The following is a 57,076-nucleotide window of genomic DNA, read 5'->3' as shown; positions in this document are numbered from 1 at the left end:
TATGGCTCAACAGCCTGCAAGTTTACAGGCGCGGTTTCAGTTACCACCGGTGCCGGTGCTGCCTCCTTTTTTACCTTTTTGCTTTTTACAGGCTCAACAATAGCCTCTGTAGCTACAGGCGCCTTTTTAGCTTTGGATGCCTTTGCAGGTTTAACTGCCTCAACAGCAGTTTCGGCAACGGCTTTTTTGCTTTTAGCGGCTTTGGCGGGCTTAGCTACCTCGGCCTTGGTTTCGGCTACTTTTTTGCTTTTGGCGGCTTTTGCCGGGGGGGCTTCAGTAGTTTCCGTTACCGGGACTTCGGGTTTTGGTTTGGCTTTTGATTTTGTTGCCTTTTTAACTTTTTCAGGTTGAATTTCGGTTACTTCGGGTGCGGTTTTTTTGGTTTGCTTTGCCATAGTGGATAGCCCTTTAAGGCGATATAGCTCATGACATCATGAGGTTGTGATTATGCTCAAATATATCATAATTGAACATATACAATCACTTTTTTGTTTGAGGTGAATAAGGTAAACTTAATTAAAAAAGAAAGGCAGCTTTTAAAAAGCTGCCTCCCATATAATTACTTGTGTATCTGTATGGTTTTGAATGTTTTGCTGAATTTAAACTCGAGCACTTTTTCATCACTCACACTAAAATCGGTTACTTCTTTGCTGTCAACCGTAATTTTTGATGGGGTGAACGGCAGGCCGATCACGTTGAAATGATAGTTATCATAACGCGGAGTATATAAACCCTCCATACTTTGCTGTATGTGCAGGCTGCGTTCGTCGCCATTTACCACAAATTTCTTTTCAGAGTAAATGTCCTGCTCATAAGCGAACGATTCGCCGTGGTCTTCAAAGAAGAATGAGTTGGCTTCGTAATCGCTGTAGTAAACATTCAGCTTTACCTCTTCAATGGCAAATTCGCCGGTGTATTGCATTACAGGGTATTCGGGTATTACCGAACCTGCCTTAATAAATACCGGGATGGTTTCCAGCGGTGTAGGTACGTTTACTTCTTCGCCCCCTGTTACAACTTCCTGTGTCCAGAAGTTGTACCAGTTGCCATGCGGCAGGTACACCATGCGGCTTTTTTGTCCCGGCTCCAGCACAGGGCAAATCAATATTTTATCGCCGTAGGTAAATTCATCCTGGCGGAAATGGTTCTTCAATACATGCTGCTCCTGCATTACTACCGGCCTCAAAATAGGGAAACCGTAACGGTGATGCTCCCAAAAAGTTGAGTACAGGTAAGGTAACAGGCGGTAACGCAGTTCAATAAACTTTCGGTTGATGGTAGTATACGGCTCGCCAAAGCTCCATGGTTCGCGCTCTTTGGTATCACCCGCCGAGTGGGCACGCATAAACGGAGAGAAAGCACCGGCCTGGATCCAGCGGGTAAACAGTTCGCCATCGGGCTCGCCGCTAAAGCCGCCAATATCAGTACCGCAGAAAGGGATGCCCGACATTGACAAACGCTGGCATTGGATATTGCCTAATTTCAGGTGTTCCCACGAAGCTACATTATCACCCGTCCATACCGAAGCATAGCGTTGCAAGCCAGAATAGCCTGCCCTGGTGATAGTGAACGGGCGTTTATTTTTACGAATGTTGCGCAGGCCCTCATAAGTTGCCCTTACCATTTGCATACCGTAAACGTTATGCGCTTTACGGTGCGAGCCGCGATAGCCATCGTACTGGTGACGTACATCATCGGGGAAAGTGCCCGAACCAAATACGGCAGGTTCGTTCATATCGTTCCAAACACCGGCAACGCCCATTTCTACCAATTCGTCAAACAAACCGCCCCACCATTCGCGAACTTCGGGGTTGGTAAAATCCGGGAACTGGCAACGGCCCGGCCATACGTGGCCCTCCATAAAGTAGTCATCGCTACGACGGCAGAAATAGTTATTTTGCTTACCTTCCTTAAATACAGGGTAATTATCATCCACACGAATCCCCGGATCAATGATCACCACGGTTTTAAAACCATCGGCCGCCAGCTCCTGTATCATCTTTTTAGGCTCAGGGAAGTACTTGCGGTTCCAGGTGAAACAGCGGTACCCATCCATATAATCAATATCGAGGTACAGCGCGTCGCAAGGGATCTTATTAGCCCTGAAACCTTTGGCCACTGCCCTTAGTTTAGCTTCGGGGTAATAGCTCCAGCGGCATTGGTGGTAACCCAGCGCCCATATTGGCGGCATAGGGTGCGTACCGGTAAGTATGTGGTAGCTTTTTACCACATCCATCATGTGCGGCCCGTGTATGTAGTAATATTGCAGTTCGCCGCCATCAGCCCAAAAACTGGTTTTAGTTTTATCTTCCGATCCGAAATCGAAATAGGCCTTGAATGTATTATCAAAGAAAATACCGTGTGCTATACCCTCGTTTACGCTGATATAGAACGGAATACTGCGGTAAAGCGGATCCTGGTTCCAGCCGAAAGAATACGCGTCGGTGTTCCAGTTGGTGAGGCGTTTGCCGCGCAGGTTAAGTTCGGTAGGTTTATCGCCCAGGCCAAAAAAGTTCTCATCGGCATGGCACTCCTTGGTGCTGAAAACGTAGTAACCGCCAAATTTGGTATTCTCTTCCCAGTGCATAGCCTTGGCATCGCTGCTGGTAACTACGTTATTGCTATCTGAAAAAGAAATAAAGAAATCAGCCTTGCGGATATGGCAGTTTACTTTGCCTGTAGAAACAATAAACTCGGTATCATTTTCAATCAGTTCAACCGGGACATGCTTATGTTTTAATTCGGGAACGGCATACGAAAAATCGGGTAAAAATACACCATGTGGGGCAAGCCTTACACGAATTATCTCGATGTTTACCACCACAATTTCCACTTTGGCATCGCCATCGGTAAAGTAAAACTTGTTGCCTATCTTATCAACATGGGTTGGTACACCCAAATATTTTTTGGTAATGGGCTTAATTCCGTCGGCAGGGTTATTTAAATGCCTGAAATCTTCTTCTTCCTTTACAATTTCGTTAGCTACTATCTTAGGGTTAAGTATGTTATCTTCCATTTAACTTAATTAGCGGTAATTAAAATGCGTTTAATTAGAATAACTATGATGCAATATAATGTTTTAGCACGTACAATAGTCCATAATCTGTGCCATTTTGCGTTTTTTGGAGGACTTATTAAAAAATGATTAAATGAAGGTTAAGCTGCAATTTACGCTTGTTACCCCAACACAATAGTCCATGCCGCAGGTACGATCAACCCACGGCAATGGCTTCTACGTTGGTAAGCTTTCGGGTGTTTCAAAACTCCAGCAAATAACCACCTGTGGCGGTTAGTTTTATCCAAACGCCGTCGGCAAGGTTATCCGTAGCGAATTTGGCATCGGTAAGCAGGTCGTTAAACGCATACGCGCCCGATAATTTCAGTCTGTTCAATAGCTCTTCGGGCAGTTTAACGGTAATATCCCGCTCGTGCCTGCTGAAGTTAACTATCACCAGTACCCGTGCATTTTCGGTATATCTTAAATAGATGTACAAGCGCTGATCGAAACCATGCTGGCGTTCGTTATCTATCATCAGTTCATAAAATTCGCCATCGCGCAGGGCCTCGTTATCGCGCACGGCGTTAAGTAACCGTACATAAAAATTGCGCAATTGCTGCTGACTGTCCGATAGCTGGCCCCCATCGTAAGCGTGATTGTTCACCCACTTTTGATGATCGGGCACACCCCAGTAATCAAATATAGTGGTGCGGCCATCGTTACAGCTAAAGCCTTCGGAGCCATTGGCGGGCTCACCTACTTCCTGCCCGAAATAGATCATTACCGGCCCGGTTGAAAGCGTAGCCGTGATGATCATCCCCGGGATGCCGTACCAGGCATTGCCCGCGAAACCCGGCGAAGCGATACGCTGCTCATCGTGATTTTCCATAAAGCGGAGCATCCGCTCGTGAAAACCTTTGGTTTGGTGGTTCCATACGCCGTTGATGTTCCAGGTAGAGGCATGGTGCTCGTTGCGTACTAATTGCTTTATAGCATCGTACAAGCCTACCTTATCATACAAATAATCGAACTTACCGTTAAACAGGTAGTTATAGTATTCGTTCGGGTTATAGGCTTCGCCGATGAAGATGAGGTGCGGATATTTCTCTTTCAGCTTTGGTATCAGCCAGCCCCAAAATTCAAAGGGCACGTATTCCACCATATCGCAGCGGAAACCGTCGATACCTTTCTCCGTCCAGTAGGATAATATATCCACCATCTTATTCCATAGCGGTGGCACGGGATTAAAGTGGGTAATGTAGCCGCCCTGGTAGTCAACCCCGTAATTCAGCTTAATGGTTTCGAACCAGTTATTGATAGATGGGTAAGCGTTAAACACATTATCACCCGTGGCCTTGGCCGGGCTTTCGTCGAACTTGCCATCCTTTAGCGGATGCACAAAACCATCGCCGCCGGGGTTGTATCCACCCGGAATAGTTAATAGCTGACCGGGGATATAATAGAAATCGTTTTGCGGAGCAAATGCTTTGGTATGATCATCGTCCTCGCCAAAATCGCGAACTCCGGCCGGTTTTACATCCGAATTGTAGGTGCGGGCCACATGGTTAGGCACAAAATCGATAATTACCTTTAATCCTTCGGCATGGGTACGCTGCACCAGAGCTTCAAATTCGGCCATACGGTTAGGCACATCTACCGCCAAATCGGGGTCTACATCGTAATAATCTTTTATAGCATAAGGCGAACCCGCGCGCCCTTTCACCACATCCGGATCATCGGGCGTAATGCCCTGGGATGAATAGTCCGTCATGGTGGCGTGTTCAATGATGCCTGTGTACCAAACATGCGTAAAACCGGTGGCTTTTATGGCTTGTAAGGCCTGCGTATTAATATCGTTAAACTTGCCCGAGCCATTCTCTTCTATAGAGCCGTAATATTTATTGGTGGTGTTTACATTGCCGAATAAACGCGGGAGTAACTGGTATATGGTGAGTTTGTGGTCTGCTTTGTTGCTCATATTTGCCTTTGCTGCTGCTGTTGCTAATATAGTTTTAAGTTGTTGATAAAGCATAAGGCAGTATGCAATACTTTGTTTTTGCAGATGCTTACCTTAGCCGCAAATTTTATATCGCCATGAATAAGCTGAGGCTGCTACTGATCTTCTTTTTAATTGCCGTTGCCGGGTGTAACCAAATGCCCGAAGACGTTTATAAGGTGGTAAAGATAAAAGACGGCGATACCATTGAACTGCTCAGCAGCGATTTTAAGAACATTACCATTCGCCTGGCCGAAATTGACTGCCCCGAAAAAGCCCAGGCTTACGGACAAGCCGCCCGCCAGTTTACCGCTCAACTATGCTTTGGCAAAGAGGTGCGCATACAAGGCGGCACGCAAGACCGCTATGGCCGTACCGTGGCTACAGTGCTTTTAACCGATGGTACCAACATCAACAACGAACTGGTAAAGAACGGCTACGCCTGGCAGTACAAAGCCTACTCCAAAAACAACCCCGAATTGGCGGCTTTAGAGCAACAGGCGCGCGAAGCACACCTCGGCCTTTGGCAAGATGCCAATCCCACCGAACCATGGAACTTCCGCAGGCATAAAACCGCAGGCAGCACCACCCAAAAAGCCGAAAAGAAACCCACCAAAAAGCCACGCAAAAAACGCCGCAAAAAGAAAGAGGTTGAAGAAGAACTGGAAACTACCATGATATTCCCTTGGGAAGGGTTTTGGTTAAGGGCGTGTTAAATGTCAGCAGATTTGTAAACACTCGTTGTCATTTCGAAACGCAGTGAGAAACTACTCTCTTGAGCGATAGCGAAAAATCTTCTTCATTATATAAGTAGCAGACTTGCAAGGCGAAGAATATCTCTCCCTACGGTCGAGATGACAAGAAAATCACACCCGCGGCTGTCATCCTGAGCCTGTCGAAGGATAGTGCGCAGAGGCCATTACCCACGTACCCTTCGACAGGCTCAGGGTGACAGGCCATTGCCTACCATGACAGTAGAAAATCCCACAAAAAAGCCCCGTTGATTGCTCAACGGGGCTTGATATATAAAATTCTTTTTTCTCTTATAATTGGCTTGGCGCAAGGTCAAGGTGGAATTTCACCAGGTCATCTATAGGTGAGCGGATGATCTTACCAACGGTCATGCCGTTTTCAGTAACCACTTCTTCTAACACGTTACGGAAGTTATAACCTACCGAACCGATACAGTTGAAAGTATATTTCTGATAATCAGGGTAACGTACTACCACATTGCGGAAGAAATCTTCGAACGAGGTACGAACCAGGTTACGTGAGTACTCCAAATGCACGTTGTTATCATAAACAAACTTGCTGAAGCTCGCGCAAAAACGGTTAGCTAAAGGTTTAGTGTAAACCTGCTCGTTAACGTCATCAGGCGTAAGCTTAAAGGTTTCCCAAAAGTTGTTACGCACAGCCTCGGGCATGTAACCGCGCAGATAATCAATCAGTAATTTTTTACCGATATGGCAACCGCTGCCTTCGTCGCCCAGGATGTAAGCGCCCGAATCAATATTTTGCAGAATGTTTTTACCATCATAAGTACAGGTATTCATACCCGTGCCCAAAATAGCGGCAAAGCCTTCAGTGTGGCCAAGCAACGCGCGTGCAGCAGCCAGCAAATCATGCCCGATATTCACTTTTGATGATGTAAACACAGCTTCCATTGCAACCCTGATCTGCGTACGCTTCTCATCTGTAGAACAGCCTGCACCATAATAATTAACCTCGGTGATCTTGTCTAACTGAAGGTCAGTAGGCAGGTTATCACGTAAAGATTGTATGATGTATTCTTTACTTACAAAGTAGGGGTTGTAACCCTCTGTATTAAAATATACTTTTTTGCCCTCTTCATTAACCAGGCACCAGTTTGTTTTAGTTGAGCCACCGTCGGCAATAATGATCATAGTGTTATTCTAATTATAATAATTCGGATAAAAGTATGATTTACTTATTGTAATAAGAACACTTTAGTTGCTAAAAATCGATTTTTTTTCAAAAAAGTGGCGATTTTTAAACATAGCCCCTATACTTTGTGCCATAATTGTATCGGCCGACCGCTTAAAACCAATACGAATATGGCATAAATGATGATATTTCGTCGTTAAGGTTATAAATCAGGCGGTTAACTGTTAATTGAACAATTCTTTTCAACAATTGATAGCACGGCATCGTACCGTTTACAACCTGTGCATTTGCCCTGTTTGCTAACAGGCAAAATAACGCTTACCCGTTTTAGCACTTTTGCTGTTTTCGGGCATAAAACGGAGTATAAAACCGGACCAAAAAGCGGGTGTAAAATTTAGGCAAAATCGGTATTGTCATTCCCATTCAATTTTCGCATATTTGCACCGCGAAAAATATTCGCAATGGTTCCATAGCTCAGCTGGATAGAGCAACTGCCTTCTAAGCAGTAGGTCTCAGGTTCGAATCCTGATGGAATCACTTAAAATTAAAAAATCGCTTTTTCAAATTTGAGAAAGCGATTTTTTTGTTTTGGTCACTTTGATTGATCAATTCAGTTAACTTACTCAATGTAAGCAACGAAACTCTCCAATAAAAATCTCAATCCGTTTGCAACCATTCTCACCCATGCATCGTCTTCATATAAATCGCCCCATTCCATAATTTATAGAAGAACCGTCATGAAGAAACCCATACTGCTTATTGCCCTCCTGTTGATTACCAGCACCCTGTTTAGTTTTACTTTTAAGGATGAGATAAAAAGCTGCTATCTGTCGTTCAAAAACGCGAACCACTTAAAAGCAACGGAAGCGGTACACTTGCCCGATCCTAACGCTAAAACCCGCACCATAATTACTGAAACCGGCGAAGTGCCTTTTGTTATTACCGATGCTTACCGCATACAATACAACAACAAGTACAAGGTTGAATTCGCCAATATAAAGATTGAGCAATCATCGCCCGAAAGTTATGCCGCCAACAAAAACAACCTGCTTAATAGCCTGAAATTCATCAACAAAAATTCCACAGGCATGGAAACTACCGACCTGATAGAATTGAGCTACAACGGTTACAAAATATATGGCATCAACCGCGAAAGCATTGATGATGGCAGTAACCTGGGTACTTTCGTTCTCTTTCCCGGAGATAATACCATCGTATACGTTTACTTCACTAATCAGCCGAAAAATAAGCGCAGCTTTAAAACCCGGGAAGAATATCTTGATCAGCGTAATACGTTTTTAGGAGAGTATACTGCGCATTTGATGAATTGTAAATAGTAGAGATTACGTAAAAAGCGCGCCATTGGGATTTTCATTCCCTCCTTGAGGAGGGGTGTGTTGGGAACTGCGTTGGCAGGGAGGTGTTTATGCGGCATCTCATAGAATAAACAACTATGAAACCCCTCCCTACACCCTCCCGAGGGAGGAAATCGCACATTGCCCCTACTCTTTTATCTTCAAACCACCTGAAGCTACAACACCGGCAAAAAAACTCATAAACGCACAAAGCCGACTAAAAAGCCGGCTTTGTGCGTTTTATGCAGAGAATTGGGTATTATAATTTACCTAATTCCTGAACAAGGTCAATCAGTTTGTTTGAATAACCCCACTCGTTATCGTACCAAGATACTACTTTAACGAAGTGATCATTCAATGATATACCTGCTTTGGCATCAAAGATAGAAGTACGTGAATCACCTTTAAAGTCTTCAGATACTACTTCATCTTCGGTATAACCAAGTATACCTTTTAAGTCTCCTTCTGAAGCTTCTTTCATAGCAGCTTTAACTTGCTCGTAAGATGCAGCAGTTTTCAATTTCACAGTTAAATCAACCACTGATACGTCGGCAACCGGAACACGGAATGACATACCTGTTAATTTACCTTTCAGTTCCGGAAGAACCAAACCTACCGCTTTAGCAGCACCTGTTGATGAAGGGATTATGTTTTGGTAAGCACCACGGCCACCTCTCCAGTCTTTTGCAGACGGACCATCAACTGTTTTTTGAGTAGCAGTTACCGCGTGGATAGTGCTCATCAAACCTTCTTCAATACCGAATTTATCATTCAATACTTTAGCTATAGGCGCTAAACAGTTAGTAGTACATGACGCATTTGAAACGATGTTTTGATCAGCTTTTAATTGTTTGTGGTTAACACCCATTACGAAAGTAGGGGTATCATCTTTAGCCGGAGCAGAAAGAACAACTTTTTTAGCGCCTGCGTCAATGTGTTTTTGAGCAGTATCCTGAGTTAAGAATAAACCGGTTGATTCGATGATCACTTCAGCGCCTACTTCACTCCATTTAAGGTTTGCAGGATCTTTTTCAGCAGTTACACGGATAGTTTTACCGTTTACTACAAGGTTACCACCTTCAACAGTTACAGTACCGTTAAATTTACCATGAGTTGAATCATATTTCAACATGTAAGCCATATAATCTGGCTCAATAAGGTCATTAATGCCAACTACCTCGATATCCGGGCGATCAATTGCTACCCTGAAAGCAAGGCGGCCGATACGGCCAAAGCCGTTAATTCCTATTTTCATAATTTTTAATTTTTGTTTGTATAGTACGTTAGTAAATTATTTATGGGGGTTCTTACAATACTCTCAATCTCTAAACCGGCATTGCCCGCCACTTCCTGTAAGTTATCCTGAAAGTGCATGGCCACCGAGCCCGAAAAATGTAGCCCTACACCGGGGTGCTGTTTGTGTAAGGGCAATACGTAAGTGCTGATCAGTTTATCAAATCCTGTATTAATCAATTGCTTTATATGGGCATCGTCGCGGTTTTCAATAAAAAAATCGTTGAACGAGCTCAAAAATAACGCCGGTTGCTTTTGCCTGTATACCTTATCCAGTATGGCATTGCGGTCGAACGTGTACTTTTTAGCAAATTTTTTGCTGATGCTATCCGGCAAGGTTTTACTCATAAATCCTTTTAGCAGCTGCTTTCCTAACCAATTACCTGAACCTTCGTCGGCCATAATGTATCCCAATCCAAAATTGTTAGAAGCAATTTTCCGGCCATCATACCAGGCAGCGTTGCTGCCGCTGCCGCATATGCATACAATGCCGGGTTTCTCTTTACAACAGCCCAAAGCAACGGCATCAATGTCATGCCCAACTGTCACTTTGGCAAACTTAAAGAAAGCGAAGAACGCGTTGCGCACCGTTGCCTTAAGCTCGTCTGTTGATACACCTGCGCCGTAAAAATATATTTTCTTAATTTCTTCGGCGTGGTGAATGAGGTTTATGTTTTTGTTGAAGAGTTGTATAATGTGCTTTTCATCATTAAAGTAAGGATTCATACCCGTGGTTCTGAAAGATGCCACAGTTCTTCCCTTATCTGCCAAACGCCAGTGCGCATAATGTGAGCCGCTATATACAACTGCTATCATTAATTATATCGATAGTATTTCCATCATCGCCATCAAATCGTCTTCCAGTTTAAATTCGTGTTGATTAAGCGCTTCTTCCAAATCTGTAAGTACGATGTGATTTGCCTGCAAACCTACCATTTTTTGCGATTCGCCGGCTATAAGCGCGTTTACCGCCGCGTAACCCAGCCTGCTGCCCAGTATACGGTCGAAACTGCTTGGGCTGCCACCGCGTTGCAGGTGCCCCAGTATGGTTACCTTAATATCGTAGTTCTTCACTTCCTTCTCTACCGCCTTGGCAATGTCATACACACCGCCATGCTTATCGCCCTCAGCTACTATAACTATACTTGATGATTTTTTATTGTAATGACCGGCTTTCAGGCTCACGATAAGCTCTTCGATAGCGGTTTCTTTTTCGGGCAGTAAAATAGCTTCTGCGCCGCATGATATACCTGCACGCAGGGCGATAGCGCCCGAATCGCGGCCCATTACTTCGATAAAGAATAAACGGTCGTGCGCATCGGCAGTATCACGTATTTTATCAATAGCCTCAATAACGGTATTGGTAGCGGTATCAAAGCCTAAAGTATAGGTAGAGCCGTACAGGTCGTTATCAATAGTACCCGGTACGCCTATTACAGCGATATCCGGAAACTTGCGCGAAAAACGCAGCGCGCCGGTAAAAGTACCATCGCCGCCTATTACTACTAAAGCATCGATACCCTGCGCTTTAAGGTTTTTATAAGCCAGCTCCATACCTTCATCGGTACGGAAAGCTAAACAACGTGCTGTTTTCAGAATAGTACCACCCAGGTTAAGTATATTACTTACCGAACGGTTATTCATGTCGTACATGTTATTATCGATAAGACCCTGATAACCTTGCCTTACCCCGGTAACCTGCAAGCCATGATAAAGGGCGGTTCTTACCACTGCCCTAATACAGGGATTCATTCCCGGCGCGTCGCCGCCGGAGGTAAGAACAGCAAGTTTTGAGATTTTTTGCATCTGATGTAAGCTATTCAAATTATGCCACGAAGATACTGTGTCTAAATTACACCATTAAATTTATTTTTAATTTTTTTGTTACGATATATGGCATATATTTAACTTTTTACTAAATACCAACGATTTGGAACAAGATTTACCTAAGTTCGACTCGGCGTTTTCGATTGACTGTGTGATATTTGGCTTTGAAGCCGGGGAACTGAAAATACTACTGATTGAGAGAAGCGCAGAACCTTTTAAAGACTGGTTTGCGCTGCCCGGCAACATAGTTGGGCACGATGAAAGCATTGATGATGGCGCGAAACGTATATTATATGAGCTTACCGGCCTGCGCAACATGCCTATACAACAGCTGCACACCTTTGGCGGCGTAAACCGTCACCCACTGGGCCGCGTAGTTACGGTGGCCTACTTCGCGCTGATACGTTTAACAGGCCAAAAAGAGCTTACTCCTATTACCGAATATGCCCGCAAAGCCTTTTGGCACCCGGTGAAAGAGCTGCCTACGCTGGCGTTTGACCATACCGAAATTTTCCAGACGGCCTTCCGCCGCATTCGCCGCAGGCTTAACTATCAGCCTATAGCATTTGATTTGCTGCCCGAGAAATTTACGCTTACCCAGCTGCAATCGCTTTACGAAGTGATACTGGACAAGCAGCTTGATAAACGTAACTTCCGTAAGAAGATGCTGAGCTATGGTTTTTTAAAGGAACTGCCCGAAAAGCAAAAAGGCGTATCATACCGCGCAGCCAAACTATACAAATTTGATCGCCGCAAATACAACAAGATATTCCAGAACGAGCTCAACCTCGACGCAGGCGGGCCGAAAGCATAAAAACCGACAAAGCCACTCTGAAAAGGGTGGCTTTGGTCGTTTAGAATAAATTCAGCTTCTATCTTGGTTTTGATGTGGGCGTTCCCCTCCTTCGTCGGGTCAGGCTTTCCGTTACAAGTCCTCATTTCGCTGCGCTGCATTCCGGGCTTTCCACTTCAATCCTTAACGCAAAGCTCATTACGCCTCAAACTCCGTGTAAATCTCTGCGTACTCTGTGGTTAAAATCGTCAAAGAAAAAGCCCGAACATTGCTGCCCGGGCTCCAATTAGCATCCTTTTACAAGGATTACAAAGAAGACAATGTTGCTTTCAGCTTATTAACGGCTTCGTCGGCACTTGCACCTGTATCGAATATAGTTTGCGAGGTAACGCCTTCGCCATAAAAATTAGCGTTAGATGACTTATCTATCGACAGGTTTGAACCATTGATACTGATACCCGCGAAGAGACCCTTACTGCGTGAGTAAGAGTAAATTTCAGCTTCCAGCTCATGATCGGTACTGGCACTTGAGTTGCGCCCTACCGGGCCAGCCGTAGCAGATACATCACCGCCGATGGTGAAATCGCCGTTTTTAACTTTGGTAAGCACGCCTTTGTTTTTGAATACCAAAACCAGGTCTACCGATTGTACACCAATTTGAAAACCGATACTGCCGCCTGTTAAAGTGATAAATACCGGGTTGCTCCATTTGCCGTTAGCCAGCTTTACCAGGCCTACACCTTTACCTCGTTTACCGCCAATGCCAAAACCGGCGTTAATCAGCTTAGGTATCACTACTACGCCTTCATATTCGGCCAATAAGTCGTGTGGTATGCTTTCTTTCATTTTGCTGAAGGCTACCAGCACATCTGATGATTTATTGATACGTTCGGTTTCTTTCTCTTTACCTGCATCAGTAGCCGAGGTAAGTATGAAAAATACGCTCAGTAAAAGAGGTAATTTCCAAAATTTCAATGCTTTCATGGGGTCTTTTATTTTAATTATTGTTTATTAAATTGTCGTTATCATTACAACCATTAAATACACGTGTTGTTTCTTAAAATGATGCAATGATAAAACGGTGGCAAAAATGTCTTTTTGTTATCATATTACCCGCATAGTAACGCAGAAATTGGCATATCTGTACATCTTCCTATCTTTGCCCCAATGAAGAAACCGGACAAACAACAGGTGTTTTCTGTAAGCAATGCTGCCAGTTTCACCAAAACGGCGCTACAAGTATTTAAATACCAGACCGCTCACTGTTTAGTGTATAATGAATTTATACAGGGGCTCAACATAAACCCTGCTTCAATAAAAAATATAAACGATATCCCTTTTCTGCCTATCGAGTTTTTTAAATCGCAGGCGGTGGTAACCTCGCATGATGATATTGAGGTTACCTTCACCAGTTCGGGTACTACGGGCATGATCACCAGCCGCCACCATGTTACCGATGCAAGCTGGTATACCGAAAGCTTCCGCAAGGCATTCAAACTGTTTTATGGCGATATAGAAAACTATACCATATTAGCCCTGCTGCCGTCGTATCTGGAGCGCGATGGGTCATCGCTTATTTACATGGTTGACGATCTGATAAAAACCTCGAATAACCCAGATAGCGGCTTTTACCTGTATAACCATACCGATCTTTTCCACCAGTTGAAAATACAGCAGGAACAAAAGAAACCCACCTTATTGATAGGGGTTACTTTTGCACTGCTCAATTTTATCGAATTGTTCGATATTGATTTTCCCGAGCTGATAGTAATGGAAACCGGGGGCATGAAAGGCCGCCGGAAAGAAATGATCCGCGAGGAACTGCACGAGGTATTATGCAAAGGCTTCGGCGTAAATGCCATTCATTCTGAATACGGAATGACGGAGCTGCTTTCGCAGGCCTACTCGAAAGGTGAAGGTATATTCAATTGCCCGCCATGGATACGTGTACTAACCCGCGATACCAACGACCCCTTCGCTATGCTGAATACCGATAAAACAGGCGGGATCAATGTGATCGATCTGGCTAATATCAACTCGTGCTCGTTCATAGCCACGCAGGATCTGGGGCGTATTTATGCCGATGGTTCGTTCGAGATACTGGGTCGTTTTGATAATGCCGACATCCGCGGTTGTAATTTATTGATAGCTTAAATCTTAACTTGCAACTAACAGATTATTGTTACTTTTGCGTATAGCATAATCGCATTGATATGATCGATAAGTTTTTAAATGAACAGCAGGATCCTGCTACAGTAGAAAAAGTTTACTCACGCCTGGTTGACCTGTTGACCACCGGCGAAGAGATATTATATATTGCCGTACAAAAAAAGCCGCTGGTAAACCTGCTGCCCGATTGTATTGCCATTACCAATAAACGTATTTTATTCTTTACACCTGCCAACCTTGGCCTGTCTATCAAGTTTGTTGATTTTGTATGGAAGGATGTAGTTGATGTAACTACCAAAGAAGAGATCATTGGCGCGGTGTTCAGCGTAAAAACTGTAAATGGTGCCGAAATGGGTGTTGATTACCTGCCTAAAGTACAGGCCCGTAAACTATATCAATACGCGCAGGAACGTAAAGAATCTGAACGCGAGGCACGCCGTCAGCGTGAGCTGGAAGAAAAACGTGCTGAATCAGGTTCGTTCCAATTTGAAAGGCCGAATAATGTGGTAGTACAGGCCCCGCCTGCCAAACCATATTTATCGCAACCCGAGCCGATTGCGATACCGGTATACGAACCCGAGCCTGAACCGGTACAAGTACAGCATCCGGAGCCTGTTCGCGCACCTGAACCGGTAGCAGCAGCACCTGCTTCTGAACCAGCCCCGGCACCATCAGCCGCCGATCAGCTTACCGAGAAACTGAAGAAACTAAAAATGTTATTCGACAACAACCTGATATCCCAGGAAGACTACAATCAGAAAAAGCAGCAATTACTTAGTGATCTATAGGCATTGGTCATTTGCTTCGCGGCAGTGGCTTCGCGTCATTTAGTCATTGTGGCATTAGGTCATTTTTGATTTTCATGCATTAGATGCATATCCAACAATAAGGAAAAAATGACTAATGACGCAACGCAAAATGCCCCAATGCCCAGAATCGATGACCTAATGACGCAATGACCAGAATTAATGACGCGAAGCTAACACCTAACTAAGTCTCTCGTCGAAAGTAAAGGGCTGGCGGTTTAGCACTTTTACTTTGTTGATATACGGATGGGCGGGATTAATGAGATAGTTGTATTCTGCGGGTACAATTACCGATGGTACTTTCATTAACAGGTATTCCTCTTTCTTCAAAAAAGCGTCTCCTATTTGCCGTAAGGCCATGGGCGATGACACATCTTGCCAGTTAACTGGCAGGTCATCAACGGTTACTTCTGTTACGCTGTTGTCTGGTGCTTCAATGGTTGCCAGGCAAAAGTTATTGGGGAGCATTAAAGGCGGCAGGTGCACCAATACCTCTAACACACACAAGGCACGGGTTGAGGCCAGGTAAAGCATGGCACGGCCTTCGCTATTCCAACGCCCGCCATATAAACGTGCGCCAGTACCGCTAAGGTCCTCAATATATTTACAGTTACTGATACGGTAAAGTATCATACTATCAGGCAAAAATACCGTACTCAATACGGCCAAGCTCTTTAAAAACCATATCAAACCCGGCAGACGTATCCAGTATAGTAACCGGCGCCTCGCCACGGAACACGCGCGATGGTGTTTTTATCCATGATTTGAATTTATCCATAGAGCCGAACACTTCCTCGCCGCGGGTATACAGGCGGGCAAGCTCAACGGCCTTTTCGGCGTATTCTGTTTTTATAATGGCATCATCATCGTAGCGTTGTAAGGTGCGCTCAGATATATGGAGGATGTTTGATAACTCCTGAATGTTAAGGGAAATCTTTTTAGCTAATGATAACAGCACACGCTTAGGGAAGCCCTGCCTTGCCAGTTTAATTATGTCAAAATCATTAGATACCGTTACTGATTTGGTATTGCCCAATAAACTGTAAAAAGAAACTACAGGCTGCGCCATATAAGCTACGGCAGGTTCCTGTAGTTCATTTTTTATATCATTATGTTTAGTTTTATACGACATATATACAAATATAATTACCATTTGTCGTATTTGCAAATTTTATTCCGCAATTATCAGGAAGTAATTCCTCTTTCCTTTTTGCGCTACAAGGTATTTGCCACCAATCAGGTTTTCAGTATTAAATACGTCATCAGGGGTAGCAATTTTGTTTTTATTGATAGCTACACCGCCGCCCTGTATCATCTTTTTAGCTTCTCCTTTTGAGGCGAAAACCGCTGTTTTTGCAGCCAGCAAATCGGTAGCATTAATACCTTCACGCAATTCATCAGCACTGATGGTGTAATTTGGTACGCCTTCAAACAAACCTTTTACTTCGGCATCATTCAGTTCGTTTAAAAACTCAATGTTAACATTACCAAACAAAAACTCTGATGATTTAATGGCTTTTTCATATTCAGCCTCGCCATGTACACGTATGGTAATATCCTTGGCTAAGGCTTTCTGCAATACTCGTAAATGAGGTGCTGCATCCTGCTCTGCTTCTAAAGCCTCAATAACATCCTTTTCAAATAATGTAAATATACGGATGTAGCTCTTGGCATCTACATCGGTAGTGTTCAGCCAAAACTGGTAAAACTGGTATGGCGATGTACGCGCAGGGTCAAGCCATACCGCGCCGCTTTCGGTTTTACCGAATTTGGTACCATCGGCCTTTTTAATTAGTTGGGTAGTTAAAGCGTATGCCTCACCTGCATCCTTACGGCGAATAAACTCGGTACCCGTAACAATATTACCCCACTGATCGCTGCCGCCCATTTGCAGTACGCAGTTATGGTTTTTCCATAAGTAGTAAAAATCATAGCCCTGCACCAATTGGTAAGTAAACTCCGTGAACGACATACCAGTATCGCCCTCCAAGCGTTTCTTTACCGAATCTTTAGCCATCATGTAATTAACGGTAATGTGCTTACCTACATCGCGGATAAAATCTAAAAAAGTAAAGTTCTTAAACCAATCGTAGTTGTTTACCATTTGCGCGCTGTTGGCACCTGCGCTAAAATCCAGGAATTGCTCCAGCTGTTTTTGAACCGATTCAAGATTATGTTGCAACACATCTTCCGACAGCAGGTTACGCTCCTGTGATTTACCCGACGGATCGCCAACCATACCGGTAGCGCCGCCAACCAAAGCATAAGGCTTGTGGCCCGCGCGCTGAAAGTGGATCAGCGTCATGATCTGGGTAAGGTGGCCTACGTGCAGCGAATCGGCAGTAGGGTCAAAACCAATATATCCTGATGCCATGCCTTTATTCAGCAGTTCTTCAGTTCCGGGCATTATATCGTGCAGCATGCCGCGCCAGCGTAATTCTTCTACAAAGTTCATTGTGTAATATTTCAAAGCTTGCAAAGATAAAATAATAAGGTAAAATCCTTTTTTTTAGTGAAATGAACCTTATATATCATATTACTTTAGTACATTACGTTATATACTATCATTAACAGGCCGGGTATCTATGAACTTTTTGTCGCACTATTACTTTGACCGCAGCACCACCAGTTGTTACTTTGTGTTGGGCACCGTACTGCCCGATCTGTTAAAGAATGCAGACAAAAACATCATACTGCACCCCGAAAAACTCCACCATACCAATAGCCACGTTAACGATATTATAAAAGGCTGGAACAAACACCTTGAGGTAGATCGTTACTTCCATTCCTCCCCGTTCTTCACGCATCATTCGCACAATTTAAAACTGAAATTACTGCCCGCCATTGAAGGCTCGCCTGTAAAACCCTTCTTTTTGGGCCATGTGGCGCTGGAGCTGATATTGGATAACCTACTGCTCACCACAGGGCAAATACAGGTAGATGAATTTTACAATCACTTAGGCTCGTGCGATGAAAAAGTGATTGCCGAGTTTCTGCATTTCGGCGGGATGGCCAACAGTACCATCTTCTTTAACTTTTTTGATGTATTTAAAAACGAAGGCTACCTGCACACCTATGCCGATACGCAAAAAATAGCTTACGCGCTAAAGCGGATATGCATGCGTATCTGGAAAAACCCCTTCACCCCGGCGCAGGAAGCCGCTATGGACGATGTAATTATAGCCTACCGCGAAGAGTTACTGGAAAGCTACCTCGCTATATTTAACGATATAGAAAAACAGCTGAGCCATTCTTAAGCATCGAACAACAGCAATCATTTTCTATAAAATATAAAAAAGCCTTAAAAATCAGCATTTAACATTAAATAAATTTTTTTGTACCAAAAATATATCCGTACCTTTGCAGTCCCAATTATTGTTGGGAAAAAGGAGAAAATTTATTTAATGGCAAAAAAACAAGAAGCAGAAAAAGAATTAAAAGCTAAAGAGGCTGAACTGGGTACGGTTCAGGCTTCAGCAGAAAAAGAAACAATTGAATCAGAAGCTGATTCATTCTCAATCGACGACATCAAACTTCAATTGGCTACTCCAAGTGCCGATTTTGACTGGGATGCTGACGAGAAAAAATTTGGTAACTACAGCGATAGCGACCGTGAAAAATTCGAAAAACTTTATGATGGCACTTTCAGCTCTATCACTAAAGGCGAAATCATCACCGGTACTGTTGTAAGTGTTAACAACAAAGATGTGGTATTAAACGTAGGTTTTAAATCTGACGGTTTAGTATCAGTTTCTGAATTCCGTGATACACCTGATCTTAAAGTAGGTGACAAAGTTGAAGTTTTTGTTGAATCACAAGAAGATGCTAACGGTCAGTTAGTACTTTCACGTAAACGCGCTAAAACACAACAATCATGGGAGCGCATTAATTCAGCTTTAGATAACGACGAGATCATTACCGGTTTTGTTAAGAGCAGAACTAAAGGTGGTTTGATCGTTGATATAATGGGCGTTGAAGCCTTTTTACCAGGTTCACAAATCGATATCAAACCTATCCGTGATTACGATGTGTACGTTGGTAAAACAATGGAATTCAAAGTTGTTAAAATCAACCACGAATTCAAGAACGTTGTGGTATCACACAAAGTGCTTATCGAAGACGATCTTGAAAACCAAAAAACTGAAATTGTTGCACGCCTTGAAAAAGGTCAGGTATTGGAAGGTACCGTTAAAAACATTACCGACTTCGGTGTATTCATCGATTTGGGTGGCGTTGACGGTTTATTGCACATTACCGATATCTCTTGGGGTCGTATCGAGCATCCGCGTGAAGTATTGGCACTTGATCAGAAGATCAACGTGGTTGTACTTGACTTTGATGACGAGAAAAAACGTATCGCCCTTGGTTTAAAACAACTTACTCCTCACCCTTGGCAAAACCTTGATGAAGCTATCCAGATAGGTTCAAAGGTTAAAGGAAAAATTGTTACCGTTGCTGATTACGGCGCATTCCTTGAAATCACTTCAGGTGTTGAAGGTTTGATCCACGTATCAGAAATGTCATGGTCACAAAACCTGCGTAACCCACAAGAATTCCTGAAAGTTGGCGACGAAATCGAAGCTCAGGTGTTAACACTTGATCGCGAAGAGCGCAAAATGAGCTTAGGTATCAAACAACTGACTCCTGATCCATGGCAACAAGCTGCTGAGCGTTACGCTGTTGGTACACAACACGTTGCTACAGTTAAAAACATGACCAACTTTGGTGTGTTTGTTGAACTGGAAGACGGTATCGATGGTTTGATCCACATCTCTGACCTTTCATGGTCTAAAAAGATCAATCACCCTAACGAATTCACTAAAGTAGGTGAGAAATTAGACGTGGTAGTTCTGGAACTTGATGTTGAGAACCGCAAACTGAGCTTAGGTCACAAACAACTGGAAGAAAACCCTTGGGATACTTTCGAAACCATCTTTACTGTTGATTCAGTACATGAAGGTACCGTATTAAAAGTAACCGACAAAGGTGCTATAGTTGCATTACCTTACGGTGTTGAAGGCTTCGCGCCAACTAAACACCTGGTTAAAGAAGACGGTACCAGCCTGAAAGCTGAAGAAACTGCCGACTTCAAGATCATCGAGTTCGGTAAAGACAACAAACGTATCGTTATTTCACACTCACGTATATGGGAAGAAGCTCGTGCTGATGCTCGTGTACAAGAATTCGAAAACCGCAAGAAAGAAGCAAAATCTGCAAGCAACGCGGTTAAGAAAGTGAAAGATTCAGTTGAAAAATCAACTTTAGGCGATCTTAGCGTTCTTGCTCAATTAAAAGAGCAAATGGAAGGTGCAGAAAGCAAAGCTAAAAAAGCTGCTGCTGCAAAATCTGAAGAAGAAGCTAAATAAGCTTATAGATAAACTATCTTTAAAGCCTCCCGGTGCAAACCAGGGAGGCTTTTTTATGCAATAACAATATGAACGGCGAAACCAACCTGCAACAACTGCTCAAAAACATGACGCCCATCCTTAACCCCGGCGATTATGTATACTGCACCTTACCCAATAAAAGCACAATCAACTTGGCCGATGTTGTTTGTACTTTCAGAGAAGAGGAAGGACTTACCGTGATCCTTAAAAAAGAAATAGCCGATAACCATGGGCTGCCTTATACTTATGTGGCTGCCTGGCTTACCTTAACGGTGCATTCGTCATTAGCGGCTACCGGGCTTACCGCCGCATTCGCAGGCGCTTTGGCCGATGCTGGTATCAGCTGCAATGTAGTGGCGGCTTACTACCACGATCATATTTTTGTAGCTAAAGCAGATGCCGAAAAAGCTTTAAATGTGCTTAAAAAGCTCTCGGCACAATAAATAACCGGGTACAAGGTGGAGAACTCCTATTTTGAAACTCCCAACAATTTTATACCTTTGCCCAAATCCAACCCAACGATGCTTAATCTCACACTGCTCGACGGACAAAAATTCCAGGTAACTATTCAACGTTTATGTCGTCAGTTAATTGAAAACCATAACGACTTTTCCGGCTCCGTACTGATAGGTATACAGCCGCGCGGCATTTATTTAGCCAAACGTGTTGCCGAAGAACTCCGCAAGATATTACCCGATAAAACCATACTACAAGGCGACCTTGATATCACCTTTTACCGCGACGATTTCCGCAGACGCGAATCGCAGCTGGTGCCTAATCAAACCAAAATAGATTTTATTATTGAAGGCAAAAAAGTGATCATGATGGACGATGTACTGTGGACAGGTCGTACTATACGCGCCGCCATGGATGCCATGCTGGCTTTTGGCCGCCCCGAAAAGGTAGAACTGCTTACCCTGGTTGACAGGCGTTACTCGCGCCACATCCCCGTAGCGGCAGATTATGTAGGCATCGAGGTAGATTCCATCGCATCACAAAAAGTAGTGGTGAGCTGGAAAGAAACCGATGGAGAAGATAAGATAGTACTACTATCTGAAGTGAAATAAATTTGATTTCGGATTTCGGAATTACGATTTCGGATTTGGAAGGAAATCAACGAATAGATAAACAGAAGTAAATAAATTAAAAGGGAAACCGGCATCAGTAAATTCGAAATTGAACATCCGAAATCTCAAATCAAATTATGGCAGGACTAAGCACAAGGCATCTATTAGGAATTAAAGATTTAAACGCGGCAGATATTCAATTGATTTTTGAAACGGCCGACACCTTTAAATCTGTATTGAACCGACCGATCAAGAAAGTGCCTTCGTTGCGTGATGTAACCATTGCCAACATCTTTTTCGAGAATTCTACACGTACCCGTTTATCGTTTGAACTGGCCGAAAAGCGCCTTTCGGCAGATGTGGTAAACTTTGCCGCTTCTTCATCATCGGTAAGCAAGGGCGAAACCCTGATAGATACTGTTAATAACATACTGGCCATGAAAGTGGATATGGTGGTAATGCGCCACCCTTATGCCGGTGCCGGTATCTTCCTGTCGAAACATGTAAAGGCACAGATAGTAAACGCGGGCGACGGCGCGCATGAGCACCCTACCCAGGCTTTGCTTGATGCCTTCTCTATCCGCGAAAAATATGGCGACGTAGCCGGAAAGAAAATAGTGATAGTGGGTGATATATTACACTCTCGCGTGGCCCTTTCAAACATTCTTTGCCTGAAACAATTAGGCGCCGAAGTGATGGTGTGCGGTCCAACCACGCTGATCCCGAAATACATTGGCTCGTTAGGTGTAAAGGTAGAGCATAACCTAATAAAAGCCCTTAACTGGTGCGATGTGGCCAATATGCTGCGCATCCAGCTGGAACGTCAGGATATTAAATACTTCCCATCGCTGCGCGAATACACGATGCTTTACGGCTTAAACAAGCAGATATTGGATAGCCTTGATAAAGAGATCACCGTCATGCACCCGGGCCCTATCAATCGTGGCGTGGAGATCACCAGCGATGTGGCCGATAGTAAACAATCAATTATATTAGATCAGGTGGAAAATGGCGTAGCCATCCGCATGGCGGTACTCTACCTGCTTGCCGGTCAAACCCCATGATAATACGAGATAAAAAAAAGCTGCTGTGGTTTCTGCGTTTTGGCAAAGTCAAAGCATGCGTTTTTTATTTCATATTCATCATTACCATCTACGCTTTAGTTAACACCATTTTTGCAGTAATATCAAGCTTTTTTACCGGGGCCGACCTTTTGCAGGAGATACAGACGAACGAGCTGCTGAACTACTTCGTACTTGTTTATGCGGGTTACATGTCGTGGCATTTTTATGATGACGCTGTAGAGCGGCTTAACAACGACCAAAAACTAAAGCAAAGAAACCTCACCGAAGAAGACATCAAGAGAATAGCGTTTACAAAAAACTGGGCCGAAACAAGAAAGAAAGGCGCGGTTGCCTATTGCTTATACGATGGCGGCCTTATTGCGGGTATGTTGCTGCTCATCCCGGTGTCGTTCATTATGTTTTCGGTAGTTGCGCCCTCAAACAGGTTATTTGATGAGTTTAAAGATTTAACGCTGTTTATAGGCCAAAACATAATAATATGTTATGTGGCCGGTTGTATATTATACAGCCTAAGGTGGACTTATAACGAGCGCAAATTTACCCGGCTAACTACCTTTATACCATAACCCTTTAATTATACAGGCATGCTGCACACAATCAATAACCGTATATATTCTCTATTGTTAATGATACTTTTCGCCGTACCTGTATCGGCACAAAGCTTACAGCAACGCAAAAATGATTCGGTATTTGTAAAGGTTAAAGAGTTTTTTAACACGCAGGATGCAGAGGGGATTTATAGTTTGACGGGTGAGAGTTTCAGGAAAGAGCTAAGTGCGGATGCTTTTAAAACCATTGCCACCACGCAACTTTTCCCGATAGGGAAGATCAATTCATCAACGTTAATAAGTTTTGTGAATAACCAGTTAAGTACTTACAAGCTGGAATTCGGCACGGTTACGCTGCAATTACTCATGACTTTGGATGACAAGGATAAACTGGGCATGTTCCTCTTTCAACCTTATAAAGAAACGTCTCCGGAAAAACTGATAGAGGCCGCTACTTCAAACCCCTTAAAAACACCTGCCGATAAAGCCATTGATTCGATAGCCCGTAAATACATACAAAAGGGCAATACCGTTGGCCTAAGCATCGGCATACTTAAAAACGGACAAATAAGTACTTATGGTTACGGCGAAACCACCATCGGCAACAAGAAATTACCCGATGCCAATACGCTTTTTGAAATTGGTTCTATTTCTAAAACGTTCACTGCGGTATTGCTTGCTTACTATGTTAACGAGGGTAAAGTGAAACTAACCGATCCGGTAACGAAATACCTGCCCGATAGCGTGGCTGCCAATCCTGAACTGCAACAAATTACATTGCTTAGTCTGAGCAACCATACATCAGGCCTGGCACGTATGCCGGATAACTGGGAGAAACAGGCTTTCGAACCACTTAATCCTTATAAAAACTACAACAAGCAATTGCTTTTCGCTTATCTGAAAAATTGCAAGCTTGAAACCAAACCCGGTGAAAAATATGCCTATACTAATCTTGGTGTTGGCTTGTTAGGTATAGCCCTCGAAAAAATAAGCGGTAAAAGCTATGAGGTAATGGTAAAAGAACTGATAGCAAAGCCATTGGGCCTAAAAAGCACGGTACAGCATATTACACCCGAACTTGCCCCGCGTTTTGTAACCGTATACAATGCCGAAGGCAAAGCCACCCCGGCCTGGGATTTTGATGCCCTTGCCTCATGCGGTGCCCTACGCTCAACTGTAACCGATTTGCTGGCCTACGCCAAAGCCAATATGCAAAGCGCAACCGGTACAAGCAAACCGGCCAAAGCCATGGAACTTACCCATCATATTACTTTTGAAAAAGACGCTAAAATGGGCTTAGGCTGGCATATCATTTTTGTAGATGGCGTTAACTACATTTTCCATAACGGGGGCACCTACGGCAGCAGCAGCTTCCTGGCTTTCAATACCGAAAAGAACCTCGCCGTAGTAGTATTATCAAACGCCGCCGAAAGTACCGACGGTTTGGGAACCGAGCTGCTGAAGAAACTACAATAGTGTTGTGAGTTTTGTGTTGAAAGTTATGAGGGGAAATGTAATCCTCTTATCTTACAACTCATAACCCACAACTTACAACACACAGCCTGCCACCCCACTCCCACTACTCAATGCGGCTTCTACTGTACCTATGGCGGCGCCATCGTACAAGTATTCTCCGGCGAAGAAAAGTTTATTTTCTACGGGTGAGTTCATGATCTTTCTTGCTTCGGAGCTGTGTATCGTATCGTAGGAGTATGATCCCCGGGTAAGCGGGTCGGCTGTCCAGTTGGCTACGTACCAGGCAATCAGTTTATCTTTCAGCGTATCGGCATCTATTTTAAATATATTGGCTAATGAGGTTAAGGCCAGTTTAAGTATATCTTCTGCGGATGCATCCTTTTTATCAAATGCCGCAGGCCCTCCCAACCAACCCGTTAGCAAGGTAGACCGCTGCGGAATCTGCGTCCACCAGGTAGGGATAGCCTCCTTTGAAAACAGGTAGCCCATATTCTTCAGGCTTGTGCCTACCATTGCCGTTACAGTTTCGCTCTCCCAAAAAGCTTCGTCAAATTCTAATAACACCTTTATTATAGCGCCAAATCCTAACTGCTGCATAGCCTTGCTGTAGTCGGGGATTGGGGGATCAAAAACTATCGCGCCCTGTTCGCCCCCGGCAGCTTTTAAAACACCCAACGGAACAGCTACGATTACCTTATCGGCCTCATAAGCAACCTCATCTGTAGTAAACACTTTAATACCGTTGGGTAATAGTTGTATCTTGTTCACTATCGCGTTCAGTACTATGGCATTACCGGCTGCTTTGCAGGTATCGGCCAGGTATTTTATCATGGTGCAGTAGCCCCCGGCAATACGATGCTGCGCCTCCATATCCTCGTTTTTCCATTCGTTACGCAGGGCGAATGTGCTGGCATCCCGCGGGTCGGCCGTATCGTAGCCCGATACAAAATCCCATATATTGCTCCGCAAGCGGGCATATTTATCTCCCGGAAATGCCTGCTCCATAAATTCATTGATGGGTATATCGTGCTGCAATTCTTCAAGCCGGGCCAACAACTCATCCCATTCCTCAATAAACTGCATATTTTCCTCAAACTGTCCGTTATGATAACGCCACATGGCGGCATTGGCCGAATGATAAGGAATGCCCGCTTCCTTCAACAGGTTGAGCGTAACCGGCAAATTGCCATGCACAAACTCGGCACCTTGCTCGGCATGCTGAAAAAACAATTGATTATTGAGGGTATGGATACGGCCGCCGGTATGGTTGCGCGCTTCGAGCACTGTTACCGTTTTACCGACCTTAACCAGCTTATAAGCAGCCATTAAACCGGCAGCCCCCGCGCCTATAATGAGTACATCAGTTTTTTTCATAGTGGTATGTGAAGGAAAGGTAATTCAAAATATCGACTTTCAAATTTTCAATATCAAATTTAACCTTCCCCTTACAAACGTTTAGAACGGCAATCTTAATTCGTAACCTGAACTGGCTTAATCTTTGCGCATTTAGCCTAAACCAATGTTATGCCCGAAGGTCCGTCGATAATTATTGCCCAAGAAAAGCTGGAACATTTTGTGCACCACAGGGTAATGGCGGCCGATGGTTATACCAAGAGCATGGACCCGCAACTGCTGGAAGGTAAAACCCTAACCGATATTAAAACCTGGGGTAAGCACCTGTTATTGTGTTTTCATCAACTTACGGTAAGGGTACATTTTATGCTCTTTGGCTCTTATAAAATTGATGAGCGTGGTAAAAAGAACGCCGTGCTTCAACTGGAATTTACCAACGGTATACTTTATTTTTATATAGCTAAAATTGAACTGATAGAGAAACCGCTGGACGAAGTGTACGATTGGCAGGCCGATATCATGACCGATAAATGGAGCACAGCAAAGGCCATTAAAAAGATCCGCTCAAAGCCCGACAGGCTAATTTGTGATGTATTGATGGATCAGCAGATCTTTTCGGGTGTAGGTAATATCATCAAAAACGAAGTGCTTTTCAGATGCAAGATCCACCCGGAAAGCAAAGCTTCGGGCATTAGCGATAAAAAGCTGAAAGAACTCATCAACGAAACTATAAAATACAGTTTTGAGTTTTTAGAGCAGAAGAAAGCCAATACCCTAAGCCGCCACTGGCAGGCTTATGAACAGGAAGAATGCCCGCGCAACCATATCCCCTTTCATAAACAGGAATTAGGTAAAACCAAGCGATGGTGCTATTACTGCAATAAATGCCAAAAAGTATATTGATCAAAGTTCCAGTATTGCGGCTATATCATTAAAGCCCTTTTCGTTGGCGAGGTCGGCGGGGAGTTTGCCGCCCTCCATGCGGGTATTTACTTCGGCGCCATGTTCAAGCAGCATTATCAATAGTTCGATATTGCCATTTTGCGCGGCCGAATGCAGCGGGGTTACCCCTGCCTGTTGTTTAATATTCACCGCGGCACCGTTCTCAATCAGCAGCACCGCGATATTGGTAAAATTACCTGCCGCGGCCGAGTGCAGCGGGAAAACACGGTAGCCATTATCAGATGGCAGGTTAACATCGGCACCCTTGGCAACCAAATATTTGGCTACTTCATATTGCCCGAAATAGCTGGCCAGTCCCAACGGGGTAAAGCCATCATCAGAGTAACTATCTATCGCATCGGGGTGATTAGTAAGCAGGTGGCTCACCACATCGTGCTTACCAACGGCGGCGGCCTCAAACAGGTTGATCTCGTCTAAATACTTAAGCAGCAACCCGGTAACAGCCGGTTTTTTGTAGTAACACGACAGCATCAACGGTGAAATATTAAGGCTGGTGGAAGCCTTCGCCAGCGCGGGATTTGCGGCAAGCAGGTTGGTTAAACCGTGCAGGTCGGCATCAGCAATAAACTGTTCCAGTTGGTCGGTACTCATAAACTCAATATTACTAAAAATTAAAAAAATGCACCAAATTAGTTGTTAACTATTAACTTTATATTTGCACATTATTAGTGATTTTACAGATGCCGCCAAAAGGGAACCAGTTCAGGTCAAATACTTTAAAGGATGAAAATCAACCGCGCCAATCTGCTGCCAAAGGAGAAAAAGCACGTTTGCTGAAGGATAAGGGAATAAAAATGCCGGTGTTTGATTTAAAGGATGGCCGCATTGCAAAGGTGCTGGGGCTGTTTTTTTTAATTATATCCATCTTCTTTTTAACCGCCTTCACCTCTTACCTGTTCACCTGGCAGGAAGATCAAAGTTATGTGTCAAAAGCCAACGGTGGCTGGGGCAACCTGCTTAAAACAACGCAGGAACTCGCCCTCAAAAACATCGACCCTATTGTTGATAACTGGCTGGGTAAATTTGGCGCACTGCTGGCAAACCAGTTTATTTACCAGTGGTTTGGCATAGCATCGTTCATATTTGTGTTTGTATTTTTTGTGATAGGCTATCGCCTGTTGTTTAAAGTGCGCCTGCTTTCGTTAAGTAAGACTATTGCTTACGCCCTGTTTGGTATTGTGTTTTTATCGGTGACGATGGGCTTTTTTCACGCCTTTATCAGCGATACGCCTCACTTTTTAGAGGGTGAATTCGGTTTTTGGAGCAACCGGCTTTTAGATGCGCAGATAGGCCATACCGGGGTTGCCGGCGTATTGGTTTTCGCGGGATTAACGGTGCTCATCATCGCTTATAACATCGACTTTAAAATACCCGAACGTAAAAAGGTTACCCTTGCCGATACCGTGCCGAATGTGGTGCCCGAACCGGTTGACCTGCTTGACGAAGAACCATCTTTACCTGTAGAGTGGCCCCGTGGAGGCGCTAATACCGTACGCGACAGGCTGGCGAACAATCCGGCAAACCGCGAAGAAGAAATGGTACGCCCCGAGCCGCTTAAACAGCAGCCATTGGTGCAGAACCCTGTTTTTCATGAGCCATTGGTGCTAACGCCCGATGTATCTGCCGTGCACGAACCAGAAACTGAAGACGAGATACCTTTAACTGTTGAAACCACGCGCCCAACGGCCATACTCAATATAGAGAAGACCGACAATGAAAAAGCGAATGATTTAGTAGCCCAGTTTGGCACTTACGATCCTACGCTCGACCTGGCATCATATAAATACCCGCCGCTTGAATTGTTGGAAAATTACGGCTCAAATAAGATTAGTGTAAATACCGAGGAACTGGAGGCCAACAAGAACAAGATTGTTGAAACGCTTAATCATTACAATATTGAAATTGATAAGATAAAAGCGACCATTGGCCCAACAGTTACCCTTTACGAAATTATACCCGCACCGGGTGTACGGATCTCTAAGATCAAAAACCTGGAGGACGATATCGCGCTGAGCCTTGCCGCCTTGGGGATACGTATTATTGCCCCAATGCCGGGCAAGGGTACAATTGGTATAGAGGTGCCCAATCAGCACCCCGAAATGGTATCGATGCGCAGTGTACTGGCTACCGAAAAGTTTCAGAACACGCCGATGGACTTGCCTATCGCGCTGGGTAAAACCATATCGAACGAAGTATTTATTGCCGATTTGGCCAAGATGCCCCACTTATTGGTTGCGGGTGCTACCGGCCAGGGTAAATCGGTTGGTATTAACGCTATCCTGGTATCGCTGTTATATAAACGCCACCCTGCCGAGCTGAAATTTGTACTGGTTGACCCTAAAAAGGTGGAGCTAACGCTGTTCCGTAAAATTGAGCGTCACTTTTTGGCCAAGCTTCCGGGTGAAGCCGATGCCATTATTACCGATACCAAAAAGGTGATCAACACCCTCAATTCGCTTTGTATTGAGATGGACCAGCGATACGATTTGCTGAAAGACGCGCAGGTACGTAACCTGAAGGAATACAATGCCAAATTCATCAACCGTAAAATACCTAACCCGGAGAAGCACCGCTTTTTACCCTTCATTGTACTGATTGTGGATGAGTTTGCCGACTTGATGATGACCGCCGGTAAAGAGGTAGAAATGCCTATTGCCCGTTTGGCGCAACTGGCACGTGCGGTGGGTATTCACCTGGTTATTGCCACACAAAGGCCGTCGGTTAATATCATTACGGGTACTATTAAGGCCAACTTCCCGGCAAGGCTTGCCTTCAGGGTATTGTCTAAGATAGATTCGCGTACGATATTGGATGCCGGTGGTGCCGATCAGTTGATCGGTCGTGGTGATATGCTGCTGTCAACCGGCAGCGACCTGATCCGCTTGCAATGCGCCTTTGTGGATACTCCGGAGGTAGAAAAAATATCCGACTTTATAGGCGAACAACGCGGCTATCCATCGGCATTTATGCTGCCCGAATATGAGGGCGACGGCGCGGAAGGCAGCAGTCCAAAAGATTTTGACCCGGATGACCGCGACCCGATGTTCGAAGATGCCGCGCGCCTTATTGTGTTGCACCAGCAAGGCTCAACCTCGCTGATACAACGCAAACTTAAACTGGGCTATAACCGTGCAGGCCGTATCATCGATCAGCTGGAAGCCGCAGGCATTGTTGGCCCTTTTGAAGGTAGCAAGGCCCGCGATGTGCTGTATCCGGATGAGTATAGTCTGGAACGCCATTTGGAATCGTTGTCGCAAAAGGGGGAATCGTAAGGGCAGGGATAGGGCGGTTAAACAAACCTGATACTACTCACCCGGTCTACGCTTCGCTGGACCTCCCTCTCTCCTGCTTTGCAGCAAAGAGGGTAGGAAGAAAATAAAAAAACAAAGTCTTTCTTTACGCTTTGCGTATAGAGGGGCGACGAGCGAAGCAATGTCGGGGTGAGTCGATACAACATTACAGTTACCTCCCCCACATTAAACCAATCTCCACAATACCACTCTAAAATAAAACCCCTGCAACAATTATGCTGTTTAGAGGTTTATTACACAAAATGAAAACATGAAAAAAGTATTCATATATATTTTGCTGCTATCGGGTGCTGCTACGCAGGCGTATGCACAAAAGGATGCCGATGCCAAGACCATATTAAGCGACCTGAGCAAAAAGTACCGCTCGTACACATCGGTTAAAACCGATTTCTCGCTGAACATTAACAATCAGCAGGCGGGCATTAATGAAACCCAAACGGGCAGTATCATCAGCAAAACAAAGGACAATAAGTTTCATTTGAGTTTGTACCGCCCGCAGGGGCCGGCAAAATCGGTGATAGACCAGGAGATCATTAGCGATGGTAAAACCCAGTGGACCTACAACATTCCCGACAAAGAAGTACAGGTAGCTGATGCCGGGCAAGGTAAGGACGGCTTTAACCCCGCGCAGATTTTCACCCTTTACGAAAACGGGTACAAGTATGTGTTCGCCGGTACGCAAAAGCTGAACGGTAAGGTATACCAGGTGGTTGATCTTAGTCCGGAGGATGCTAAATCGCCTTTCTTTAAAATAAGGATGATGGTTGATAAGGTTAAAAAACAGCTGTACAGCATTTTAGTGTTCGACCGCAATGGCAGCAAGTATAACTATACTTTTAAAACGATAACCCCCAACGTATCGGTTGCCGATGGCTATTTCAGCTTCGACCCAAAATCGCACCCGGGTGTTGAGGTGGTTGATCTGAGGTAATCGATCACTAACAGTATTAACAAGAAGGACTGGTCGCGCTTAAGTGATCAGTCCTTTTTTTGTTGGTATCAATTAAACCTTTAATGTATAAATCAATCCTACCTAACAACAATGCGTTGTTGTTAGGTGTGTAATTGCATAAATTACGCACCAAAAAAATCACCTAAAAAACATCTTTATCATGAAGAAATTATTTTCTCTCGCCCTCCTTTTATTAAGTACGATCAGCTTTTCATTCGCGCAGCAAAACAACGCGGCGGCAAACCTTAATTTTAAAGATCTTTCGCAATTGCAGTACCTACCCAAGGCAACTCGTGATAGCCTAAAAATCGTACTCAAAAAAGCCAATAAGGCTTTTTCGGCCCCAGTAAATGGTAAAAACGCTATTACACCGGTACCTGCATCGGGTGCAAAATTCTTTAAGGCCATGTCTGAACTAATGATTCAGATTCTGGACAACCCTGATCCGGCATTGATAGCTAAGAACCAGGCCAAGTGCGACCGCCTGCAAGCCGACATGGAGTTTGACCTTCAAATGGTTGCCGAAAAAATGACTTACGAACAGGAACGTAAAAGCATAATCGACGAATACAAAAGCGGAGATTATGATGATGCCGAAGAAAGACGCGATGCACGCAAAGAAATGAACGAAGACTTGAAAGACCTGAAAGAAGATTACGACGACACAATAAAAGAATTTCGTGAAGAACGCAAAGAACGCCTTCAGGAACTCGCAGAGCAGGAAAAAGACGCTTGATAATCTCGTCCGAGGCGTTACAATAAATTGACGGAAAATTTCGTAGTGTTGCTGTGTGCATATTTGTGTCGTCCAAGTTGTAAGACGAATGGGATTTGCTGGCGGTTGACTAAAACTTTTTTACCTTAGTCAGAAAAGTTGATATCTCAATTGGTGTTAATTGAGATATCAATCCCCCCAATAATTTAAGTTATGAAAAAGATTATCTTCAATTTAGCCACGTTACTACTCACATCTATTGTTTTTCATTCGAAAGCGCAAACGCAAAAAAACGATAACTGTGATTTTTTTGATACTGTCGTAAACAACCATAATCAGATCTTTCCGTCTTCAGGTATTCCTTCTGCTATAGAGATGATTCTAAAGCAGTGTAAAGCAGTGGATTTTAATTTTTATAACTTACAAAATGAATGGAAAAACAAAACCGATGGCTCTTTCAGTGACTTTGACAAAAAGAAATTATACGGGGTTACATTTTCCCAGAAATTTAAATTGCCCCGGGATGCAAATTTTCCAATAGATAGTCTTTTTCAAACTATAGAAAGTGAATTGAAGTCTGGTAAAAAGGTAATTATCGCATTGCAGGTGGACACGGGCTGGCCTATTTTTGTCGTCTATAAAAAAACTAAGGATGGTGAATTTGTTTCATACAGCAAACTTGGAAGCCATACATTAATACTTAGAAATACAAAAGAAATTGTGAAAAAGTCTAATGGCACGGAAATCATGACTTACAGCACCCGTTTGTAACTGAAGGTAAGCATATTTTACTGAAATAATTAAATGATGAAAAAGATCCTCTTTGGTTTAGTTGTGTTAATATCCACATGGGTTATCTTTACTTCGAAGGCTCAAGCACAAAAAATCAATAATTGTGATTTTTTTAATACTGTCGTAAATAACCACAATCAGCTCTTTCAATTGTCTTGCATTCCATCAGCTGTTGAAATGATATTAAAGTATTATAAAGTTGTAGATTTTGATTTTTACGACTTACAAAATGAATGGAAAAACAAAACTGATGGGTCTTTCCGTAACTTTGACAATAAAAAATTATACGGCATTACGTTTTTTCAAAAATTTGTTTTGCCCCGGGATGCGAGCTTTCCGATAGACAGCCTTTTTAGAACTATAGAAAAGGAATTGAAGGCTGAAAGAAAAGTGATTATCTCACTTCCGTCAGACTCGGGCTGGCATATGTTTATCATCTGCGAACAAACTCCGGATGGAGAATTTGTTTCATACAGCAAGCTTGGAAGCCATACGTTAATACTTAGAAATACGAAAGAAATTGTAAAAAAGTCTAACGGTACAGAAATCATGACTTACAGTACCCCCTCTCGTTTGTAACAACGAGGCAATGAATCGTACTGATAAAAAGACTGCTAATAGTTGCTTTTAACAGGCAACTATTTGTATGTTTATAGTATAAACCAATAACCATGAAAAACCTCTTCGCCCTTATTTTTATTGCTTTTGCCTTTGCATTAAACACACAGGCACAAAGCCATAGCGATAACGCTGCTAAGCCAGCTTATTATCTTGATTCGGTAAAGTTTGGCAACTCGCTTGAAACATTTGTGTTTGACATGGATAAGATCGCGGAGATTTCAGTAATGAAAAACGAAGGACCTGCGGGCGCGGTGTACATCAAATCAAAAAATCCTGCCGACTTTAATTTTTTATCGTTGCCGCAAGTGGCGCTTTACTATACCGGTAAAAAAGGCCCCTACCTGTTTATGCTCAACGGTAAAATACTAACAGATATCAGCCAGATAAAGATAGACGCGAGTTTTATAGCCATTTGCCAAAAAACAAACACTAAAGATATAGCCTACCTTAAAGGCACGCCCGCAATGAGCATCCTCAATATTCAAACAAGGGATAAAGTTAAAAAGGAAACGTTTATACGCGGGCAAGGGAATGAATCATCGGCCGGGCGTTAATACTTATGCCGAGGCCGCTCTTAGCCTGTCAATTCTTGCATGCACTTGTTTCAAACGATCGGCAACGCTGGTATCACCTACAATTTCAAGCACCGGGCATTTCAGGCTTTGCAACCATTCGCGCTGCCTGTGTAATGTGCGCGAGGTTGTTGTAGTTTTAGGATCATCATAACTGGCAGCAAATGCCAAAAAATCGACATACTGCTTATGCCGTGCGCCATTGTAAATGGCATCGCCGTAGCGTTCAAACTCGCGTTTTTTTACACGCGCCATCCGTATAGCAGGCGGCACAAACAAAAACACTACCAAATCAACTTCCGGGTATGGCTGTAAGCCCCAGCCCATTACCGGGCCGCCCAATACCCATTGCTCTTTACCGGCTAATGCGTCGCTGAGCATAGTGTTGCGCGAATTAATTTCGCGCCTCACAGTGAACGGATTGGTGGTAGGCTCCCAAAAGTATTTGTCGCTATCAAAATAAGGATATTCAATTTCTTTAGCGAGCGCTTCGCCCAGCGTAGTAACCCCCGAACCGGACGCGCCCATGATATTGATACGCATAATAGTATAAGTATTTATTGAAGCTATCGGCAGGCAAAACTAAAGACATTGCCACAGGCTACAACGTCTATTTTTACTTTTTAATTGTATTTGGGCCTTATAATAAGCCCCCGTTTTAGTATTTTTGGATTAATGCTACCCTTAACCAACCATTCGCTGGAGAAACTGGAACTGCTGCTTAAAAGCGGCGGTTACAAGGTACGTTATGAAAAAGGCAATTTTAAAACAGGCGCCTGCTTGCTGCAACACAGCAAAATGATAGTGGTAAATAGGTTTTCGAACCTCGAAAGCCGCATACAGGCATTGGTAGAGCTAACCCATCAACTGGAAATTGATCACAAACTGCTGGACGAAAAACAAATTGCGTTTTTGCAGCAATTACAACAAACTAACCTGCAACTGTGACCATTACTTTTTTAGGAACCGGAACTTCACAGGGCGTACCTGTAATAGCCTGCGATTGCGAGGTATGCACCTCAGCCGATCCGCATGATAAACGCCTGCGGTCGTCTATTTTGGTTGAGGCGGCCGGTAAAGTAGTGGTGATTGATTCGGGCCCCGATTTCAGGTACCAGATGCTGCGCGCTTGCGTAAAACATTTGGATGCTATTGTTTTTACCCACGAACATAAAGACCACGTAGCCGGGCTGGATGATGTACGCGCCTTTAACTACAAGCAACAAGCCGCCATTGATGTATATGCTGTTGAGCGTGTGCAGGAAGCATTGAAAAGGGAGTTTTCTTATATTTTTAGTGATTCGCCTTACCCGGGTATACCGCAGGTGAACATGCACACCATTAACAAGGATACCCCTTTTGATATTGGCGGTATTCATTTTATACCCATCGAGGTGTTGCACTATAAACTGCCCGTGCTCGGTTTCAGGATAGGCGATTTCACCTATATCACCGATGCCAAAACCATATCGGCACAAGAGCGCGAAAAGATAAAGGGCACTAAGGTGCTGGTGATTAACGCGCTGCAAAAGCAAACCCACATTTCGCACTTTACGCTTGATGAGGCCATTTCCTTCGCCCAGGAAATTGGCGCCGAAAAAACATATCTTACACACATCAGCCACAGGTTGGGCAAGCATCATGATATATCGCAGGAGCTGCCGCCCAATATTGAACTTGCTTACGATAGCCTTACTATTGAGGTTTAATTGAAAATATTTTTCAAAAAATGTGCCTTTGTAAAATCTAAATACATCTTTTTCCGTTTATATGGTTATTACCACGTTAATTAAACTATGTATTACCTGATCTATATGAGCACGGCCACACGCCTGCTTAGTGATGATGACCTAAAAGAAGTTTTGGCTACAAGCCGAACTTACAACCTCACCTACAATATTACGGGCATACTCCTTTACTCCGATGGTATTTTTATTCAGCTGCTTGAAGGTGACGAACAAGCGGTTACTGAGCTTTTTGTAAAAAAAATAAAAAACGACACAAGGCACAAGAACATTATAGAAGTGGTGACCGGTGATACCAACGCGCGCAGCTTTCCGGATTGGTCGATGGGTTTTATGGCGCCAAAAGCCGAAGAACTTAAAACCCTGCAAGGTTATATCAACCCGCAGCAAATAAATTTAGAGCGCGATGAAGCGCCGCCGCTGCCGCTAACTATACTAAAAACCTTTGTTGAAAATAACAGCTTTACGGCTTAATTAATTTTTAATATATAATTAAGGATATTACTCCAAACGGGAATATTTTTCTACCTTTATTTGAAAGTTTGCCGTTTTTTATGTCCTGAAATATTCCCTAAGAAATGAACTACTTGATTTATGTAAGTACGGCTACCAAATTGTTAAGTGAGTATGAATTAACAGACCTGCTTACCGAAAGCAGGGACCTTAACGCCCGCGACAACATTACAGGTATGCTTCTTTACGCTGAAGGTACTTTTATACAGGTACTGGAAGGCGAACAACATGTGGTATCCGCAACTTTTAACCGCATTGAGCAAGACTCCCGACACAAGAACATCATATTACTTACCGTAGGCACTATATCAAACCGCAACTTCCCCAGCTGGACAATGGGTTTCATGTCGGCCAATGCCGATATATTATCTGAGTTTAGCGGTTACATTAACCCGGCGCAAATAGGTTTCTTAAATGGCCCCGATGGCAGCAAGGTGATCAAGCTGTTAAAGAGCTTCGCGCAAGATAATAAAATGAATACCGGCGATCTAAGTGTTTAAAATCCTGTTGTATTCTGTTAGTTAATCAAACAGGCCCTTCTCCTTATTTAAAAACTGCGGCCGCATCAAATTAAGGCCGAGTACTTTGTTTAGTTCTTCCGATACATAATCGCTTAACTCGGGCGAGTAGCGTTCATCGTGCTGGTGCATAAAAAACCATAGACTTTGCAGGCCCATATCTGCCCATTGCTTTATACGCGCTATCCATTCATCTATCCGTTGCTTGTCTGAATCGCCTCCTTCGGGGCCGTTACCTACAAACCTGATAAAGGCATGCGGTGTAGGCAACATCATGTGCACGCAATCGCGGCGGCCGGTGGCATCAGTTAGTACCGCGCCAATGTTTAGCTCTTTAAACAAACCGAATACTTTATCGCGATTTTCGGCAACGCCAAACCAGTCTTTATGTCTCAGCTCTACAAATACAGGCACATCGGTGGGTAAATGTTCCAGGTAGGCTTTTAGTTCAGGATAGCTCTTAGGTGTAAAATTATCGCTCAATTGCAAAAATAACGGACCAAGCTTATCGCCAAAGGCGGCTATGCCTTCGTAAAAAGTAGTGGTAATATCTTCAGCATTTTTGAGGCGACGGATATGGCTGATGCTTTGCGAAAATTTAGGGCAAAATTTAAAACCGGGATTGGTATCGGCCTTCTCTTTCCATTTGCTGATGGTTGCCGGGCCATATACCTGGTAAAAGGTAGCGTTGAGTTCAATACAATCGAAATGCTTTACGTATTCATCCAGAAAATTGGCGTCCTTTGTTTTAGGCGGATAGATCATCCCTACCCACTCCTTACGCCCCCATTTGGCACAACCCACATGCACAGCAAGCGCTTGTTTACCCTTTGCTGCCGCAAGCGTATCAATTGTAAATTGCGGATCATTAGGCAGTGTGAAATCTACCTCTGTAAGCTGCTCCGGAGCCACCTTTCCAAATTCCATATCGGTATATAATTACAGGCAAAAGTTAATTAAAAAGCCTGCATAAACAACAGACAAAGTATTAATTTTGTGTGCATCTTTTATCTATGAATAACTTATTTAAAACAATTGGCTTCGCCATAATTTGCCTGATATTACCTGCATCGGCCTTGAAAGCCCAGCAAAAAACACTCAGGCAACAGATACAACAGGTTGCCGCCACCATTGACGGCAAAGTAGGCGTAGCAATAATAAACCTCAAAACAAATGATACGCTAACACTAAATGGATACAACGCCATGGTAATGCACAGCGTAATGAAATTACCAATAGCCATGGCCGTTTTGCACGAGATTGATAAAGGTAAGCTACAGCTAAACCAACAATTGTACATCGCTAAAGCCGAACTGCTTAAAGATACCTGGAGCCCACTGCGCGATAAATATCCGAACGGTAATGTGAAGGTACCGCTAAGCACCTTGTTGAGTTATATGGTATCGCAAAGTGATAATAATGCCTGCGATATTTTGCTGGCCCGCATTGGCGGCCCTGCCGTGGTAGAGCGGTACATACATAGCCTCGGTATTAAAAACATAGCCATAAAAACTTCAGAAGCGCAAATGGCTACCGCATGGAATGTTCAGTACAGCAATTGGTGTTACGCTACGGCTATTACAGGTTTATTAAAATTGATTGACAAAGGCAGCGTATTATCAAAACCGAGCAACGCCTTTTTATACAAAATACTGCGGGAAACCACCACCGGCCCTAAACGCTTAAGAGGGTTATTACCTGCGGATGCTATAGTTGCACATAAAACAGGTTCATCGGGTACTAATGATAAGGGCCTCTCTCCGGCAACTAATGATGCAGGCATTATTACCTTACCTAACGGCCAACAAATAGCCATAGCCGTATTAATTACCGATACCTATGCCGATGAAGCTAAGCGCGAAGGGGTAATTGCCAAAATAAGTCGTTTGGTTTGGGATAATTACAACAAGTAGTTAGCCCCCATGTCATTGATTTCTAATATCCGGGGATAACATTGACGCAAATAAAGTGGTCGATGCCTCATGCCTCACAAACAGACTATCGTCATTGCGAGGTACGAAGCAATCTCTAAACTGTACAGAGCGGCTCTGCTTATGTAGAGATTGCTTCGTACCTCGCAATGACGCGTTTTACAATCCCGTTTACTTCTTAAACCGCCCGCCTTTGCGCTCATGGCCTCTTCAGTTCTGCCCGTTTTCGCCCGAAGCTGCTTGCTGACGAAGAAAGCCACTCGGCATAGCTTGGATATTATTGCTCAGATTTATTTTTTAAGCAACACCTTATCGGCCAGCTTGTTGTCGCCATCTACCTTTTCGGTGGTCTTTAAATCTAAAATTTTACTGACGAGGTTGAATACGCTTACATTTTTAAAGGGCGCGATGGTAAGGTGCTTTTTGAATTGCGGTCCCCAGGCAAAAAAGGTAGCCTGCATATCCTTTATCACATACGGATCATAGCCGTGCCAGCCAGGGTTCAGCTTCTTTTTGTTATTCAGATTGAAAACTTTTGGATAGCGCGGGATCAGCAATATATCGCCAATGCGGTTATGCCAATCGTCGGATGCACGGTAATTGAGTCGCTTAGGCACGTTGGTAGCCAGATAAACATCATAATAATCTTTCGCTTCCTTTTTCAGTTCGTTATAAGTCCCCTTTACATCGGCTTTGTTACGGGCGTATAGTTCTACCAAAATACCATCGCCCGATACTACAAACTTTGAGGTATCGATAGCAGCCGGAACAGGCAGCGGGTTTTGGTTATCAACCCTGGTCATCCCGTGGTCGGCCACGAAGATAAAGTTAACATCGAGGCCGGTAGTTTTAACAGCCTTGTTCAGTTCGTATACTGCAGAATCAACAAAGTGTACCTTTTCGGCGGTTTCAGGCGCATCCGGGCCGAATACATGGCCATCGTGATCTACCTGCGGGAAGTAGAAAGTTATCAGATGCGGACGTTGCTCGGCGGGCAAATTAAGCCATTTTACTACCGTTTCAATACGGTCATGAATAGGGATCTGCTCGTTATAGGTATAGTAGTAGGTTTGGCGCATATCTTTTATTGCCGCCTCTGATGCTACCCAGTAAAAGCTTGCAGCCAGCATTTGCTGCTGTTCGGCCAATATCCAAAGCGGAGTGCCACCGTACCATGTGCCATCGCCAACTTTGGCTTTATTGCTCATTTTGTAAAAATCTTTGCGGTCGCGGTCGTAAAAGGTATTGTTCACCAAACCGCTGTGTGATGGATACAAGCCCGTAACCATGGCGTAATGATTGGGAAAAGTAACCGAAGGGTACGAAGGGATCATCGATTCGGCACGTACACCGCTATCGGCAAGGGCCAGCAGGTGGTCGGCGTGGTGTTTAACCGCGTAATCGTACCGGAAACCATCGGCAGATATCAATATAACGTAGGGCTTTTTTTGTTGCTCGGGGCTATTCTTTCTTCCGGGGGTAATCTTTTGAGTGGTATCTGCCTGACTAAAAGCAGGTAAGGAAAAAACGATCAGCAGCAAATAGAGGCAGTATTTCATGCTGCAAATTTATCGATTTTAAATTACGGCTATGTTAAATTGCGGTGCTGTATAAAAGATGATACAGTGGTGATGACCTTAACCCGGCACTTAATACTCCCACCCCTTAAATTTTGTAAAGGGCTCTTCCAATACAGAAGTTCTGCGGATGTAACGATTACGCTGCTTTTTCAGCCATTTCCTGTCGCCTGCTTTTGGTTTGGCAGAGATATTATGGAGATTTTCAATCTGTATAATTCGTAAAGCCATTTGTATTAATTAATTAACCCGATACCAAACCCGATATAACATTGATACTCAAAGCCACAATAGCAGTATTAAAAGCGAAGGAAATTAAGCCGTGCATCAGCGTTAAACGGCGGATAGTCCGTGAAGTGATCTCCACATCCGATACCTGGAAGGTCATCCCTACAACGAAACCGAAGTACACAAAGTCGAGATAGTCCGGATCTTCTTTTCCGGGGAAATCAAGGCCGCCAACTACCGTTTTTTTACCATCATCGGTAATCTCCTGGTAGTATAAATGCGCGTATCGCATGCTGAACAGCGTATGCACCAGCCACCACGAAACCAATACGGCCGTCATCGACAGGAAGATATTGGTAGTGATCTCGTCATCGGCATGCCCCTTTGATGATTTGAGCAGCAGGTAAATAGCCAGCAGGCTAATGAGCGATGCCCCTATCACGAAAAGAAAGATGGCTGTCCGGCTGGAATCTTCCAGACTGGCAATCCTGCGGATCTCGCGCGGATGCGCCCAAATAATGATGATCCAGTCGAGCACTATAACGGTAAAGGCAAACGCTATCCAGGTGACCAATGCCACTGCCAGAACCGTTAAATGCCTGAAGCAAAAGAAAGCGCCGATAGCCACCGCCAGCGAAACGTATACCCTAAAGTGCGCATCGAGGCGAAAAAAAAAGCTTTTGGGTAACTGGGGTTTTACGGCAGGCATTATTTTGATAACAGATGTATGATCAAATATGCAGATTTTAAATCAGATAGCTATTAGCGGCTGCGTTAATCTTCCTCTACAATTTCGGCTACGCGGCCTACCTGTCCGTCCTCTAAACGTACCTTGATACCACGTGAGTGAAAAGCCGAACTGGTAAGCAGATCTTTAACAATGCCGCGGGTAAGTTTACCGCTGCGCTGATCTTTCTTCAGGATGATGTCAACCTCTAAACCGGGATATATATCGCTTCTGTTTTGTCCGTTCATGAGTAATTTAGTGTGAGGTAGATACAAATTTAAGCCCCATAATTGAGCTGATAAGCGTTACTATGAAAAATAAACGCCAAAACGTGGCAGGTTCCTTAAAAAAGATGATGCCGATAATTACCGTGCCTACAGCGCCGATGCCCGTCCACACTGCATAAGCCGTACCTAATGGCAGTGTTTGGGTAGCTTTGTAAAGCAACACCATACTCACAGTCAAAAAAACAAGGAAGCCGCCTATCCACCCATAATACGCGTTACCTGCGGCCTCTTTAGCTTTGCCCAGGCAGGTAGTAAAACCTACTTCGCACAGGCCGGCAATAAATAACAATATCCAGTTCATACCGGCAAATATCAGTTTTTTGCAAGGTAATCTCTTATAAAAGTTTTCATCACCGCTTCGTTACCCTCGCTAAAACCCATCACTTTTTTAACAATGTGGTTTTTATTTGAAACCAGATAGATCTGCGGAATAGAACCTAAATTATACCTTGCTTCGGCAGTACTAAAATCAGCCTTGGGCACAATAAGCTGTTGCCAGCTCATGTTTTCCTGCTCCATAGCCTTTAACCATGCAGCCTTATCTTTATCAATGGATACACTTACCAAACGTAGGCCCGTATCATTAAATTCACTTGCTATTTTTTTCAATCCCGGTATCTCGCGCCTGCACGGGCCACACCAACTGGCCCAAAATACTACCATATTGAGCTTTTTGGTACTGTCAACCAAGTTCACCTGCCTGCCATCCTTATCAGCAAATACGCTGTTAAAAAATTGATCTTCCGTTGCCGGGCGTTCATCCAAAAATTGCTTAAGCTTACGCCCTTCATAAGATTGCCGAAGCCCTTTATCAAACCCGTTGTATATTGCCGAAACCTGGCTTTTGTTAAAGCTGTATTTAAGGTTACTCATCGCATACATCACCCAATAGGCATCGGGCTTGTCTGCCACGAGTTTTTTAATACGGTTAAACTGGGCAGCACGTCTGTTGGTATCGCCGCTGATCCGGATGTAGGGCAGAGTTATATTTTTAAAAGTGAAGTCGTTTTGGGTACCGTTTGCTAAAGTAACGCCGCCCCGTTTTTTGGCAAGATCACCGGTTAACGTAATTTCTCCTTTTTCTAACAAAAAGTCGGCATAGAGATGTACCTCATCTCCTTTGGTTTCATAAGGATTAATAACCGCAAGATTTTGTTGTTTATTCTTTTCATCGGCATAAGTAATATATGCCAAAACAGGAGTAAAAGAAGTATCCGGGTGTAAACTGAACTCAAACTTACCATCAGTTGCCCGTACCGAATCAATAGGTTTATGATCTGAGAAGTTACGGTACAGGTACACATACCTGTCGCCAATGCCTTTTACATCGCCTTTAATATAAATGCCGTCGTCGTGCTTGCACGATAAAAAACAGCAGCAAAAAATCAGCAGGGATACGGAGAGAAGGCGTTTCATAGGTTTAGTGTTTAACAGCTTATAAAGCTAATAAACCATTAAACACTAAACAAGTTATTTTACCAGCTTACTTACAGCTTCTTCGGTTTTAGTAAAGTTGAAATTACCCAATAGCTGGTCAAAAGCGGCGGTAATGTATTCGTTACCCAAATTACCTATGCTACCCTCGTGGGTATGGTTCACGGTTTTATCGGGGTTAAAATTCCCTTCTTCAATGGCCAATCCTACTTGTTTATACGCGTCGCGGAAAGGTACGCCGTTCAATACCTGCCTGTTCACCTCTTCTACACTAAACAGGTAAGCGTATTTTGCATCGTTCAGGATATCTTCTTTAACAGTGATGTTTTGCAGCATAAAGGTTGCCATGTGCAGGCAGCTCTTCAGTTCGGTAAATGCCGGGAATAATAATTCTTTCAGCAATTGCAGCTCGCGGTGATAGCCTGATGGCAGGTTGGTAGTCATCATGGCTACATCGTTTGGCAGCGCTTGCAGGCGGTTGCATTTACCACGCATAATTTCCCAAACATCGGGGTTCTTTTTATGCGGCATAATACTGCTGCCTGTGGTGAGCGTATCAGGGTAGCTTACAAAAGCGAAGTTTTGGCTCAGGTAAAGCGCCTGATCCATAGCCATTTTGGCCAGGGTTGCCGCTATTGACGATAATGCCTGCGCAATAATACGTTCGGTTTTACCACGCCCCATTTGCGCGTAAACAACGTTATAATTCAGACTCTCGAAGCCAAGCAACTCCGTAGTTAAAGTACGGTTAAGCGGGAACGACGAGCCATAGCCGGCCGCCGAACCTAAAGGATTTTTGTTGGTGATCTTATAAGCGGCCAATACCAGCTCCAGGTCATCGGCCAGGCTTTCGGCATAAGCGCCAAACCATAAACCGAACGATGACGGCATCGCTACCTGCAAATGCGTATAACCGGGCAACAGCACATCTTTATGTTTCTCGCTTAATTCTATCAACTGGCGAAACAGTATTTCGGTTTCGTTAACCACCTGTTGCAGTTCGTGCCTGAAAAACAATTTCAGGTCGACTAAAACTTGGTCGTTACGTGAACGGCCGCTGTGTATTTTTTTACCGGCATCGCCAATGCTGCGGGTAAGCAGCAGCTCAACCTGCGAGTGTACGTCTTCTACATTATCTTCAATAACGAAGCTGCCATCCTCAATAGTTTTATATATTCCTTTCAACTCATGCTGAACCAATGCCAGATCATCGGCACTAAGCAAACCAATGCTTTGCAGCATTTGGGTATGCGCCAGCGATCCCAATACATCAAAAGCAGCCATCTGGCTGTCGAACTCACGGTCGCGGCCCACGGTGAAACTTTCTACCAGTTCATTTACATTGGTTGTTTTTTGCCAAAGCTTACTCATGGTGCAAATATAAAATTATATTACAATGCAGATGGCAAGCAATTGCGCGAGATTATCTATCAGCAGAAAGCGCGTATATTACTTCAGGACTATCACCCCGTGGGTTAGGCTTCTTTTCGAATCCAAACTTATTCAACAGGCTAAGCGAACGCTCATTTGCAGGGATAGTGTAAGCTTCAATGGTTTTAATTTTCAATTGATTAAAGCCGTAAGCTATAACCGCCGCGAGAGCTTCTTGCATAATGCCTCTGCCCTGATATTCGGGTAATAACTCGTATCCAATTTCGGCAATGTGATTTGCTTTATCAATGTTCCAGTAAAGTATAGTACCTATCAGTTTATCTTCCCCTTTAAAAGTTATCGCCCAAAAAACAGCCTCGTTACTTTGCGTAACCTCCGAAATTTTTTGAATATGCGCGATGGCATCATCTACCGACGCGGCTTTTTTGCGGCCGATGTACTTGTTCACCTCATCATCAGATCGTAAGGCAAAAATTGCATCGCTATCAGTTATTCTCAATTGACGAAGGATTAGCCGTTCGGTTTGCAATTCGGGAAAAGTGGATAAATCAATTTGAAGCATACAGCAAGTTAGTCAGTTTTAAAATGATTGGCAAATTACTACGTGATTGAAACTTGTATATTAGCAAAAACTAAATCATATATAATTAAGCATTAAATATGAATCAGGCATTAAACTATAGCTGTAAAATTTGGCTGACTACGATATTGGTCGCTCCCTTTTTGGCTATATTAATCGACTACATTTTCAACACAAATTATATTGCATCAAACCCCGGTGGCTTTATACTTGGTAGCATTATATTTGGCGGAGGGATGCTTTCGCCAATAAGTTTTATATGTTTTTACTGCGCTGTTAAGTTTTTAGAAGGTATATCATCAAAAATAATTTTCAAGAAAATTATACTATCATTCTTTGGCATAGCTTTCACATCTGCGCCTTTCTTACTTTTACATTTATTTGGGAGCAGTAATAACAGTGTTGTATACATTTCGTATTGTATAAATGTGGTATTAGGTATATGGGTATTCAATCCGGAGCAAAAAATTTATACAATTGGAGCGCCTTCAAATTTCAGGCTTTAATATGAAATCAGTACTTTCTTATACCATAAAAGTAGGGCTTACCACCCTGCTAATACCTGTGCCGCTTACGCTTGCTATAGGCCTGACTTACATTAAATACATGACGATAACAGCTACACGTAGTTGGAGCTTTAACTTTAATGTAAAGTACGTCGATACTATTGTGCTAACCCTCATTTTTGGGGTAACGCTGTTTTTCACCACACGCCACGTGCTGAAGCTTGGATTATCGAACCGGGATATGAAAATACGGATAGCGCTAAGGACAACCTCACTTACGCTGTTTATTTTTGCTTTTTATTACCTTGTAGTATCTGCCCCTGATACCGTAACTAATTTCCTGCTTACTATTGTGCCTACTGTAATTATTGGTTTGTTGTCTATTTGGTTTTATAAACTAAGGCCGGTGATAGTAGATGAGCAAGCTGAAGTGGAAAGTGCGATTGATCACAGTTTATAATGTTATGGATTGTCACCCTGAGCTTGTCGAAGGGTGCGTTGGTGAAGGCCTCTGCGCACGATCCTTCGACAAGCTCAGGATGACCCGTTTATAAATAAGCACTCCGTATAGCTTAGAGATCGCTTCGCTACGCTCGCAATGACGATAATATATAATTAGCTCGCTTCTAATTGATCTGTTCCAGCATTTTAACGTACAGCTCTATGCCTTCCCGTATTTCATCTACGTAGACAAACTCGTCGGCGGTATGAGAACGGGCGGAATCGCCGGGGCCTACTTTGATCGACGGGATATCCAGCAATGACTGATCTGACGTGGTTGGTGAGCCGTAGGTGATACGGCCTAAAGTTATACCGGCTTGTACAATGGGGTGATTTTTATCTATTGATGATGGCTTTAAACGGATAGAACGTGGTTTTACTTCGCATTTTACATGCTCGCGGATAATTTCCAGTACTTCCTCGTTACGGTACGCGTCGGTCACCCTTACGTCTACCGTAAATACACAACTTGCCGGCACCACGTTATGCTGCGAACCTGCGTTAATAATAGTAACCGACATTTTTATCGGCCCGAAAACTTCTGATTCCTTCGGGAACCTGAACGTGCGGAACCATTCGATATCTGTAAGGGCACGATAAATAGCGTTATCGCCCTCCTCACGGGCGGCATGGCCTGCTTTACCATAACTGGTACAATCCAGCACCATCAAACCGCGTTCGGCTATGGCCAGTTGCATCAGGGTTGGTTCGCCTACAATGCCGAAATCAAGCTTGCCCAGGTCAGGAATGATCAACTCCAGGCCATTAACGCCCGAAATTTCTTCTTCGGCCGTAGTAGCCAGGCAGAAGTTGTATTTAAGTCCCTCCTTTTCGAAAAAGTACAGGAACACCGCTATCAGCGATACTAAACAGCCACCGGCATCATTACTGCCAAGTCCGTAAAGTTTGCCATCTTCAATTTTAGCGTCGTAAGGGTCGCGGCTGTAACCCGAGTTGGGCTTTACCGTATCGTGGTGCGAATTGAGGAGAATGGTAGGCTTAGCCGGATCAAAATGTTTGTTCCAGGCCCATATATTATTAAGCTTGCGGTGGGTTTCCACACCATGTTGTTGTAAAAATTGTTCTATCAGGTCGGCAGTGCGGTCTTCTTCCCTGCTGAATGATGGTATTGATATGAGTTGCTGTAGCAGTTGAACTGCTTGCTGAAACAGATGTTGTATATCGGCCATATTAAATGGGGTATCCCCCTAAGATTTTTTGCAAATGCAAAAATAAGTTTTTTTATCAAGTATACTTTGAGCCAACGTTTAATTAAATGTTTAGTAATTTTGATTTAACAGTACTTTAAAAGATCAGCATGCAAGCATTTGAGGTTGAACGGCTTATAAAAATAAGTAAAGAACGCCCTTTACTGCCCGAAACTTATGTACCCTGGCAGCTGGATCCGGCAGAACAGGATATTTACCTGCCCGAAATACTCCATTCGCTCGAAGGACTTGACATATACAACACCCTGAGCACCCAGCAAAAGCTTGACCTGGGCAGGCACGAAGCCGTGCAGGTAATGTACTCGTATGGCTGGGGCGAAGGTTTATTTTGCGTATTTATGTCGCGCTATATGCTTACGCTTAAACCTACCGATGTGGAGTACCGTTTTTTGCTGCGCGAACTTATTGAAGAGTACCGCCACCAGGAAATGTTTGCCCAGGCCGTGGCGTGCCTGCAAGGCGATCCTTTACCGCCTACCCGCTTCCATAAATTTATTGGACAGTTCAGCACCAAATACTTTGCTGCCGACTACCTTTTTATGGGTAGCGTAGCCATTGAGTTGGTTACCGATACTTACGGCAACTACAGCCGCCGCGAACCACGGATTTATCCTGTACTGAAAAAGGTGTTCGACCTGCATAATATTGAAGAAGGCAGGCACATTCATTTTACCAAATGGTTGCTGGAGCGCTATACAGCCAAGGCAGGATACATCAAGCGATCGGCCTATAGTTTCGTGATATTGTTCAACATTTACTTTTTACGGACGCTGTACGTGAAGAAAGAGATTTTTGAACGGATAGGAATAAAAAACGCCGATGCCGTTTACCAACTCGCATTCAACAATTACAAAAAGAAATTTGCCGATGCCTGCCTGCAAAACATAATCGAATTTGTGGCAAGCTGGGGGGGCTTTAACCGTACCACACGCTGGGCATGGCGCTGGTTATTGAACGCCAAAGTTTAGTTTGGTAATGTAATTATCGACACATATATTAGTGCATAAATAAACGCGATGAACGCTCAATCAAAAAAACGCTTAAAGATTACAGTACTGGCTTTTGCAGTAGTTATTATAATCAACAACTGGCCCGCTATTAAACATGGCTTTACCGATGGTTTTAATGAGGGTTGGAATAGTATTCCTGCTAAGTAACTTTCTGCATTTTTAAATTAACTCACCCCGACTACGCTACGCTGGTCGACCCTCTCTGCTGCGCAAAGAGGGTGAAAAAAAATTTTAAAAAAACCTTCTCTGCGTGGCAGAGAAGGTGGATTGGGCGAAGCGATAATGGATGAGTAAAAATCGATATTACTTAATTACCGCTTTATACGTACTGTTGTATAATTTGCTGAAGCTGCCCGGCCTGTACCACGCCTGATTGTCTCCATTTGGTTTGGCTGTTTTGAAATAAGATGAGCGTGGGCACACTTTGTATATGATAGGCGTTGGCTACCTGCGGGTTCTTGTCCACATCTATCTTTAAAATAGTTACGGCATCGCCCATTGCTTTCTTCAATTGTTCAAGTATTGGCGGCATCATTTTACACGGACCGCACCACTCTGCCGAAAAATCAATCAGTACCGGTTTTTCTGAAGCTATTATTTCCTGAAAGTTTGCCATTATCGTATCTCCTTATCTATCTAAAAATTAAACGTCGGTTTTGCCGGTATGGGGTTCCAGGTTTTTGCTGAGGTTATAACGCAGGTGACCTTCCTCTTCTACCGCTTTTAACAAGCCTTTGTCATACAAACCTATCAATATCTTTTGAGTATTTTGGGTGATAACGGCCATCTCCGTGTCAGGTTCTAACTCGTGCAGTTTTTCGCTCACTTCGGCAATTGTTCCGTTGTTTAATTCGGCCAGCGAAAATATAACTTTATCCTGCCAGCTTTCGGCGGCCTCATATTTATGAGGTACGTGCACAGGCTTAAACTCTTCTATAAATGATTCATCAACCGGATCCATGATCTTAATATTTAAAGGGTGATTGAAATTATGAATTAACGGTAGCATCTCTCAATGCCTTAACAGAATCATGCGCGGTCTTCAATGCATCTAACTGACCGGTGAGCAGGGCTACCACCTTGTCGTCTTCCCATATCAGTTCTTTATCGTCAAGCGCTTTACGGTACCCAGCTTTGATCACGTCCTCCCCCGATTCCACACCCGCTAAAACCGAATGCCTATCCGGCGTACCGAAAACAGATTTAACGTCCGTCCAGGTGTTTGATAATTTACCGGCAAGGGTAGTACCATCGGCAGGTTCGCCGCCTAAAACGTGGATGTAATCTTTCAGCTCGTTTACATTGGCCTTGCTTTGGTCAATATATTCGGCAAACAGGGTTTTAAGCCCGGTATCATCGGTATTTTCGGTCGCTTTTTCTAAACCTGCAATACGGTCGTTATTGGCCTTAATCAATTCGTTAAGACCAACAATCTGGTGTTGTATATGCTGTAATGTGCCCATTTTAGTATCTATTGGTTATATAGATAGTAACAGGGTCGCGGGCTTTATGTTTTTTATTTTAGCTACGCCGATTTTTGGGTAAGCGCTTCTATCTTTTGCAGCAGATCGTTCATTTCGAAAGGTTTAGCCAAAAAATCATTGGCGCCGGCATCCAGTGCCGATTCGCGCACATCCTTGCTGGCCGATATCATCAGCACAGGCATGTGTCTCTTTGATTCATCCTCTTTCAGCTTACGGCATATATCGCGTCCGTCTTCGCCGCTCATCCAAATATCGAGCAACAACAAGTCGGGCAGTTCGCCACTTAAATTTAATACTGATGAGCCATCGCCGGTAGATGTTACCGCATATCCCTCAAACTCCAATAGCATTTCAACCGCGTCAACAATTCCGGGGTCGTCATCTGCAATCATTATCCTCTTTTGGCCTGTCATGTTAATGTTAATTGATCAAATTTATTATATTCCTATAAGCTATAAAAGCTGTATACAAAATTTAGTTGAGCGTGGTTACGGGCAGCGAAAAACAAAAGGTAGATCCTTTGCCTTCAATGCTGTTCACCCACATGCGCCCGCCCTCGCGTTTTATAATTTCTGATGAGATGTATAAGCCCAGCCCAAGGCCGGGGAAAGTATGTTGTTTGCTGCCGCTAACGCGATAAAATTGCTCAAACACCTTATCCTGTTTATTATCTGCTATTCCAATGCCAAAATCCTGTACGCAAACAACAATTTCCTGTTTTTCGCGCCGGGTGCTTACAATTATCCTATCGGCCTGCGGCGAATACTTAATTGCATTGGTAATAAGGTTGGTGATCACCTGGCCTATGCGGTCTTTATCGGTGTAAATTTTCCCGGTTTCGGTAAAATCTTCAACAAGTTTGTGGCGGTGTGTGGTGTGCTGCAAATCAACCATGGTTTCGCGCACCACTTTATTAATATCAAACCACACCTTATTAAACTGCAAACGGCCCGAGTTTATTTTAGTAACATCCAGTAAATCACCAATTAAATTGGTGAGACGGTTTACCTGGGCATCCATACGGCTTACCATTTCGGCTTTGCGCTGTTCGCCCTCTTTTTCGAGCATGGCTCCAAGCACCTGGGCGTAGGCTTTTATACTGGTAACCGGCGTTTTCAATTCGTGACTGGCGATACCCAAAAAGTCGTCTTTTTGGCGTTGCATCTGCTTTTGCTCATCAATGTCGGTATTGGTACCAAACCACTTTACAATTTTACCGTCGCGCGTAAAAGGCAGTGCCCTGGCTAAATGCCAGCGGTAAATGCCGTCGCTTCCCTTCAGCCTGAATTCTACCTGGAACGGACTGCCGCTTTGTATGGAGTGCAGCCAGGCCTTTGTAGTTGGCAGCATATCATCGGGGTGTACAAAGTTTTGCCATATATCGGCAAGTTCGCCCTCGTTATTACCAAAATAGTCGATAGCTCGCTGGTTTACGTAATCGAGGTCGCCGTTTACGGTAGCCGTCCATAACTGTACGGGCATAAAATTGTTCACAAACTCAAACTGGCCAACCTGTACATTCAGTTCTATATTGCGCTCCTGCAATTGCTGCTCAATGAGGGTATATTCGGTAACATCGGTACATGAACCTATATAACCGGCAAAAGTACCGTCGCTATGGTATTGCGGGTTACCTGTAGCCACGCACCAGCGGATCTCACCATCCTTACGGATCAACCTGAATGAAACCTCGTAATGCCGGCGTGCCGCCAGATCGCCGATGAACTTTTTCGCGGCTATTGCCCTGTCTTCTGCTACTAAAGGTTGCAGCCAGCCGTCGCCCATTACTTCGTCGTTAGTTTGGCCTGTCCAGTCGAGCCAGGTTTGGTTGGTATAAATTATCCTGCCCTCCCTGTCCGACATCCACAGCGCCGTTGGCGACGCGGTGGTAATATTGTGCAACAGGTGCTGACTATCCTGCAAGGCTTTCTTATCGGCAATTTCCTGCCGCAAATCGCGCGCTATGGATGCCCTGCCCTGCGCCTTACCGGTCAGGCTATCGTACACCAGCATGCTGCTACCCTCAACAGGGATGGCTTCGCCGGTTTTGAAGTGACGATAATCAACACGGCCTGTCCACCGGCCTTCTTCCAGCAATTGTTTATTTATTTCATCTTTAAGCCTCTTTATTTCATAAGGCATAATAAACTGACTGTTATGCCCCAAATTGGTAGTGTTGGCATCAATACCCAGCATGGCCCTGCCTGTGGCGTTAACATAAGTAACGGTACCATCCAGTTCGGAAAGGCTTACAAAGCCGCTGCTGCTATCAATTAACGCGAGCAGTTTATTACGTTCGTTATTGGCGGCAAGCTCGGGCCTGAGATCGCGGTTTACCGATGCCAGCGCTATAGGCGTACCAGAAATTGGCCCATCTATTCGGAATGAGTTAATAAATACCGGGATGGCTTCGCCGGTAACAAGGTTACGGTAACGCATCCTGCCCGACCATTTACCCTTACTCATCAGCGCGGGTATTATCTCCTGCTCCAAAACAGGCACATCTTCCGGAAAGTAGATCTTACTGGCATGCAGCGGAGCGTAGTTTTCATCATCGGCAATGCCTAATAGCTGCAAACCTGCTTTGTTTATATAATTGATATTGCCGTCTAAATCGGCGGTACAAATAATGTCGTCGGTATTTTCAACCAGCGCGGTTAGGCGGCGCTGCTGCTTTTGTTCGTTTACTTCGGTGCTGATATCGCGGGCTGTACCTGCAAAACGATAGGCAATGCCATCACTGTTAAAATAGGCCTTTCCCTCGCACCGTAACCAGCGGATCTTACCATCGGCAGCACCTATTGTACGAAATTCCACCCGGTAATCGCCACCCGACGCAATATCGAGCGCGGTTAGTACCGCTTTGTTTACCCGCTCTACATCGGCAGGGTGCATGTGTTTTAAAACGCCCTCATAACTTATATGATCGCCCTTGGGGAAACCGTACAGCTCTTTGCATTTTTCATCCCAGGTAACTATATTATTGATAGGGTCGAGATCCCAGGTGCCCAGTTCTCCGGCCCTTAAGGCAACACGGGTGCTTTGCTCACTTTCGGCAAGTTTTCTGCGGGTGAGCGCCAGCTCGGTAACATCGGTAGCGGTATTTAAAATAGCCCATACCCTGCCATCTTTATTTTTAAGGCCTTTGTAGGTAAAGCTGAAGTAAAAGCGTTGCAGTTTGCCATCAATCAAAAAATCAACCGCGTCTTCGTCGGATTGGTAGGGGATGCCGGTAGTATAAACATCATCAAGCAGCTGATGAAAGGGTTGGCCTTCCAGTTCGGGCAGTGCCTCGCGTAAAGTTTGGCCAATAATGTTGCCCTTGCCCCATATATGCAGCATGGCATCATTGGCCAATTGTATACGCATTTCGCGCCCTACATACAGGCCCACAGCCGTAGGCGATTCCTCAATTAACGTACGGAAAATGCTATCGTTATTTAGCAGATCAAAGTCCCGTTCGTTATCCATCAGCAAGTAAAATTAACCCCATAAAAAGTTACCCTGAATATTTTTTGTTAACAATGTATAATACCTGAAACAGCAAATTGTTTTAAGTTTTTCAAATTATATTTTAACGACAAAAACCGAACGTTATACCTAAATAATTTACCTTGAAATCTATCAATTGGCCGCAAACAGCAAATAAATAAAAATCGGCTTACCGGCATACCCGCATTTTTATTAAACATTACGTGCAATACCTTTTGAGCCGTTTACTATTAACCAACACAATAATAAAATTAACCTATATAACATTTAAGCACCACCCATCGTATAAATTGTAATATCAGTTAACCAGCCTCTCCTAATTTCAATTGTAACATTTTTGTTAATATTCTTTAGTACATTTGGGAGTGATCCCCCTATTTAACCAATAACTATAAAAAATGAGAACCGCCGGTTTTCCGAATAACGAGCAGAAACGCCTGCAAGAACTTTATAATATTGAACTGTTAGACACCCCGCACGAAAAGGAGTTTGACGACATAGTGCAGCTGGCATCAGACCTGTGCGATATGCCTATATCGCTTATTAGTTTGGTTGATGCCAACAGGCAATGGTTTAAAGCACGTGTAGGGCTTGATGTTGATGAAACCAACCGCGATATTTCTTTTTGCAGCCACGCTATTTTGCAGGATCATTTATTTGAGGTGCCCGATGCTAAAGAGGATATCCGCTTTAACGATAACCCGCTGGTGATTGATAACCCGGCAATAAGGTATTATGCCGGTGTGCCGCTGGTTACCAAGGCCGGGAACAGGCTGGGCACGCTATGCGTTATTGATAAAATGCCCCGCATGCTTACCGAAAAACAACGCAACGGTTTAAAGGTATTGGCCGATAACGTGATCAAGATAGCGGAACTACGCATCAAGAATAAACACCTTAATTATCTTACCCAAACGCAAAAACGCATTATATCTATACTGGCGCATGATGTGCGCAATCCGCTGGCTTCTATTAAATCGGTAATAGAATTCAGGCGGGCCGATATGCTCGACGAGTATGAGGCCGCCGAAATGATGGGACTGGTTGAGGTACAACTGGATAGTACCATTGATATGATTGAGAACGTGGTGAACTGGGGCGAAATGCAGCTCAAGTTCGATATTCTGAACTTCGAAAACATTCACCTGCACGACCTGATCTGCAATATAGCCGATTCGCTTACCCTGAACAGCCATAGCAAGCATAACCTGATAGTGAACGATATTCCGCAGGAGTTTACTGTGCGTACCGATAAACGGGTGATTGAGTTTATTTTGCGCAACCTCATTAGCAACGCCAATAAGTTTACCGAGAACGGCACCGTTACCATTACCGCTAAAACCGATGCCCACCTAACCACTATTGAAGTAGCCGATACCGGCGTAGGCATGCTGCCCGAAAAAGCCGCCGGTTTGCTCAACGGCACCAACAGCAATACTACCGAGGGCACCCGTAACGAAAAAGGCAATGGCTTAGGCCTGATGCTGGTAAAAGAGTTTGTTGACCGCATGGGCGGCAGCATGACCATAGAAAGCACCGTTGGCATAGGCACAAAGTTCACCCTAACGGTTTAAAACCCTTGCAAAAATTGTCGAGATAAAACTGAGCTGATTGTTTTTAGAAATCGGTTAAACGGGTACGTTTGCGTTTAACGTAATTGCGGATATCAAGCACAATACCGGCAAAGAAATAAAAGATAAGCGGGAAACCAACCGCCAAAAAAGATGAGTAGATAAAGAACAGCCTGATCTTAGCTATTGATACATTAAAACGCTCACCAAGGTAAGTGCATACCCCAAAAGAGTACCGTTCAAAAAATGTAATTATCCGCTGTAGCATATCAGGCCAACTTTAGTATTTTATTACCAACGCCGCAATCGAGGCATTTCTTATAATTGCAGTAACTATTTTTTAGTTCCAGCAAACCCTGCGATTCAAAGGCGTTGTTTATTTTCACCCCTAAGGTAGCAAAATCCCCTGTAATATTGTTCTTTTCGGCAGGTAAACTTTCCAACAACTTTATAGCGCGGCTAATGTAGTAGCCCTGCTGATGGTGCCTGCCATAACTAAACAAAAACAACACCACCGTATTCATTAACAATAAGTTAACCGATGCCTGCCCCAATTGTTTTGATGACGGTGCAGATTCGGTATCGAAACGGTAATGGGTTTCCCAGTACTCATTCACAGTTACGTCGGCAAACAGCTTGCGCAGGCCATCCACCTCCTTTATCTCCAAAACCTTGCTCAATAAATGGTTCGACCGGATGATGAGCGCCGCGAACTGCGCCAGCCTGATGGTAGGAAAATTTTGCGGGCGCAGGCGCATAAACTTCCAAAGGTGGTTTTCTACAGGTTTTAGTTTGTGTTTCTTTTGCAGAAAGCTGTATTCTGCCTTTAGTTTTAATGGATATTCATCTTTAAAATCGCCCTCTAAAAACCCGGCCTGTCCAAAAATGAGCGCCTCTATTTGCAACGCATAATTTTTATGCTTCGCCAGGATGATCTGCGGTAGCGATTTCGCCATCAGTTCAAACGGCAGCGCGTTAATTTTGAACCCGAAGTTGGCCGCCAAAAAACGATAAAAGGTTTCTTCCCAATCGCCACGGTTAAGCGTTAGTGCTGAAATAACCGTTTCCGAACGCTTCTCCAAACGTTCAATCATAATGCGCGATAGCCAATTGTGCATGGTTAAACCATCAACCAAACCAATGCTGGCTTCGCAAGGGATCACCTGCTGATTGCCGTATACTAAATGATGATAGCGGTTGTACAGCACCTCCGGGATGCGGTCTTGCAGTTCGAGCGTTGGGATGCGCCGTCCGTTGGGTAATATAACCGGCTCATCGTCGCGGTACACCACGTGCAGTATTACATTGTCGTAAGCATTATCGCCAGCATGGCCATGTTTTTGCCAGTCGGACGATTTAAGGTGCAGTTCTACATTGCCCGCCCAAACGGTATCGCCAATGCGGATGCGGGCGGTTTGAAAATCGGGCCCGGCATCCTTGTTATGCAGCCCTGCCGAAAACACTTCTATCTCTTCGCCATCAACAGTTCGCAGATCGGCACGTTCAAACAACCTGAATTTCCATACGTAATGCAAAAAGTCTTCGGTAAAAAGCATGAAGCAAGATAATTATTTTTTGAGATGCAGGGTATCTGTTTTAAGTTAGATTCTATATTATACTTTTCATCTTTCCGGTTATCGATTCGGAGTATTTAATTTCGTTAGGCTTTGAAGGTAAAATAACGTAAACCGAGTATTTGATGCTTTACAAAATATCGTCACTGCTGCGAGGTACGAAGCAATCTCTACGTATTCCGGATAGCGTACCTCCAACTATCGTCATTGCGAGGAGGAACGACAAAGCAATCTCTAAACTACACAGGGCGACTGTGCTGTAATCTACGTCAGTCTGCTCATTGCCGCAGAGGCTACTACTTTTGGCTATGCCCCAAAAGTAGCAAAAGGTCATATCCAGCAATAGGCTTCTTTGCCGCACGAGGCCATTACCCTGCAAATCGTGCAGAACTTGGGGCTGGAACTTTTGCCCCGCCCCGCTATTCCTCCCCACATGCAACAAGTTCGCAATGCCCGCCTTTGCGCTCTGGCCCAACGCAGTTCTGCCCGCTTTCGCCCGAAGCTGTTTGCTGACGTGAACTTCGCATATACTTGGGGTTGCGCCTGTCTTAGAAAACCGTGTCATTGCTGTAAGGGTTTATTAATTCGAGGACAGATTAGTTGATTTATGATTTGTTGTTTAGGGTGATCATATCGATAGGTTTTTTGCCTCCAATACCTTGATGTGGTCTTTCCCAGTTATAGTACACCAGGTATTGTACCAGCTCATCTTCGAACTCTTCAAGGCTGTCAAAGTCGGTTTCTTCGATGAGGTCTTCTTTGAGTGTTCTCCAGAAGCGTTCCACCTTTCCAT

The 57,076-nt window shown here is 44.0% G+C and carries 61 protein-coding genes and 1 tRNA gene (1 of these 62 cut by a window edge); 30 read left to right on the top strand and 32 right to left on the bottom strand.

All coding sequences use genetic code 11. From position 1 onward, the window contains the following. From glgB to ABD894_RS26945, 3 genes are all read right to left on the bottom strand, one after another. Positions 1-395: the beginning of a 1,4-alpha-glucan branching protein GlgB gene (glgB, locus tag ABD894_RS26955; RefSeq protein WP_345214210.1), read on the bottom strand. 1,891 nt of this gene lie to the left of the window's left edge; 395 of the gene's 2,286 nt are visible here — the first part of the coding sequence; it begins with the start codon at positions 393-395; its stop codon lies off the left edge, out of view. Between the two features lie 164 nt (positions 396-559). Further along, on the bottom strand, positions 560-3,016 hold the full coding sequence (locus ABD894_RS26950) for a glycoside hydrolase family 31 protein (RefSeq protein ID WP_345214209.1): 2,457 nt from the start codon (positions 3,014-3,016) through the stop codon (positions 560-562). Between the two features lie 241 nt (positions 3,017-3,257). Continuing rightward, positions 3,258-4,976 (bottom strand): alpha-amylase family glycosyl hydrolase, encoded by a 1,719-nt coding sequence (locus ABD894_RS26945; protein ID WP_345214208.1) that lies wholly within the window; start codon positions 4,974-4,976, stop codon positions 3,258-3,260. Positions 4,977-5,092: 116 nt separating this feature from the next. Here ABD894_RS26945 and ABD894_RS26940 point away from each other — a divergent pair, with 116 nt between their 5' ends. Further along, complete coding sequence (locus ABD894_RS26940) at positions 5,093-5,710, top strand: thermonuclease family protein (protein ID WP_345214207.1); 618 nt, start codon at positions 5,093-5,095, stop codon at positions 5,708-5,710. Between the two features lie 327 nt (positions 5,711-6,037). Here ABD894_RS26940 and ABD894_RS26935 read toward each other — a convergent pair whose 3' ends face one another. Then, positions 6,038-6,898: an N-acetylglucosamine kinase gene (locus ABD894_RS26935; RefSeq protein WP_345214206.1), complete on the bottom strand. Its 861-nt coding sequence runs from the start codon at positions 6,896-6,898 to the stop codon at positions 6,038-6,040. Positions 6,899-7,362: 464 nt separating this feature from the next. Between ABD894_RS26935 and ABD894_RS26930 the strand changes: the two genes are divergently transcribed. Then, positions 7,363-7,436, top strand: a tRNA-Arg gene (locus tag ABD894_RS26930). A gap of 200 nt (positions 7,437-7,636) precedes the next feature. Further along, on the top strand, positions 7,637-8,236 hold the full coding sequence (locus ABD894_RS26925; RefSeq protein WP_345214205.1) for a hypothetical protein: 600 nt from the start codon (positions 7,637-7,639) through the stop codon (positions 8,234-8,236). Positions 8,237-8,513: 277 nt separating this feature from the next. Here ABD894_RS26925 and gap read toward each other — a convergent pair whose 3' ends face one another. The 3 genes from gap to pfkA are packed head-to-tail and all read right to left on the bottom strand — an operon-like array spanning position 8,514 to position 11,353. After that, a complete protein-coding gene (gene gap / locus ABD894_RS26920) occupies positions 8,514-9,509 on the bottom strand; it encodes a type I glyceraldehyde-3-phosphate dehydrogenase (protein WP_345214204.1) in 996 nt (331 codons plus the stop codon). A gap of 5 nt (positions 9,510-9,514) precedes the next feature. Continuing rightward, positions 9,515-10,363 carry a hypothetical protein gene (locus tag ABD894_RS26915; RefSeq protein ID WP_345214203.1) on the bottom strand — a complete coding sequence of 283 codons (849 nt, stop codon included), beginning with the start codon at positions 10,361-10,363 and terminating at the stop codon, positions 9,515-9,517. 3 nt (positions 10,364-10,366) lie between these two features. After that, positions 10,367-11,353 (bottom strand): 6-phosphofructokinase, encoded by a 987-nt coding sequence (gene pfkA, locus ABD894_RS26910; RefSeq protein ID WP_345214202.1) that lies wholly within the window; start codon positions 11,351-11,353, stop codon positions 10,367-10,369. 124 nt (positions 11,354-11,477) lie between these two features. On the opposite strand from pfkA, the gene ABD894_RS26905 reads away from it, so the two are divergent. Next, positions 11,478-12,188: an NUDIX hydrolase gene (locus ABD894_RS26905; RefSeq protein ID WP_345214201.1), complete on the top strand. Its 711-nt coding sequence runs from the start codon at positions 11,478-11,480 to the stop codon at positions 12,186-12,188. A gap of 285 nt (positions 12,189-12,473) precedes the next feature. On the opposite strand, the gene ABD894_RS26900 is transcribed toward ABD894_RS26905, so the two are convergent. Next, a complete protein-coding gene (locus ABD894_RS26900) occupies positions 12,474-13,151 on the bottom strand; it encodes a lipid-binding SYLF domain-containing protein (RefSeq protein WP_345214200.1) in 678 nt (225 codons plus the stop codon). Positions 13,152-13,334: 183 nt separating this feature from the next. Here ABD894_RS26900 and ABD894_RS26895 point away from each other — a divergent pair, with 183 nt between their 5' ends. After that, positions 13,335-14,321 (top strand): LuxE/PaaK family acyltransferase, encoded by a 987-nt coding sequence (locus ABD894_RS26895; RefSeq protein WP_345214199.1) that lies wholly within the window; start codon positions 13,335-13,337, stop codon positions 14,319-14,321. A 59-nt stretch (positions 14,322-14,380) separates the two neighbouring features. Then, complete coding sequence (locus ABD894_RS26890) at positions 14,381-15,124, top strand: PH domain-containing protein (RefSeq protein WP_345214198.1); 744 nt, start codon at positions 14,381-14,383, stop codon at positions 15,122-15,124. 198 nt (positions 15,125-15,322) lie between these two features. Here ABD894_RS26890 and ABD894_RS26885 read toward each other — a convergent pair whose 3' ends face one another. The 3 genes from ABD894_RS26885 to tyrS are packed head-to-tail and all read right to left on the bottom strand — an operon-like array spanning position 15,323 to position 17,597. Continuing rightward, positions 15,323-15,802 (bottom strand): RES family NAD+ phosphorylase, encoded by a 480-nt coding sequence (locus ABD894_RS26885; protein WP_345214197.1) that lies wholly within the window; start codon positions 15,800-15,802, stop codon positions 15,323-15,325. After that, positions 15,780-16,274: a type II RES/Xre toxin-antitoxin system antitoxin gene (parS, locus tag ABD894_RS26880; protein WP_345214196.1), complete on the bottom strand. Its 495-nt coding sequence runs from the start codon at positions 16,272-16,274 to the stop codon at positions 15,780-15,782. Before parS ends, ABD894_RS26885 begins: the two co-directional genes overlap by 23 nt. Before the next feature lie 39 nt (positions 16,275-16,313). Continuing rightward, on the bottom strand, positions 16,314-17,597 hold the full coding sequence (gene tyrS, locus ABD894_RS26875; protein WP_345214195.1) for a tyrosine--tRNA ligase: 1,284 nt from the start codon (positions 17,595-17,597) through the stop codon (positions 16,314-16,316). Positions 17,598-17,727: 130 nt separating this feature from the next. Between tyrS and ABD894_RS26870 the strand changes: the two genes are divergently transcribed. The 7 genes from ABD894_RS26870 (at position 17,728) to ABD894_RS26840 (ending at position 24,705) form a co-directional block, all read left to right on the top strand. Then, positions 17,728-18,399, top strand: a complete 672-nt coding sequence (locus ABD894_RS26870; RefSeq protein WP_345214194.1) for a hypothetical protein — start codon at positions 17,728-17,730, stop codon at positions 18,397-18,399. Between the two features lie 147 nt (positions 18,400-18,546). Continuing rightward, entirely contained in the window at positions 18,547-20,508 is a 1,962-nt protein-coding gene (gene rpsA, locus ABD894_RS26865; RefSeq protein ID WP_345214213.1) for a 30S ribosomal protein S1, read from the top strand. Positions 20,509-20,576: 68 nt separating this feature from the next. Next, entirely contained in the window at positions 20,577-20,972 is a 396-nt protein-coding gene (locus ABD894_RS26860) for an ACT domain-containing protein (protein ID WP_345214193.1), read from the top strand. Positions 20,973-21,050: 78 nt separating this feature from the next. Further along, entirely contained in the window at positions 21,051-21,596 is a 546-nt protein-coding gene (gene pyrR, locus ABD894_RS26855) for a bifunctional pyr operon transcriptional regulator/uracil phosphoribosyltransferase PyrR (RefSeq protein WP_345214192.1), read from the top strand. 137 nt (positions 21,597-21,733) lie between these two features. After that, positions 21,734-22,660 carry an aspartate carbamoyltransferase catalytic subunit gene (locus tag ABD894_RS26850; RefSeq protein ID WP_345214191.1) on the top strand — a complete coding sequence of 309 codons (927 nt, stop codon included), beginning with the start codon at positions 21,734-21,736 and terminating at the stop codon, positions 22,658-22,660. Next, on the top strand, positions 22,657-23,247 hold the full coding sequence (locus ABD894_RS26845; protein WP_345214190.1) for a hypothetical protein: 591 nt from the start codon (positions 22,657-22,659) through the stop codon (positions 23,245-23,247). The genes ABD894_RS26850 and ABD894_RS26845 overlap by 4 nt, the downstream gene beginning before the upstream one ends. Before the next feature lie 18 nt (positions 23,248-23,265). Next, positions 23,266-24,705: a serine hydrolase domain-containing protein gene (locus ABD894_RS26840; protein ID WP_345214189.1), complete on the top strand. Its 1,440-nt coding sequence runs from the start codon at positions 23,266-23,268 to the stop codon at positions 24,703-24,705. 72 nt (positions 24,706-24,777) lie between these two features. Here ABD894_RS26840 and ABD894_RS26835 read toward each other — a convergent pair whose 3' ends face one another. Next, on the bottom strand, positions 24,778-26,079 hold the full coding sequence (locus ABD894_RS26835; RefSeq protein ID WP_345214188.1) for a flavin monoamine oxidase family protein: 1,302 nt from the start codon (positions 26,077-26,079) through the stop codon (positions 24,778-24,780). 150 nt (positions 26,080-26,229) lie between these two features. On the opposite strand from ABD894_RS26835, the gene ABD894_RS26830 reads away from it, so the two are divergent. Continuing rightward, positions 26,230-26,961, top strand: coding sequence for a DNA-formamidopyrimidine glycosylase family protein (locus tag ABD894_RS26830; RefSeq protein WP_345214187.1), 732 nt, complete (start codon positions 26,230-26,232; stop codon positions 26,959-26,961). Here the strand turns inward: ABD894_RS26830 and ABD894_RS26825 are convergent, their stop codons facing one another. Continuing rightward, positions 26,962-27,612 (bottom strand): ankyrin repeat domain-containing protein, encoded by a 651-nt coding sequence (locus ABD894_RS26825; RefSeq protein WP_345214186.1) that lies wholly within the window; start codon positions 27,610-27,612, stop codon positions 26,962-26,964. It lies immediately after the preceding gene. Positions 27,613-27,701: 89 nt separating this feature from the next. On the opposite strand from ABD894_RS26825, the gene ABD894_RS26820 reads away from it, so the two are divergent. The 6 genes from ABD894_RS26820 (at position 27,702) to ABD894_RS26795 (ending at position 33,966) form a co-directional block, all read left to right on the top strand. Then, positions 27,702-30,293 carry an FtsK/SpoIIIE family DNA translocase gene (locus tag ABD894_RS26820; protein ID WP_345214185.1) on the top strand — a complete coding sequence of 864 codons (2,592 nt, stop codon included), beginning with the start codon at positions 27,702-27,704 and terminating at the stop codon, positions 30,291-30,293. Positions 30,294-30,582: 289 nt separating this feature from the next. Then, the gene (gene lolA1, locus ABD894_RS26815) at positions 30,583-31,263 is read left to right on the top strand and encodes an outer membrane lipoprotein periplasmic chaperone LolA1 (RefSeq protein ID WP_345214184.1); all 681 of its coding nucleotides are present in this window, start codon (positions 30,583-30,585) and stop codon (positions 31,261-31,263) included. 181 nt (positions 31,264-31,444) lie between these two features. Next, entirely contained in the window at positions 31,445-32,020 is a 576-nt protein-coding gene (locus tag ABD894_RS26810; protein WP_345214183.1) for a hypothetical protein, read from the top strand. Positions 32,021-32,212: 192 nt separating this feature from the next. Further along, positions 32,213-32,770 carry a hypothetical protein gene (locus ABD894_RS26805; protein WP_345214182.1) on the top strand — a complete coding sequence of 186 codons (558 nt, stop codon included), beginning with the start codon at positions 32,213-32,215 and terminating at the stop codon, positions 32,768-32,770. Between the two features lie 33 nt (positions 32,771-32,803). Then, entirely contained in the window at positions 32,804-33,370 is a 567-nt protein-coding gene (locus ABD894_RS26800; RefSeq protein WP_345214181.1) for a hypothetical protein, read from the top strand. 92 nt (positions 33,371-33,462) lie between these two features. Then, positions 33,463-33,966: a hypothetical protein gene (locus tag ABD894_RS26795; protein WP_345214180.1), complete on the top strand. Its 504-nt coding sequence runs from the start codon at positions 33,463-33,465 to the stop codon at positions 33,964-33,966. Between the two features lie 3 nt (positions 33,967-33,969). Here the strand turns inward: ABD894_RS26795 and ABD894_RS26790 are convergent, their stop codons facing one another. Continuing rightward, positions 33,970-34,527, bottom strand: coding sequence for a P-loop NTPase family protein (locus tag ABD894_RS26790; RefSeq protein WP_345214179.1), 558 nt, complete (start codon positions 34,525-34,527; stop codon positions 33,970-33,972). A 132-nt stretch (positions 34,528-34,659) separates the two neighbouring features. Between ABD894_RS26790 and ABD894_RS26785 the strand changes: the two genes are divergently transcribed. The 4 genes from ABD894_RS26785 (at position 34,660) to ABD894_RS26770 (ending at position 36,742) form a co-directional block, all read left to right on the top strand. Then, a complete protein-coding gene (locus ABD894_RS26785) occupies positions 34,660-34,932 on the top strand; it encodes a hypothetical protein (protein ID WP_345214178.1) in 273 nt (90 codons plus the stop codon). After that, positions 34,929-35,693, top strand: a complete 765-nt coding sequence (locus ABD894_RS26780) for an MBL fold metallo-hydrolase (protein ID WP_345214177.1) — start codon at positions 34,929-34,931, stop codon at positions 35,691-35,693. Before ABD894_RS26785 ends, ABD894_RS26780 begins: the two co-directional genes overlap by 4 nt. A gap of 87 nt (positions 35,694-35,780) precedes the next feature. Beyond that, a complete protein-coding gene (locus tag ABD894_RS26775) occupies positions 35,781-36,203 on the top strand; it encodes a BLUF domain-containing protein (protein WP_345214176.1) in 423 nt (140 codons plus the stop codon). Positions 36,204-36,307: 104 nt separating this feature from the next. Then, positions 36,308-36,742, top strand: coding sequence for a BLUF domain-containing protein (locus ABD894_RS26770; protein ID WP_345214175.1), 435 nt, complete (start codon positions 36,308-36,310; stop codon positions 36,740-36,742). A 21-nt stretch (positions 36,743-36,763) separates the two neighbouring features. Here the strand turns inward: ABD894_RS26770 and ABD894_RS26765 are convergent, their stop codons facing one another. After that, positions 36,764-37,687, bottom strand: a complete 924-nt coding sequence (locus ABD894_RS26765) for a DUF72 domain-containing protein (RefSeq protein WP_345214174.1) — start codon at positions 37,685-37,687, stop codon at positions 36,764-36,766. A gap of 86 nt (positions 37,688-37,773) precedes the next feature. Here ABD894_RS26765 and bla point away from each other — a divergent pair, with 86 nt between their 5' ends. Next, positions 37,774-38,673, top strand: a complete 900-nt coding sequence (gene bla, locus ABD894_RS26760; RefSeq protein ID WP_345214173.1) for a class A beta-lactamase, subclass A2 — start codon at positions 37,774-37,776, stop codon at positions 38,671-38,673. A gap of 308 nt (positions 38,674-38,981) precedes the next feature. On the opposite strand, the gene ABD894_RS26755 is transcribed toward bla, so the two are convergent. The 8 genes from ABD894_RS26755 to ABD894_RS26720 form a co-directional block, all read right to left on the bottom strand. Next, positions 38,982-40,250 (bottom strand): alkaline phosphatase family protein, encoded by a 1,269-nt coding sequence (locus ABD894_RS26755; RefSeq protein ID WP_345214172.1) that lies wholly within the window; start codon positions 40,248-40,250, stop codon positions 38,982-38,984. 90 nt (positions 40,251-40,340) lie between these two features. Beyond that, the gene (locus tag ABD894_RS26750) at positions 40,341-40,499 is read right to left on the bottom strand and encodes a hypothetical protein (RefSeq protein WP_345214171.1); all 159 of its coding nucleotides are present in this window, start codon (positions 40,497-40,499) and stop codon (positions 40,341-40,343) included. 13 nt (positions 40,500-40,512) lie between these two features. After that, positions 40,513-41,205 carry a DUF1345 domain-containing protein gene (locus ABD894_RS26745; protein ID WP_345214170.1) on the bottom strand — a complete coding sequence of 231 codons (693 nt, stop codon included), beginning with the start codon at positions 41,203-41,205 and terminating at the stop codon, positions 40,513-40,515. A 65-nt stretch (positions 41,206-41,270) separates the two neighbouring features. Further along, entirely contained in the window at positions 41,271-41,471 is a 201-nt protein-coding gene (locus ABD894_RS26740) for a YwbE family protein (RefSeq protein ID WP_345214169.1), read from the bottom strand. Between the two features lie 7 nt (positions 41,472-41,478). Continuing rightward, a complete protein-coding gene (locus ABD894_RS26735) occupies positions 41,479-41,811 on the bottom strand; it encodes a DMT family transporter (protein ID WP_345214168.1) in 333 nt (110 codons plus the stop codon). 11 nt (positions 41,812-41,822) lie between these two features. Then, positions 41,823-42,926, bottom strand: coding sequence for a redoxin domain-containing protein (locus ABD894_RS26730; protein WP_345214167.1), 1,104 nt, complete (start codon positions 42,924-42,926; stop codon positions 41,823-41,825). Positions 42,927-42,980: 54 nt separating this feature from the next. After that, entirely contained in the window at positions 42,981-44,315 is a 1,335-nt protein-coding gene (gene argH, locus ABD894_RS26725) for an argininosuccinate lyase (RefSeq protein ID WP_345214166.1), read from the bottom strand. Positions 44,316-44,367: 52 nt separating this feature from the next. Next, complete coding sequence (locus ABD894_RS26720; RefSeq protein WP_345214165.1) at positions 44,368-44,898, bottom strand: GNAT family N-acetyltransferase; 531 nt, start codon at positions 44,896-44,898, stop codon at positions 44,368-44,370. Positions 44,899-44,996: 98 nt separating this feature from the next. On the opposite strand from ABD894_RS26720, the gene ABD894_RS26715 reads away from it, so the two are divergent. Next, on the top strand, positions 44,997-45,422 hold the full coding sequence (locus tag ABD894_RS26715; RefSeq protein WP_345214164.1) for a hypothetical protein: 426 nt from the start codon (positions 44,997-44,999) through the stop codon (positions 45,420-45,422). 1 nt (position 45,423) lies between these two features. Beyond that, positions 45,424-45,882 carry a hypothetical protein gene (locus ABD894_RS26710; RefSeq protein WP_345214163.1) on the top strand — a complete coding sequence of 153 codons (459 nt, stop codon included), beginning with the start codon at positions 45,424-45,426 and terminating at the stop codon, positions 45,880-45,882. 166 nt (positions 45,883-46,048) lie between these two features. Here the strand turns inward: ABD894_RS26710 and ABD894_RS26705 are convergent, their stop codons facing one another. Beyond that, positions 46,049-47,113, bottom strand: coding sequence for a M20 family metallo-hydrolase (locus tag ABD894_RS26705; RefSeq protein ID WP_345214162.1), 1,065 nt, complete (start codon positions 47,111-47,113; stop codon positions 46,049-46,051). Positions 47,114-47,241: 128 nt separating this feature from the next. Here ABD894_RS26705 and ABD894_RS26700 point away from each other — a divergent pair, with 128 nt between their 5' ends. Both ABD894_RS26700 and ABD894_RS26695 read left to right on the top strand, forming a co-directional pair. Continuing rightward, the gene (locus ABD894_RS26700) at positions 47,242-48,120 is read left to right on the top strand and encodes a diiron oxygenase (protein ID WP_345214161.1); all 879 of its coding nucleotides are present in this window, start codon (positions 47,242-47,244) and stop codon (positions 48,118-48,120) included. 48 nt (positions 48,121-48,168) lie between these two features. After that, positions 48,169-48,309 (top strand): hypothetical protein, encoded by a 141-nt coding sequence (locus tag ABD894_RS26695; protein ID WP_345214160.1) that lies wholly within the window; start codon positions 48,169-48,171, stop codon positions 48,307-48,309. Between the two features lie 172 nt (positions 48,310-48,481). Here ABD894_RS26695 and trxA read toward each other — a convergent pair whose 3' ends face one another. The 5 genes from trxA to ABD894_RS26670 form a co-directional block, all read right to left on the bottom strand. Then, positions 48,482-48,778: a thioredoxin gene (trxA, locus tag ABD894_RS26690; RefSeq protein WP_345214159.1), complete on the bottom strand. Its 297-nt coding sequence runs from the start codon at positions 48,776-48,778 to the stop codon at positions 48,482-48,484. A 27-nt stretch (positions 48,779-48,805) separates the two neighbouring features. Further along, entirely contained in the window at positions 48,806-49,123 is a 318-nt protein-coding gene (locus tag ABD894_RS26685) for a hypothetical protein (protein ID WP_345214158.1), read from the bottom strand. A 28-nt stretch (positions 49,124-49,151) separates the two neighbouring features. After that, positions 49,152-49,625, bottom strand: a complete 474-nt coding sequence (locus ABD894_RS26680; protein WP_345214157.1) for a ferritin-like domain-containing protein — start codon at positions 49,623-49,625, stop codon at positions 49,152-49,154. Between the two features lie 62 nt (positions 49,626-49,687). Next, a complete protein-coding gene (locus ABD894_RS26675) occupies positions 49,688-50,059 on the bottom strand; it encodes a response regulator transcription factor (protein WP_345214156.1) in 372 nt (123 codons plus the stop codon). Between the two features lie 61 nt (positions 50,060-50,120). Beyond that, positions 50,121-53,117 carry a PAS domain S-box protein gene (locus tag ABD894_RS26670; protein WP_345214155.1) on the bottom strand — a complete coding sequence of 999 codons (2,997 nt, stop codon included), beginning with the start codon at positions 53,115-53,117 and terminating at the stop codon, positions 50,121-50,123. Between the two features lie 419 nt (positions 53,118-53,536). On the opposite strand from ABD894_RS26670, the gene ABD894_RS26665 reads away from it, so the two are divergent. Next, positions 53,537-54,712 carry a GAF domain-containing sensor histidine kinase gene (locus tag ABD894_RS26665; RefSeq protein ID WP_345214154.1) on the top strand — a complete coding sequence of 392 codons (1,176 nt, stop codon included), beginning with the start codon at positions 53,537-53,539 and terminating at the stop codon, positions 54,710-54,712. 43 nt (positions 54,713-54,755) lie between these two features. Here ABD894_RS26665 and ABD894_RS26660 read toward each other — a convergent pair whose 3' ends face one another. From ABD894_RS26660 to ABD894_RS26650, 3 genes are all read right to left on the bottom strand, one after another. Further along, entirely contained in the window at positions 54,756-54,977 is a 222-nt protein-coding gene (locus ABD894_RS26660) for a PspC domain-containing protein (RefSeq protein WP_345214153.1), read from the bottom strand. 1 nt (position 54,978) lies between these two features. Further along, positions 54,979-56,265, bottom strand: coding sequence for a DUF2851 family protein (locus ABD894_RS26655; protein ID WP_345214152.1), 1,287 nt, complete (start codon positions 56,263-56,265; stop codon positions 54,979-54,981). Positions 56,266-56,888: 623 nt separating this feature from the next. Then, a partial coding sequence (locus ABD894_RS26650) for an integrase core domain-containing protein (protein WP_345213428.1) occupies positions 56,889-57,076 on the bottom strand: 188 nt, incomplete at its 5' end.

Source organism: Mucilaginibacter gynuensis, from assembly GCF_039541195.1.
GTDB lineage: Bacteria > Bacteroidota > Bacteroidia > Sphingobacteriales > Sphingobacteriaceae > Mucilaginibacter > Mucilaginibacter gynuensis.
The sequence above is the reverse complement of the archived record's forward strand: the minus strand, read 5'-3'. Positions and strand labels throughout refer to the sequence as shown.

Coding starts and splice junctions, on each gene's coding strand:
- ABD894_RS26775 (WP_345214176.1), top strand. CDS start 35,781: ATGTATTACCTGATCTATATGAGCACGGCCACACGCCTGCTTAGTGAT.
- ABD894_RS26765 (WP_345214174.1), bottom strand. CDS start 37,687: ATGGAATTTGGAAAGGTGGCTCCGGAGCAGCTTACAGAGGTAGATTTC.
- pyrR (WP_345214192.1), top strand. CDS start 21,051: ATGCTTAATCTCACACTGCTCGACGGACAAAAATTCCAGGTAACTATT.
- ABD894_RS26660 (WP_345214153.1), bottom strand. CDS start 54,977: ATGCTACAGCGGATAATTACATTTTTTGAACGGTACTCTTTTGGGGTA.
- argH (WP_345214166.1), bottom strand. CDS start 44,315: ATGAGTAAGCTTTGGCAAAAAACAACCAATGTAAATGAACTGGTAGAA.
- ABD894_RS26685 (WP_345214158.1), bottom strand. CDS start 49,123: ATGGATCCGGTTGATGAATCATTTATAGAAGAGTTTAAGCCTGTGCAC.
- pfkA (WP_345214202.1), bottom strand. CDS start 11,353: ATGCAAAAAATCTCAAAACTTGCTGTTCTTACCTCCGGCGGCGACGCG.
- ABD894_RS26840 (WP_345214189.1), top strand. CDS start 23,266: ATGCTGCACACAATCAATAACCGTATATATTCTCTATTGTTAATGATA.
- ABD894_RS26665 (WP_345214154.1), top strand. CDS start 53,537: ATGAGAACCGCCGGTTTTCCGAATAACGAGCAGAAACGCCTGCAAGAA.
- ABD894_RS26695 (WP_345214160.1), top strand. CDS start 48,169: ATGAACGCTCAATCAAAAAAACGCTTAAAGATTACAGTACTGGCTTTT.
- ABD894_RS26655 (WP_345214152.1), bottom strand. CDS start 56,265: ATGCTTTTTACCGAAGACTTTTTGCATTACGTATGGAAATTCAGGTTG.
- ABD894_RS26705 (WP_345214162.1), bottom strand. CDS start 47,113: ATGGCCGATATACAACATCTGTTTCAGCAAGCAGTTCAACTGCTACAG.
- ABD894_RS26900 (WP_345214200.1), bottom strand. CDS start 13,151: ATGAAAGCATTGAAATTTTGGAAATTACCTCTTTTACTGAGCGTATTT.
- ABD894_RS26915 (WP_345214203.1), bottom strand. CDS start 10,363: ATGATAGCAGTTGTATATAGCGGCTCACATTATGCGCACTGGCGTTTG.
- ABD894_RS26755 (WP_345214172.1), bottom strand. CDS start 40,250: ATGAAATACTGCCTCTATTTGCTGCTGATCGTTTTTTCCTTACCTGCT.
- ABD894_RS26935 (WP_345214206.1), bottom strand. CDS start 6,898: ATGATCATTATTGCCGACGGTGGCTCAACTAAAACAAACTGGTGCCTG.
- trxA (WP_345214159.1), bottom strand. CDS start 48,778: ATGGCAAACTTTCAGGAAATAATAGCTTCAGAAAAACCGGTACTGATT.
- ABD894_RS26710 (WP_345214163.1), top strand. CDS start 45,424: ATGAAATCAGTACTTTCTTATACCATAAAAGTAGGGCTTACCACCCTG.
- ABD894_RS26715 (WP_345214164.1), top strand. CDS start 44,997: ATGAATCAGGCATTAAACTATAGCTGTAAAATTTGGCTGACTACGATA.
- ABD894_RS26795 (WP_345214180.1), top strand. CDS start 33,463: ATGAAAAACCTCTTCGCCCTTATTTTTATTGCTTTTGCCTTTGCATTA.
- gap (WP_345214204.1), bottom strand. CDS start 9,509: ATGAAAATAGGAATTAACGGCTTTGGCCGTATCGGCCGCCTTGCTTTC.
- ABD894_RS26895 (WP_345214199.1), top strand. CDS start 13,335: ATGAAGAAACCGGACAAACAACAGGTGTTTTCTGTAAGCAATGCTGCC.
- ABD894_RS26805 (WP_345214182.1), top strand. CDS start 32,213: ATGAAAAAGATTATCTTCAATTTAGCCACGTTACTACTCACATCTATT.
- ABD894_RS26730 (WP_345214167.1), bottom strand. CDS start 42,926: ATGAAACGCCTTCTCTCCGTATCCCTGCTGATTTTTTGCTGCTGTTTT.
- ABD894_RS26830 (WP_345214187.1), top strand. CDS start 26,230: ATGCCCGAAGGTCCGTCGATAATTATTGCCCAAGAAAAGCTGGAACAT.
- ABD894_RS26670 (WP_345214155.1), bottom strand. CDS start 53,117: ATGGATAACGAACGGGACTTTGATCTGCTAAATAACGATAGCATTTTC.
- ABD894_RS26870 (WP_345214194.1), top strand. CDS start 17,728: ATGAACTTTTTGTCGCACTATTACTTTGACCGCAGCACCACCAGTTGT.
- ABD894_RS26770 (WP_345214175.1), top strand. CDS start 36,308: ATGAACTACTTGATTTATGTAAGTACGGCTACCAAATTGTTAAGTGAG.
- ABD894_RS26800 (WP_345214181.1), top strand. CDS start 32,804: ATGATGAAAAAGATCCTCTTTGGTTTAGTTGTGTTAATATCCACATGG.
- ABD894_RS26735 (WP_345214168.1), bottom strand. CDS start 41,811: ATGAACTGGATATTGTTATTTATTGCCGGCCTGTGCGAAGTAGGTTTT.
- ABD894_RS26825 (WP_345214186.1), bottom strand. CDS start 27,612: ATGAGTACCGACCAACTGGAACAGTTTATTGCTGATGCCGACCTGCAC.
- ABD894_RS26700 (WP_345214161.1), top strand. CDS start 47,242: ATGCAAGCATTTGAGGTTGAACGGCTTATAAAAATAAGTAAAGAACGC.
- tyrS (WP_345214195.1), bottom strand. CDS start 17,597: ATGAACTTTGTAGAAGAATTACGCTGGCGCGGCATGCTGCACGATATA.
- ABD894_RS26945 (WP_345214208.1), bottom strand. CDS start 4,976: ATGAGCAACAAAGCAGACCACAAACTCACCATATACCAGTTACTCCCG.
- ABD894_RS26835 (WP_345214188.1), bottom strand. CDS start 26,079: ATGAAAAAAACTGATGTACTCATTATAGGCGCGGGGGCTGCCGGTTTA.
- lolA1 (WP_345214184.1), top strand. CDS start 30,583: ATGAAAAAAGTATTCATATATATTTTGCTGCTATCGGGTGCTGCTACG.
- ABD894_RS26925 (WP_345214205.1), top strand. CDS start 7,637: ATGAAGAAACCCATACTGCTTATTGCCCTCCTGTTGATTACCAGCACC.
- ABD894_RS26720 (WP_345214165.1), bottom strand. CDS start 44,898: ATGCTTCAAATTGATTTATCCACTTTTCCCGAATTGCAAACCGAACGG.
- ABD894_RS26810 (WP_345214183.1), top strand. CDS start 31,445: ATGAAGAAATTATTTTCTCTCGCCCTCCTTTTATTAAGTACGATCAGC.
- ABD894_RS26850 (WP_345214191.1), top strand. CDS start 21,734: ATGGCAGGACTAAGCACAAGGCATCTATTAGGAATTAAAGATTTAAAC.
- ABD894_RS26890 (WP_345214198.1), top strand. CDS start 14,381: ATGATCGATAAGTTTTTAAATGAACAGCAGGATCCTGCTACAGTAGAA.
- ABD894_RS26740 (WP_345214169.1), bottom strand. CDS start 41,471: ATGAACGGACAAAACAGAAGCGATATATATCCCGGTTTAGAGGTTGAC.
- bla (WP_345214173.1), top strand. CDS start 37,774: ATGAATAACTTATTTAAAACAATTGGCTTCGCCATAATTTGCCTGATA.
- ABD894_RS26680 (WP_345214157.1), bottom strand. CDS start 49,625: ATGGGCACATTACAGCATATACAACACCAGATTGTTGGTCTTAACGAA.
- rpsA (WP_345214213.1), top strand. CDS start 18,547: ATGGCAAAAAAACAAGAAGCAGAAAAAGAATTAAAAGCTAAAGAGGCT.
- ABD894_RS26820 (WP_345214185.1), top strand. CDS start 27,702: ATGCCGCCAAAAGGGAACCAGTTCAGGTCAAATACTTTAAAGGATGAA.
- ABD894_RS26675 (WP_345214156.1), bottom strand. CDS start 50,059: ATGACAGGCCAAAAGAGGATAATGATTGCAGATGACGACCCCGGAATT.
- ABD894_RS26950 (WP_345214209.1), bottom strand. CDS start 3,016: ATGGAAGATAACATACTTAACCCTAAGATAGTAGCTAACGAAATTGTA.
- ABD894_RS26745 (WP_345214170.1), bottom strand. CDS start 41,205: ATGCCTGCCGTAAAACCCCAGTTACCCAAAAGCTTTTTTTTTCGCCTC.
- ABD894_RS26940 (WP_345214207.1), top strand. CDS start 5,093: ATGAATAAGCTGAGGCTGCTACTGATCTTCTTTTTAATTGCCGTTGCC.
- ABD894_RS26750 (WP_345214171.1), bottom strand. CDS start 40,499: ATGGCTTTACGAATTATACAGATTGAAAATCTCCATAATATCTCTGCC.
- ABD894_RS26860 (WP_345214193.1), top strand. CDS start 20,577: ATGAACGGCGAAACCAACCTGCAACAACTGCTCAAAAACATGACGCCC.
- parS (WP_345214196.1), bottom strand. CDS start 16,274: ATGTCGTATAAAACTAAACATAATGATATAAAAAATGAACTACAGGAA.
- ABD894_RS26845 (WP_345214190.1), top strand. CDS start 22,657: ATGATAATACGAGATAAAAAAAAGCTGCTGTGGTTTCTGCGTTTTGGC.
- ABD894_RS26785 (WP_345214178.1), top strand. CDS start 34,660: ATGCTACCCTTAACCAACCATTCGCTGGAGAAACTGGAACTGCTGCTT.
- ABD894_RS26790 (WP_345214179.1), bottom strand. CDS start 34,527: ATGCGTATCAATATCATGGGCGCGTCCGGTTCGGGGGTTACTACGCTG.